This is a genomic window from Virgibacillus sp. NKC19-16 (genome assembly GCF_021560035.1).
GTDB lineage: Bacteria > Bacillota > Bacilli > Bacillales > Amphibacillaceae > Virgibacillus_L > Virgibacillus_L salidurans.
Genome location: NZ_CP074373.1, coordinates 2306116 through 2363786, shown reverse-complemented (window position 1 = coordinate 2363786; position 57671 = coordinate 2306116). Strand labels below are relative to the sequence as shown.

Below are 57671 nucleotides of genomic sequence, written 5' to 3'. Positions count from 1 at the left end.
GTAAACGAGAAGAAAAGGTACATTTCAAGTAGTGATGAAATAGAAGGACCGAAAACACTGGAAGAAGCAGTTGATTTTGAACAGTACCCAACCGCTACCGTATTAGCAACAGGGTATACAGCTGGAGTAGAGTCGACAGGGAAGACTCCGGATCATCCCCAATATGGCACGACTTTTTCTGGTGTACAGGTAAAACGAGACTTGTATTCTACTATTGCAGCTGATTTAAATGTCTACCCGATCGGAACTATCATGTATATTCCGGATTATGGTTATGGCGTTGTAGCTGATAAGGGTAGTGCCATCAATGGAAATGATATTGATCTATACTACCCTACAGTAGAAGATGTTTATGCCCAGTGGGGTAAAAAAGAAGTAGAGGTTTATATTGTTGAGATGGGTGACGGGAATTTAACCGAAGAGGCCCTCATTGAATTGAATGAAAATGAAGCTTTACAAGTATTTAGAGAGCAAATGCCAGAAAGCTAAAAAAAGACAGACTTCTAGTGAGGAAGTCTGTCTTTTTATCATGAAATCGGCTATATCCTTGATTTCTACCAATCCGACTTCTGACCTCTAATAAATGCGGACGCGTTTTTTCTAATATAGAGGAAATAGCAGAAAGGCAATGCCAACACCGGACAGTCCGCCAAAGAATACTTCAATTGGTTGATGTCCCAGTATTTCTTTTAACTCTCGTCTTTTCTCATATTCCGCTTTTTTATTCCAATCCTTTGCTTCATCAATGAAGTTTTGAAAGTCGTTGATTAATTTGTTCAAAGCAACCGCTTGTTCACCTGCATGTCTGCGTACTCCTGTTGCGTCGTACATGGTAATAATACTGAAAACAAAGGCAACGGCGAACATAATGGATGTTACACCTTCAACGATTCCTATACCGGTAGTTAATGCTGTTACTGCTGCAGAGTGACTGCTCGGCATACCACCACTGCTAAATGCTACGCTTGGTTTAAACTCTCTTGACAAGAGGAGTCTAATAGGGACTTTCACAGCCTGTGCAAAAATAATTGCGGTTACCGCGGCCATTAATGGAAAGTTTAAAAACAGATCCATATAGTGTAAAAACATCCTTCCTGCTATGTATCCCGAATGGGGGCGCATTTCTTTTAACAGCTATTTTACCACACAAAATAGATATGCGCATATAATGGTCTATATTTTCGCGCCTAACCAGCGTGCAGGAATACGCTTGGCCAAATTGACCATAAAAGTAGCTGCTAAACAGGCCATTGCGGTGTCTTTTAGTAGAAAAGGTAACATCCCGGCCCAAGCAAGCCCATAGGAGATGTTGAGTTCCAGCCATGTATTCATCGCTATATACATATAAGAAACCCCAATTCCGTAATTAAAGATCAAACCGATCAGAGCAGCAATAATGTAAACAGGTACAGATCGATTTTTACTAAGTTCTGCGACCCCTCCAACAAAGAATGCAACAAAAATAAAAGAAATAATAAATCCGCCTGTGGGGCTGATTAATGCCATAGGTCCCGCTTGAAGTCCTGCAAAAATGGGAACCCCAGCTACGCCAACAAGTATATAGGTGATCATCGTAATGGCTCCAAGCTTTTTCCCAAGCATCAATCCTGCCAAAACAGCAAAGAATGTCTGTAAAGATAAAGGTACAGAAGCTCCGCCTATTGGAACAGCCAGGAATGGAAACCAAACCGTAATATTAGCACCAATTGCCATTAAACAGACAAATACGGCACCAAATGTTAAATCAATTGGACGTAAATCCTTCATAAAAATAACCCCCTCTACGTTGATAGTAAGGTAGAAGGAGAGTATTGTCAACCTGTTTTTTAAAAGGGTGACGATTAGAATTCGTTCGCTTATCGCAATGCTGCGTCCAATGCAACTTCCATCATCTCATTAAAGGTTGTTTGACGCTCCTCAGATGATGTTTCTTCTCCGGTTAAAATATGATCGGAAACGGTTAAGACGGATAATGCCTGACGATCAAATTTAGCTGCTAACGTGTAAAGTGCAGAGGTTTCCATTTCAATGGCAAGCACTTTGTATTTTGCCAGTAATTCATTGAGCTCCTTAGCATTGTCGCGATAAAACGTATCACTTGTAAATACATTGCCTACTTGCAGATTCAATCCTTTTTCGACACCGACATCATACGCGTTTTTCAGTAGATCAAAGTCAGCGATCGGGGCGAAGTCGATACCGCCAAACACCATGCGGTTAAGCTGTGAATCCGTAGTAGATCCTTGTGCCAGGATAACATCACGAACGTTAACGTCTTTTTGAATAGCTCCACATGTTCCGACACGGATTAACTTTTTAACATCATAGCTTTGAATCAATTCATTTACATAGATGGAAATTGATGGAACACCCATCCCGGTTCCTTGTACGGAAACACGCTCACCCTTATATGTTCCGGTAAAACCATACATGCCACGAACCTGATTATACTGTGTTACATCTTCCAAAAATGTTTCCGCAATAAATTTTGCTCTTAGTGGATCTCCAGGTAATAAAATTTTATCAGCAATATCTCCTTGTTTCGCTCCAATATGTACACTCATACTTATTCCTCCCAGTTAAAAGGTAATCTTTCAAAATAACGGTATCATAACGGTTGCGTGAAGACAAATATCTTGGTGGACAAGCTATTCATAGTTTCTTTCAACCGTCGCCCCCCGTATGAAAGAACTGTGGGAAGAATGATGGTATTCCGCTTAAAAGCTTGTACTTGTTCCATGAAGTAAAATATTGTTCAAATTTAAATCAAAGTGGAGAGGGGGATCTCCACTTTGTTGACTAAATAATAACCCCTTGCTATTGTTTATGTGATTAACATTGGCTGTGCATCTATCATCTACCCAGTTCCATGTTGAATATTATAGTTCAGTAAGGATCTACGCCAATTACACTAAAGGTCATACTGTTGACGATTTTTCTCAAAAAACATATTCTACCCCCGAATAATTGAGTTTGACAGCTGACTTAACAATAAATTTCATCAGCTAAATCAAAGGTTATTGATGTAGCATTCATAACGCTTTTCGTTCCCAAATATGGTCTCAGATAAATAACATACACCAGTCTCAGGCAGATACTTGAAGACCAAGGGTAATAGCATAATATCTCAATACATGGATATTCTAATATTGAATAAGACTAAATACGGAGGTATTATTATGCCTGACAAAGGCCATGAAGGTGGACAATTACCGGAATCACCGAAATCTTACTGGAAGGATTCTGTTGATTTACCAGATTTTCCTCAACTGAAGGAGGATTTAGAAGTAGACGTTGTCATTGTAGGTGGTGGTCTTACTGGTATCACTACAGCTTATCTTTTAGCAAATGAGGGTTTTAAAGTTGCATTACTAGAGGCAAATAAATTGTTAAACGGTACCACAGGGCATACGACCGCCAAGATTACGGCCCAGCATGGTTTAATTTATGATGAGTTCATTCAAAATATTGGTGAAAGCAAAGCTAGATTATACTACGAAGCAAGCACCAAGGCGTTGAATTTTATTAAAGAAACAGTGAATGAACAGAATATCGACTGCGATTTTATCGAACAAGACGCATATCTATATGCTACTACTGAAAAATACGCTCGTAAACTTGAAAATGAAGCTAGAGCTTATGAAAAACTCGGTATTGACGGCGAAATGGTGGACAGTATTCCTTTCAATATCGATATAAAAAAAGGCTTGGTTATGAAAAAACAAGCACAATTTAATCCCCTTAAGTATTTAGCTAATCTGGTTCAAGGGATTGTGGATAAAGGTGGGCAAATCTTTGAGAACACGACATGTGTAAATGTAGAAACCGGAAAACACCCAAAAGTCCTTACCCACAATAAAAAAAGTGTAACGGGAAATTATGTCATAGCTTGCTCACATTTCCCTTTTTATGAAGGAATGGGATTATACTCAGCAAGAATGCACGCAGATCGTTCCTATATTCTCGCGGTTAAGACAAAAGAAGATTACCCAGGCGGTATGTATGTTAGTGCAGATGACCCTGTTCGTTCCCTTCGTTCCGTAACTATAAATGGGGAGGAAATGGTCCTAGTTGTTGGGGAAAGCCACCAAACGGGTCAGGGCATGGACACAATGGAACACTACAAGGCTTTGGAAAGTTTTAGCCAAAATGTTTTTGAAGTGGACAAGATACTATATCGCTGGTCTGCACAAGATCTTGTTACACAAGATAAGGTTCCTTTTATTGGAGCAATAACCTCTAATCAGCCGAATATCATGGTTGCGACAGGATTCCGTAAATGGGGGATGACAAATGGAACAGTTGCTGCTTTGCTGTTTCGATCAAGAATTTTAGGCAGATCAAATGATTACGATAAGTTATTTGCACCATCACGATTTTATGTGAATCCAAGTCTGAAAAACTTTTTCGTGGATAACGCGGACGTTGTTAGCCATTTAATTAAAGGAAAACTTGAAGTGCCTAGTAAAACAGTTGAAGATTTATCGAATGACGAGGCTGCTGTTGTTAGTATTAAAGGACATAGGAAGGGTGCGTATAAGGATCAAGAAGGGACTATGCACATTGTAGATACGACATGTACACACGTTGGCTGTGAAGTTGGATGGAACAACGGAGAACGTACTTGGGATTGCCCGTGTCATGGTTCTAGATTTTCATACACTGGGGAAGTGATTGAAGGACCAGCGGAAAAACCATTAAAGAAATATGATTACCACATGATTGAGAATTTGACGTCAGAAGAATCTGGTTATTAAGAAGAAATATGTAAAATTAGTTGGTTCGTTTAACACGGTGCCTATGCAGCAAACCGGGACGATAATTGCATAAAAAGGACAATACATATTTTATATGACTAATATGTATTGTCCTTTTATTTATCTATCTTTGAACAATGCTCAGCACTGTTTACAATGATGTGTTATTGGACCGCAAACTTGACTCCCCCCTTCATCTGCAGGGTTTTGTAGAATAAGGTACAATGGGGGAGAAACTCATATATCAATTTTATTAATAAATACAGATAGATAATAAAAAGTATCTGAGAATAGGAGGAGCAGCATGAAGACATTTTGGATATGGCTCTTATTTAACGTTACTTCCTGGTTATTGGCAATGGTTTATTTCAATCAGAGTATAGAAGATCTGACAGTACGATTGTTTGGAGTTGCATTTTATTTTGTGATTTTCTTTATCATGCCACTTGTTGAAAGAAAGCCCAAAGCTTTAGTGCTACTACTGAGTGTTAATGCTGTTATCGCAAGCTTTTCTTTATTTCCCGAGAAAGATGGGATGTTTAATCCATACCTTATTCTTGTTATATCATTGCTGATGGGGTCAGCGTTTTATCATTTATCATTAAAGCTCGGCACGATTACTGGATTAATCAGTACTGCAGGTTTAATTGCAGCTGTATTGAATTCAAACCTCTCTCCTCTATTACAAATTTTTATTGCCATTTACATATGCTTCCTTTTTGCTGGACTGGTGCTTTACAGAAAAATGAAGAATCGTACGGAAGATCTTGATGCCAGGTATGATGCACTTATCGGTGAATATCGGGCAATAAAAAGACAACTTGTTTCTGAGGAAGAAATAGCGAGACAGGAAGAACGTATACTAATTGGCCATGAAATCCATGATTCTGTGGGACATAAGCTCACCGCACTTCTCATGCAACTGGAGGCATATCGTCTAAAAGTTTCCGAAAAAGACAAGGAAACGGTGCAATCCTTGAAAGAGCTCGCGAATTCAAGTTTAGAAGAAACTAGAAATGCTGTAAAATCGCTGAAGACAACTGAAACTGGTGGACTTCCAGGGGTGTTGCGTTTAATTCGTAAACTGGAAATGGAAAGCTTTATTCGAGTTCATTTTACTGTGAAACATGGAGCGACTACAGTAGCACTTACTGGTGAGCAGTCGTTCGTGATTTACCGTTCTGTACAAGAGGCATTAACAAATATTATGAAGCACAGCAATGCCAGGGAAGCTGAGATTACATTTGAAGCGCCTGGAGGTACTATTTTTCGTTTTGAAATCAGTAATCCAATAGCAGATAATAGAAGGTATCATGAAGGGTTTGGAATCTCTTCCATGAAGGAGAGATTAGAGAAATTTGGAGGTAATCTTGAAGTCTTTAAAACAGAAGAAGAATTTATTGTAAGAGGTTTCTTAAAAATTGCGGATACGGGGGATGAAGATGAATCGGATACTACTGGCTGAAGATCAGGTAATGGTTAGACAAGGGCTAAAATTGATGATCGAGACAGATGAAGAATTGAAGGTGACAGGTGAGGCGAATAATGGCAGGGAAGCCATTATTCTTTGTGAAAAACAGGCGTTTGATATTGTTATCCTAGACATTCGTATGCCTGTAATGGATGGAATAGAAGCAGCCAAAATCATTCAATCCCGCTGGTCAAAAACGAAAATATTGATGTTAACTACGTTTGATGATAATCAATATGTGCTGGAGACGTTAAAAGTTGGAGTCAGCGGATATATCCTGAAAAATGGCGACACCGATTCATTACTTCGCTCCATTCGAAGTGCTTTGACTGGAGGGTTGGCCATTGAAGAACAAGTGGCTGCTAAAGTTATGCCAGTATTATTAAAGCGCGGGGAAAATAAAGAACCTGATCCATCTTTAACCCCACGGGAAAGGGCTATTTTAAAGTGCATTGGAGAAGGACTCAGCAATGACGAAATTGCAGAAAGACTTGCTTTATCCGTAGGTACGGTTAAAAATAATACGAGTCAGATTCTGAATAAATTGGCTTTAAGGGATCGTACGCAGCTCGCGATCTATGCGATTCGCCACAATCTTGTATAAAAGGAAGAAAAATGATTAAAGTAATGGTTATAATAAAACTTCGTGACTGGAGACAGTGGTGACACTGTTTCTTTTTGTGTATTCTAAATGTAACCTCATTTATAAGGAGTGCCGATATAATGCTTGAAACGATAAATCTTAGTAAAAATTTCAAAGAAAAGAAAGCTGTTGATAAAGTTGATATTTATTTAGATGAAGGCGAATCCGTCGGTCTGCTAGGTCCAAATGGAGCTGGCAAGTCAACAGCGATTTCCATCATATCTTCTTTGTTAAAACCTACATCTGGTGATGTGAAGTTAAATGGAAAGAGTATTATAAAGAATCCAGCTAAAATCAGAAAAATACTTGGTGTTGTACCACAGGAAATCGCATTATATGAAGAACTTTCTGCCTATGAAAATCTAAAGTTCTTCGGAGAAATCTACAAAGTTAAAAAGGACATTTTGGAGGGACGCATCCAGAATGTGCTTGACATGGTGGGATTGAAAGAGCGGCAAAAAGATCTTGTTAAAACATTCTCAGGTGGCATGAAAAGAAGAGTTAACATTGCAGTAGCATTATTGCATCAACCGAAAATCCTCATTCTTGATGAACCAACTGTCGGCATTGACCCACAATCGAGAAACCATATTTTGGAGACAGTTCGTAAATTAAATGAAGAACAGGAAACAACCATCCTTTATACGAGCCATTATATGGAAGAAGTTGAGGAATTATGTAACCGCGTCTATATTATGGATCATGGAAAAGTGATCGCTTCAGGAAGTAAATCGGAATTATTAAGTATTTTATCAAGCGAGGATACGATACAGGTACAACTTAGTGAAACAAGTGACAAATTAATAGAGAAGATTAAATCATTTGAAACGGTACGTCAAGTGGATGAAACACAGAAGGGCATTCGCATCATATCAAAAAAGGGCAGTAATATTCTGAGTGCAATAGTGTTTGCTGCAGAAAAAGAAGGTATTCAAGTAACACACTATGAAATGGAAACACCTAGTCTTGAAGATGTTTTCCTGCATTTGACAGGGAAAACATTGAGAGACTAAAGGAGGTAAAAAGATGGGCTCATTTTTAAAAAAGGATCTATTGGTATTTTGGAGGGATCGTAAAGAGATTCTTATGACCTTGTTGCTTCCTATTGTGATTATTCTCGTATTAAACTTTGCGATGTCTGGTTTATTTGATGAAGGTGGAGAATCAATGGATATAGATGTGGCAATTGTACAAGAAGATAATGAATCGGTTGGTTTGGATCAGTTTGAAGAGAAGGTAAATGAAATGGATTTTCCTTTTGCTGAAAAAGAGACCCTGCTTGCACAAGCAGCACAAATATCCCCAGTTGATCTTATAAATGAATACTTTAACGACCCGGAATTGCAGGAATGGGTCAGTACACAGGAATTAAGTAGAGAGGAAGCAACGGGATTAGTGGAAGAAGGGGAGTTAGATGCGTTAATTACTATTCCAGAAGGCTTCACATACAGTGTGCTATCCTCGATGATGCTTGGAGAGGATACAGAAAAAGCACTAACAATAAATGTTGAAGGAGAATCAAGTGAAGTTAATGCACTTCAAGAAATGGTTACAAATTACGTTAATACATTTAATTTCCAGTTCGCACTCGGCAGTTCTAGTGAAGCTGGAATGGCTGAACCGGAATTGCCGGAAGGAGGCAGAGAAGTGGTGGAAGGGATGGAACCCTACACCATGACCCAGTATTTTACGGTGGCGATGGGTGCCCTGTTTTCCTTGTTTGTTGCCTCTACTGTTGCGACGAAAACGATCACGGAAAAAAGAGAACGTGTATTTAACCGAATTATGCTCACTAATAGTAAGCCAATTCATTATTTAATGGGGAAGATATTATCTACTTTCTTAATGGCATGGATACAACTGTTGATCACATTTACGGTTACCACATTACTATTGGATGTTTTTTCAGGGATGTCATTCGAATTTTGGGTTGGGACCATTATCGTAATAACGGCCTTTTCAATCGCTGTTAGTGGATTAAATGCCTTGTTTATACCGATTACATTAAGGGTGGAAGATCCGAATGCAGCGAATGGTATTTTTACAATGATTATTTTGGGATTTGCAATGCTCGGTGGGAGCTTTTTTCCAATTGACTTTCTACCAGAATGGATTCAGCGAATTGGGGAATGGACACCTAATGGATTAATGCAAGGGACACTATTGGAGTGGATACAATATGGCTCTTTTACGGATTTAATAACACCGATCATTTTAATGCTGGGCTTTTTTATCGTATGTCTCCTGGTTGGTATGTTCCTATTTCCTAGAAGGGAGGGAATATAATGTTCCCAGTATTTAAGGCGCAATTGAAAAAAGATAAACGTAAACCATTAATTATTATTTTATTTATTGCTGCCAGCATCGCTGCATCGCTTATATTTGGAGGGAGCACGCAGCAAAGTGAAACGACCGTAGCCATTTTTAGCAGTGGACCTAACGCTCAGGAAGTAGAAGAGAAATGGGAAGGTTTACTGAATGGTAATGAATCTGTAACCTTTGTTATAACAGATGAAGAAAAGGCACGTGAAGATGTGATTGAAGGAAGACGTGATGTCGCCATTCACGTGATGGAAAATGATTATCGTCTGGTTACCTCATCCTATATGCCACAGGTAGAAATGATCGAATCACAGGTGCATGAGGTGTTCACAAGAGAGGCACAGCTTACAGCGGCTGCAGGTGACCGAAGTACGGAGAAATTTCGAGATGAAGTGGAGAGTTATATGAAAGATCCGCCATTACAAGTTCAAACACTGTCCCTTCAGAATGAGAATCTTCATGATATGGGCCTTCATATGAGTCTTCAGTTATTGTTTGGATTTACCCTTTTTGCCGCCATGTTCACCATCGGATTTAAAGTAAATGGGATTACGGCAGATAAGGTAAGTGGGGTATGGGATCGCATGATTCTATCCACTGTCAGTAAAACAAGTCTGTACTCGGGACATCTTATTTATAGTTTTTGTATTGGTTTTTTTCAAATGTTCATTGTTTTACTCGTATTTCAATATATAATCGGATATGATTTAGGGGATTTTGGTATGATACTTGCCATTGCAGCAGTTTACACGCTAAGCATGGTTAGTCTGGCTATGTTACTTACCGGAATACTTCGGACACCAGAACAATTTAATGCGGTTTTCTCTTCCATTATTCCAATGATTCCAATCATTAGCGGGGTATACATGCCACCAGGAACCATAAGTAATTCCATTCTATTATTTATTGCAGATTTGTTCCCGCTGGCGCATGGTGTGGAAGCAATGATAGATGTTGCTCTTTATGATGCAAACTGGAATGACATTGCTTTACCAATCGCCTTAATGCTTTTAATTGCTGTTGTATGTATGGGAGTAGGGGTTAACATGGTTGAGCGGAGAAAGGAATAAAATTAAATTATCTACTTTTCTGAGACGGTGTATCATCGTCTCAGAAAAATAGAAGCATTATACGGATGGAGCGGAGCAATTTGCCCTATCAACCTTTCTAATAGAATCAGAATTGACGAGTTTTTCATTAAACCATACTGTCTTGTGATCCCATTGTTTGGTTATTTTTACTTCACATTGTTCTTTACCAGAGGATTTCGAAGGTCCCTGAGTAATTTTCTCCACTTGGCTAATCGTTTTGGCATCCTTGTACCTTGCTTCGAAACTAAACACAACTTTATTGGGCATGATGCTATAAATGTTTGGGCTCACATTCATACTTACCATCGTGTAAACTAATTCATCATCCAAATTATTCATTTTATCACGTATTTCTGCAATTAAATGTAGCAAATAATGCTGGTTCTCTGTCTGTAAACGACCCTACTGCTATAACAAAGAGCGTAGCAAATCAAAGGCATGTAGCCCTTATCAGTTTATATTGCTATCTTGTGTATACTAGAGGTAAAAAGTTACATACTAAACACACATTGTCTGTTTTATCACGTATGAACGGCTATAATACCCTCACCTCTATACATAGATCTACCAAGAAATGATTAGAAAGGTGAAGTCTCCCCAAATAAAGGTACACCTGCTGGGATGTATCAAATTATCTCCATATTGAAATGTCAGAAGGGGATTCACTGCTTATTGCTATTCCTGCGGGTGAATTCACGTTTGCTACTAAAAACGACCAATCGTTCTGATAAGTAGGAGGAATTGGTATTACTCCGTTAATGAGCATGATCAATACATTGGTTGAAAACAGAAGATCGTCGGTATTTTGAACGTTTTAGCCCCATTAGCACGATTGAATAAGCTAGAATTAAAAACAATAATAAAGGATGAACCAGGTTTATGGAAGGGGAAGGAATTGAAAAATCACTACGTTGCGAGAAATTGAGTCAATGCGAAAAGAACAAAAGAACTAAAAAAAGATGATAGAAGACAAGTAGAAGGGTAATTAACTTCCATAAGTATAAGAACCTCTATACAAAAGCGATTTCACAGGAATCCTTTTAACAAATTATATGTTTTTAATAGGTTTTTGTTTCAAAACCGTGTATTTTTGTATATAATGAAGAAGGTTCAATATTTCACTTATATAGTGGATAGTACTTATAATAAGAAAATTGATTTGAAAGGATGTAAGAACATGCAGGAAAAAACATTTACAATTACAGCTGAAACTGGGGTACATGCACGCCCAGCTACTTTGCTGGTAAATAAAGCAGGACAATTTCAGTCAGATGTTGAGGTTTCCTATAATGATAAAAAGGTCAACCTTAAATCAATCATGGGTGTTATGTCACTGGGAATCCCTAAAGGGGCAGAAATCACAATTACGACAAACGGCAGTGACGAAGAAGAAGCTATCCAAGGTGTAGAAGAAGTTTTAAAAGAACATTTAGGTGAATAAACGAATTAAAAAAACGCTCAGAAAAAATCTGAGCGTTTTTAACAGCTCTCCGAAAGAAGTCTCCCACCTCCAGGAACGTGAAGGGCGATAGCCTAGTGAGTAGGTGGGAGATGAATTTCGGTTGGCGTTAGCCAAATGCTTTGTACTCCAATTGCCAATTGTTGCGATGACCGATTCGTGTTAGCTTTTTGAGACTTACCTGTTTATAGGATTTGTTTGGTATGGTAATATAATCGCCGTCAATTGTTTTGACATAAGCACCACTTGCTCCTGTAAACCCCGTTATGTAGCCTGTTTTCCCATATAATATCACTCTATCATTCAGATAAAATCCACCCGAGGACTTCTTATTCTTCTCATTTCTTTTGCTGGTGACATTTTTCGTTTTCCGCCCTTTTCTTGCGGTTGCCTCTTGTAACGATCGTTTCTTTTTTCGGAACTGCTTGATTTGGAAAACAATTTGCGTGTCATTTTTGATGGCGGAAATTCCACTGATAGCTACCGCATCATTGGCATGTGTCTTTTCTAAACCCAAAACTTTTCGTTTCGGTGTGGTTATAGACCCATACGTTATTTTTGCATCAGTGTATCGAGCATTCACTCGCCTGCGGAATGTATTCATAAACGGGCCTTCTTTGTACTGGGGCAGTTTCTTTCCTTCTACCATCCATTTCCAAAAAATATTACCCTTTTGATGATTTTCATGGGTATGGCAGTCTGTGCAAACGGAAATTAAATTATCCGCTCGGTTGGAACCGCCATGAGAACGGTATATCATGTGATGCGTGTTCAAAATCTTGTATTTCTTTTTGCATACCTGGCATGTATACTGATCTCTTGCGAATACAAAGTAGCGAACATCGTGATAGCCATATAGTTGACCTTGCTGGTAAGCAACACCTTGTATTTCCGGATCGATCATTTTTTGCACGTCAAATTTACCAACTTCTATCGTTAACTTAGAGTCTGGTACAAGTGCGCAATATTTCTCAATCCAAAAGAAGGTATTTTCTATACGGCTCTGAATGCTAGGCGGCAACCATCCTTCTGGTCGTCTGCGATTTTGAAATTTGGGCTTGCGGTAACGTGTTTTTCGGTTTCTTCTGGAACGCCTGTAGGTTCTCCTGGTGTCAAGATTGGTCTTGACATCCTGTCGAAGTTCTACTTCCCCTTTGGCAAGTACCTTATCTTCACTAGTAATGGCAATGCCGGCATGTTTTGCGCCCAGGTCTACCCCGATATTTACATCTTGTTTGTATCCACTACTTCCATACAATAATTGAATCGTAAATGGATTGTAAGATTTGATAAGAGCTTTCTTTTCTTTCAGCAGTATTCTTGCTTTTCTGGGTTTACATGGCATCAATGGTTGTCCATGCTTATTGATTACGAACACGAGCACAACGTGTTCCTCCTCTCAGAGTGGTTACCCTTCGCCAATGTTGGTAAGGCTTTGCTAAAGTTAGCCAAATTCAGGTTGACCGTTCCTACCCATCAGAACTATTACAGTGCCTGCACAGGGCAACGGACTAGGGTATCATCCAAGGGTGTGATAACCAAACCAACGTAGTCAGTAAATACTTAGGCTAGACAACAAGGGCTCTTTTAAGCCCCCACTTCAATCAGATCGAAAGGTTGATAAGTGGTGGGTTGTTGACGTCAATTCGCTAGTAATAACTTTTCTCATAATATTTCTCTTCCAGTCCTTCTAATGTACGCAATGCTTTTTCATTGAATGCTGTATCTTCTGCTTTAAGCTTTTCTTTATAGTTATCTACAGCTTGCTTAAGAGATTCATTGTACGGGGGAATTGTTTCATCAAATGGACGTACTGCTGGTTTCTTTACGTTCATTTTTTCATGGTGTGCTAATGCTTTTCGTTCATGGAAAAATACGCCTTCCACCTCGCCGGGGTTATGCAGATCTCCTTGTATAGGGTGTTTATCAACTGCAAGTACTTCGATTAAATAGCGCTCCCCGCGATCTTCTTTCACTTCCCCTATGTAAGTGCCTGAATTGTAATGTGCGCGTACAGTGGTACCAATAGCTACATCTGCCATAATTTCATCCTCCTCCTTCTTTTCATTGTCCCAAAAGTGTAACGAATTAGCGAACATTTTACATTACTGGTTTTGTAAAAATAGAAACTTTGCTATAATTGATGGTAGAAGGAAGTGAGCGCTTATGATGGAATTCTTGTATTTCCCAGAAGACAAAACGGAATACATTCCAGCGATTATAGTGCTGGTTATTTTTATGTTATTAGCTTTAGGAACAATGTATCTAATATATAAAAAATCCAAAAAAGAAGAACGATTATTTAATGAGAAATATGGGCAAAATAAGTCTGATAAAAATGATGATAACGCCTCGAACGATTAAATTATCTAAAAAATGCAGGAGGGCCCCTCGTTGATGAGTGGGTCCTTTCATGATTTTATATAGGATGAGAAGTGCTAGTTTTTCTAATGTTTATCCAGCAGCATATTTGTGGATACTTATTAGAAAAGCATTCAAAAGGAGAAAGTACATGCATTTATTTTTTCGCAGTAAAAACATATTTTCTTTCTGCAAAGGTACGGGCTTTGGAAATTGCTTAAAGTCCTTGCGATTGCCAAGTCTTCTAATTATCATGATTCTTTTCCTGGCTTCATGTCAAAGTGATGATCGATCGTCAAGAACGGTGGAAATGCACAATGCTTCGGGTGATATGATTGGTACTGCTACATTATCCGAACAGTCGGATGGTGTACAGGTGGAATTGAGTTTAGAAGGACTGGAACCAGGATTTCACGGGATCCATGTCCATGAAAATCCAACCTGTGAAGCTCCCGATTTCGAAAGTGCTGGAAATCATTTTAATCCAGAGGGCAACGAGCATGGACTTATGCATCCGGAAGGCTCCCACTTAGGGGATTTACCCAATATTGAAGCAGATGGAGGCGGTCTTGTCGAAGTAGAATTAATGCTGGCCAGTGCAACGCTTGTAGATGGACAGATGTCCATATTAAGAGGAGAAGGGACCTCATTGGTTATTCATCAAGGGCAAGATGACGGCGTGAGTCAACCGGGAGGGAATGCAGGGGCCCGGATTGCTTGTGGTGAAATAAAAACAGAAGAGGAAGCAGATTCAGGAGAACAACCGACAGACCCTACCCAATTTAATGAAGACCAAGAGGGGTAATAAATTGATAAAAGCCATGCGCTTAAAAAACGTATGGCTATTATTATCAACATAAGAATCTCTATTTGTTATTCACCGCATCTATGATTCGCTTCACGCCTTCTTCCACAGTAGCTTTCGGACAGGCAATATTCATTCGCATAAAGTTTCCGCCATCTTCGCCATAAGAGGCCCCTGTGTTAAGACCCACTTTGGCTTTTTCGATCATAAATTTATTAAGGTCGTTTTTGTCCAAATTCAATGTACTGCAATCAATCCATAATAGATAAGTGCCCTCAGACCGGATAACTTTCAGGTCTGTATATTCCTCCAGCATTTCTGTAACATATTCCTGGTTGGCTTTTATAACGGTCATTAATTCCTCAAGCCATGCTTCTCCATGTACATATGCTGCTTCAAGGGCTGTATTCCCCATTGTATTTAACATACCGTGACCCTGCTTACTTAGAAGTTCATTAAAGGTAACTCTTTTATCTTTACTCGTAGTAATAACGTATGAAGCCTGTAAGCCGGCTAAATTAAATGTCTTGGATGGTGCCATGCAGGTAATTGTTTGATCCGCGATTTCCTCAGAAAGGGAAGCTATTGGAATATGACGCTCACCTGGGTAAATGAGATCTGCGTGGATTTCATCAGATAAAATCAGTACGTCATATTTGAGGCATAACCTAGCCATTTCTTTCAGCTCTTCCCGCTTCCATACACGTCCAATCGGATTATGTGGTGAACATAAAATAAATGCTTTTACACCTTGTTTTAATTTCTCCTCAAAATCAGTAAAGTCAATGGTATAATAGTCATTTTCCAGTACAAGTGGATTTTTAACAACTTCTCTATTATGTTGCTCAATCACACTGTAAAACGGCGTATATACAGGTGTTTGAATGATTATTTTATCATTTGGCTCTGTAAAAGCTTGAATAGCCAAATGGAGGCTTGTGACGACACCTGGACTAAAGGATAGCCATTCTTTATCAATTGTCCAGTTATGACGTTTTTTAACCCAGTTAATAATAGAATCTGTTACATCATCATCAATAACGGTATAGCCATAAATCCCGTGCTTAGCGCGTTTCACTAATGCATCATTTACTGCTTCAGGTGCCCTGAAGTCCATATCGGCTACCCACATTGGTAAAACATCATCTGTTTGAAAAACGGGCTTTAACATATCCCATTTAACGGAACGTGTATTTTTTCGATCATGTAATTCATCAAATATACTCATAAAAAAACCTCCTACGATTTCATAACCCCTATTATAACAAACAAACGAAAAAGATATATAGGAAGCGTTTTGGACAAAAAAAAAGCAAAGCGTAAAAACGCCTTGCCTACAGGGGGAATACGAGAAAGTCTTACATTCATTATTATACCCCACAGATAAATTTATAAACACATTTTGGAAATTTTTTTTCAAACTTTTACAGTCGTTTCTCGAGTGTCTCTTTCTCTTCCTCAAATCCAGGTTTGCCAAGTAATGCAAACATATTCTTCTTATATGCTTCGACACCAGGTTGATCAAATGGATTTACACCAAGCAGATAACCACTGATCGCACAGGCTTTTTCAAAGAAATAAACCATATAGCCGAATGTATAAGCATCAATTTCTGGTACTTCAACAACTAAGTTAGGAACATCGCCGTCCGTATGTGCGAGTAGCGTACCCTGGAATGCTTTATCATTAATTTCATGTATCGTTTTTCCTGCTAAATAATTAAGCCCGTCCGAATTATTTTCTTCTGCCTTGAGTGTCATTTCTTTGTTGGCTTTTCCAACATGAAGAACGGTCTCAAAAATATTTCGACGGCCTTCTTGTACATATTGACCCAGTGAATGGAGATCGGTTGTGAAATTGGCAGAAGACGGATAAATTCCTTTTTGATCTTTACCTTCACTTTCACCAAATAATTGTTTCCACCACTCAGCAAAATAACTCAAGCTAGGCTCGTAATTAATGAGCATTTCTGTTACTTTCCCTTTATTGTATAAAATATTTCTTACGGCTGCGTATTGGTAAGCAGGATTTTTTGCAAGTTCCGGTTCAGCGAAGTCATTCATGGCTGCCTTTGCTCCTTGCATCATATCATCAATGGAAATACCATTTACTGCTATAGGTAATAGACCTACTGCTGTTAATACAGAATAACGTCCACCGACATCATCAGGGATGACAAACGTTTCATAGCCTGCTTGATCTGCACTTGTTTTTAGCGCACCTTTTTCCTTATCTGTTGTTGCGTAAATACGATTTTTTGCTTCTTCGGTTCCGTATTTTTCTTCCAGGTACTTTTTGAAAATACGAAAAGCTACTGCGGGCTCTGTGGTTGTCCCGCTTTTTGAAATAACGTTGATCGAAACATCTTTATCTTTTAATACATCAAATAAGTCATACATGTAGGTGGAACTTAAATGATGGCCAACAAAAATAATTTGTGGCGCTTTTCGTTCTTCTTTGGCTAATAGATCTTGAAACGAATGGCTTAGCATATCAAGTGCAGCTCGGGCACCTAAATAGGATCCGCCAATACCGATAACGAGCAGAACATCCGAATCTTGTCTGATTTTCTCAGCGCTTGCTTTAATCCGAGCGTATTCTTCTTTATCATAGTTCTCAGGTAAATCCATCCATCCTAAAAAGTCATTACCTGCTCCTGTTTGATTATGTAACGCATTATGGGCAGTTTGTACAAAACTATCCAAGCTATTTAATTCTTCCTTATTAAAAAAACCTAATGCTTTGTCATAGTTAAATGAAACATGTGTCACCTTAGTTACCTCCTTGAAGTTTTTTACAATTTAACTTTACCCAAGTGACTACTTAAAATCAAGAAAAAGAGGTACACGCAAGTAGCACCCTGCATATACCTCATGTATTATTTCTTGGACTGTTTAATCCATTCCTCGAGTTTATCTTTTAATGTGTTGAAGCCAGCTTCTTCACTATCTTGTTGTTTATCGGTGCTGCTTTTTGGGGGTTTTGCCGGTTTTGCTGGTGCTTCTTCTGTAGCCCGAATAGATAATGAAAATTTATTATTTTCTTCATCTACGTTTAAGACCTTAACTTTCACTTCATCTCCAACTGTTAGATAATCATTAATATCTTTAACAAATCCATGTGTTACCTCGGAAATATGAACTAAACCTTGAACTTCCTCATCTAAAGCAACAAACGCACCATATGGTTGTATGCCTGTAACTTTTCCTTCAACGATTTGGCCTGTCTCAAATTTGTTCGTCATGCGGAACAACTCCTATATCTATATTCATTTCTTTTTACACAATAAAATATTTTATCACAAACCTTTTGTTGAAGCAAAAATTATTAGTTGTTACCAGGCAGTAATAGTTATTAGAATATCACCCTCCTCAAGAATGAAATCTGCTTTTGGATTTATATGCCATTCTTCATCTCGTATCAGTCCAAGCAAGAGTTGATTTTCTTGCAATAAAAAGGTTGAAGATTGCAGGAATGATTTGTCCATGAGCGATTCAGGAAGTTTTATATGACTGAATTGCTGGTTTTTTAATACCTGTAGAACAGTATCAAACGGCATCGCATCTTCTGCACTTGAAAGCTCATGATAAAGTAATGCACTCATAAAGTCATTTGATTTAATAATTGTCGATGCCCCCGCACGCAGAGCATTTTCAATCTGTATTTTTGATAATATTTCGGCAATGATCGGAATTTCTTTGTTATTCCCCCGAACGGCTACAGTGGTTAATATTGTATTGTTATCTGATTGGCGTTCGTTTTGATTGATATCAGCTGTTATTACCACGCGTTTTGCTTGTTCAATGTTCGCTTGCTTTAACGTCTGGTCCTCTGTCGGGTCCCCATGAATGAAATGGACGGGATAATGTTGGAATGCCAGATGGTTCAATGAACGGTCAATGAGAACGATACGAACATCTGGATCATTATCTATCGTGATATCAAGCAATTGTCTCGTTCGTTCATTCCATCCGATAAAAATAAGGTGGCCGCTACTTTTAAAAATAACTTTACCGCTTTCCAAATCCTGTTCATGTTTAATCGAAACGGAAGCAAAAGAAGTAATGTAGAAGGCGATTAATCCGCCGCCTGTGAGGATTAATAGGATAGCGACAATTTTACCGGGAATCGTGAGGGGAACAAAATCCCCGTAACCTACTGTAGCTGCTGTAACAAAGGCCCACCATATTCCATCAAAGATAGTAGGGAACTGTTCTGGCTCTACAAGGTAGATGATAAAACCAAAGATAATCATCAATAGGAGAATCGTTATTAATAGCCTGATGGTAATAGGAAGCCGGTAATAGACATTTTTAAATAGTTTTATACTCATCCTGCTCACCCCCTCATGTCTCATTAGTATGGACAAAGGGTTTAGCAGACTATACAAAAAGGCTGACGCAAAATGCGTCAACCCCCGCGTTAGTTAGCTATTTTGTAAAGTTTGTTTGATACTAGCATATACATCATCCCAGAAATCAGTATTGTCCCGGAATGATTTTGTCATAAATACAAGCATTTCTTTCAATTTTTCCTTGTAATCTTCGGCATCTTTGGCGGGCAGTGATTGGCGTGCGTCGTCACTAAATTGCTGGACCTTATCAGCGCGAGGGCCCCATTTTGCCACTTCATTTCCGTGTTCATCAATAAATATGAAAATAGGAATCGAACGTGATTTGCCATTTGTTAGGTATTGATCCATTAATTCCAGATTTTGATCACGAAGCAGCATCCGCACATCTATATCGGATTTTTCCGCAAGTCGAAGTAAGACCGGGGTATTCATCATCGCATCACCACACCAATCCTCTGTTAAAACGATAGCACGGAGATTTTTAGCTTTTATTTCCTTAAAAAATGCCTCATCATTTGGTAAGGTGAAATTATCGTAAACATGCAGGAGGTTTTCCTTATGCTCTTTCATGGATTCAATATATGTATCAGGTGACATTGCTTTTTCATACCATTGATTTAAGTCCATTATTAACCGCTCCTTTTTTCACTTGTTAAATTTAATTCTACCCATTTGCATACGCATCGTAAACAAATGTGCTCTTAACATAAAAATTTGCTATGATGGTACTAACGTTTTACGCGAAGGAGGAATAACATGAAAAGATCAGAACAGGATTTCTTAGTAGAGCTCCTGCAAACGCCATCACCGTCGAGTAATGAAATGGCGATACAAAAGAAATGGATGAATAATGTAAAAAGTTTTGCTGATGAGATAAGAACCGATAATGCCGGTAATGTCATTGGTGTGCTAAACCCGGAGGCCCCTTTTAAAGTATTACTAGCAGGACATAGTGATGAAATCGGACTTGTGATTAACCGTATTGATGAAAATGGGTTTCTGCATTTTGATAAGATGGGCGGAATCAATCCAAAGGCTGCGGTCGGTATGAAAGTAACCGTGCTCGGATACAACAAGACTGTTATAGGTGTTATTGGTGTGAATGCACAGCATCATGGCGGCTTGAAAGATGATTTTAATCTGGAAGATTTATTTATTGATTGTGGGTATAAAACAAAAGATGAAGCAGCGGAACATGTCCAAATTGGCGATCTTGGTGTATATAAAACAGAACCGGAAATCTTGATGGATCGCTACGTGGCAGGGCGTGGTTTAGATAATCGCACAGGTGCGTTTATCGTAGCAGAAGTGTTCAAGCGCTTAGCAGACAAAGGCTGCCAAGTTGGTGTCTATGCTGCAAGCACGGTGAATGAAGAAACAAATATGGGTGGTGCCTATTTTGCCGCTGCAGGTGTTAAACCTACAATGGCTATTGCTGTTGATGTTACATTCGCAACAGATTACCCTGGTGTAAATAAGAACAAACATGGTGATATCCGCCTTGAAGGTGGGCCGGTCTTAGCAAAAGGAGCACCGATCAATAGGAAGATCAATAAACTGCTGGAGAATGCGGCACAAAAATTAAACATGAATGTGCAGTATGAATTAACGCCAAGAATGACAGGGACAGATGCAGATCGCATGCGTTTGACCGGTCAGGGGGTTCCAATATCTCTTGTATCCTTACCATTGCGTTATATGCATTCACCTGTTGAGACAGCAAGCCTGATGGATATTGATGAGGAAATAGAATTGATGGTAACGATGATTTCTGAACTAACAGGAGAAGAAAGTCTGAACCCATTGGAAGATTAATTTGTTACTGAAAGTGAGCCTTATGCCTGGATTCTTTAACCAGGCATGGGGCTTTTTTCTATTTTACGGAGAAATGTCAATATTACAGGAAGTAGGACTTAATAATGGTTATAATATTAAAATATTTCGAAATACATGACAAATGAACCTTAAATTGTAATTTTACATAGATCATACGCACCTATATTTCCATTTCTATGAAAAATTGTTTGTAATAGTTGTGATGTAGCAGGTCTATTTATCCATCTTTTTGTAAAGCAGAAAACCCGTGTTAATAGATTACCTCTCTAAAATGCTTTTGTATCAATCGTTGGCGCTGTATTGAAAAAGTAAATGCTATGAACCTGAGTCAATAACCTATGAAGTAAATCCAGAAATAATAATACTAATCTATCAATTTTGAAAGTTCTATTTTGGATCGACATATTTCGACACCGTTTAACCTTGAAATCTATTATACTTACACCAACAACTCAGATTCTACAAACATCACCACAAACAGCTGTCAAGCAACACTATATTTTTTTACAAAGGGGGCGGGGAGTTTTATATAGTGTAGTTATTTTCAGCGTGTTTAGGAGACTGTTTTTAAATTGAGGGGAGGAATAGATTTTGAAACATAAGAAAAAACGTCAGGTTAGAGCATTTAGTATTGCTGCATCGTTTCTAATGACTTTTTCTTTAATTGCACCAGGAATTTCGCATGCAGAAGCAAATAGTAAATTACACCAATCTGCAGTCGACTCCCAGAAGGTAACGCAAGCAAAAGTGACTGATCGCCTACAAGAGGAGTTTAGCGAGAACGACAAAACAACATTTTTAATTAAATTTAACGAAAAAACGGATACAGCACAAATAGCTGAAGATGCGAGAGCTAATGCCGATCAAGCGAATCTATCAGCGCAAAACCAAGAGCATATACAGCGATCAGCTGTTGTGTCTGCATTAAAATCAACTTCTCTGACTTCACAGGAAAATGTAAAACAGTATCTGGAACAAGAGGTTGAGAATGGGAATGCTGAAAATATTAATTCTTATTATATTGTAAATGGTATGGCGGTAACTGCTACAAAAGAAGTGGCAGAAAAAGTTGCCGCATTTGCAGAAGTTGAAAAGATTTTACCTAACGAAACACGTGAATTGTTCACAACAGTTACAGAGGATGCGGAAACACCTGAATCTTCCATCGAAAATGTGGAGTGGAATGTAGAACGTGTAGGCGCACCACAAGCTTGGGATATGGGCGCTGATGGTTCAGGTACGGTTGTAGCAAGTATCGATACAGGTGCCCAGTGGGATCATCCAGCTTTGAAAGAAAAATATCGTGGCTATGACGCGCAGACGGATGAAGTCGATCATGATTTCAACTGGTATGATCCTGCTGACGGTGAGACTGAGCCTTATGATCAAAATGGACATGGTACGCACGTAACAGGAACGATGGTAGGAAGTGAACCAGACGGATCCAATCAAGTCGGTGTAGCTCCCGGTGCTCAGTGGATTGCTGTTAAAGCATTTGGAGTGGATGGAACGGCAACTGATGCAGATTTATTAGCAGCAGCAGAATGGATTTTAGCACCAACGGATTCTGAAGGAAATACGAATGTGGATATGGCGCCAGATGTTGTTAACAACTCATGGGGCGGTGGACCTGGTCTTGATGAATGGTATCGTGACGTTGTCCAGAACTGGAGAGCAGCGGATATTTTCCCGGAATTTTCAGCTGGAAATACAACACTTACCAACCCAGGCGGTCCGGAGTCCGTAGCTGTTCCGGCAAATTACCCTGAATCATTTGCTACTGGAGCAACTGACATTGAAGATGCGCTTGCAGATTTTTCCCTGCGCGGACCTTCCCCGTATGATGAGGTGAAACCTGATATTTCTGCTCCCGGCGTAAATATTCGTTCCACTGTACCCGGAGGCGGGTATGAAGGCGGCTGGAATGGAACGTCAATGGCTGGTCCTGCTGTTGCGGGGGTAGCAGCACTGTTAAAAGATGTGGATGCGAGTTTAACCATTGATGAAATGGAAGAAATTTTAACATCCACTGCTACGACGTTAACGGATGAAGAATATCCGGAGTCTCCAAATAATGGATACGGATATGGATTAGTTAATGCACATGATGCAGTAGCATCTCTAGTAGATGGTCTTGGAACATTGGAAGGACAAGTTACAAAAGAAGGTGACGATACAGAAGCACCTGCTTTTGAACACGAAGCCCCTGCAGAAACATATGCTGGCATGGATTTAGATTTAACCATTCAGGCTAGTGATAACATTAGTGTCGCTTCCGTTGAATTAAACTATCAGGACAATAGTGGGGACTGGCAAACTGTAGAAGCATCCCGAACTTCTGGTGATTTTACAGATGGAGAATATGCTGCAACCATTCCTGGCGAGGGTATCGATGGGGATTCTCTGACCTATTACTGGAAAGTGAATGACTTCGGAAATAATGAAGTAACCAGTGATGAGTACGTTGTAACAGTAGAGCAAGGTATTACAACAGGATATTTCGAGGACTTTGAATCTAGCCCGGCCGGTTGGACTTCATTCGGCGAAAACAATAGTTGGGAATGGGGCGCGCCAACATCCGGACCTGAGGAAGCTGCATCCGGCGAAAATCTGTATGCAACCAATCTGGATGGTCAATATGATAGTAACGCAAATGCAACACTTGTGATGCCGCCAATTGATCTGCCGGAAGGGGATTCATACTTGCAGTTTGAACAATGGCATGATTTAGAAGCCTATGAATCAGGCAATGCGTATGATTTTGGCCATGTTTTTATATCAACGGATCAAGAGGAATGGACACAGCTTACTAGAATGCAAGGTTTAACAGATGGTTGGGAAAGTGCAGAAGTAGACTTATCCGATTATAGTGGCGAGCGAATTTATATTGGTTTCAATTTCACCTCTGACCTTAGTGTCACTAGAGATGGTTGGTATATTGATGATGTAGCGCTATCTGAGGAGCCAGAAAGTGATACTGTATCATTAGGGGTCGCTCCTGGTAACGGCAATTCCATCGGATTACTGAACGGTCATCCGGCCATGAATGCGCTAAAAATGACGAATAATGAACTTGGGGTAGAAAAAGAAAATGATGGTAAAGCGGCCTTGAAAGAGAACGTGAATCCGGCGAGTATTGCACCAGTATTGCCTAAGGAAAATCCACCGGCTGAGGAAGAAGCAGTTAATCCGGCTGTTTTACCTATAGGCGCTCAAGTGAGTGTGCTTGAAACCGGTCGATCCGTAAATACAGATCCAGCAGATGGAACCTATTCCTTACTTCATGCTGCAGGGGAATTCACAGTAAAAGCTGAATCTTATGGATTCCATTCGGATGAACAAGCCGTAACAATTGAGGATGAGGAAACGACTGAGGCGAATTTCACATTAGAAGAAATCGATCAGTATTCCGTAAGTGGAACAGTTACGGATGTGGCAACAGGTGAACCGATAGAAGGTGCTACGGTTCTTGTTGTAGAAGATGCAAACATTGAACCTGTAGAAACGGATGCAGACGGGAATTACGTTCTATCTGCATATGAAGGTACGTACACATTACGTGTTTTAGCAGGCGGTTATCATGCAACAGAGGTTGAAGTTAACCTGGAAGAGGACGCAGAAGCAGATGTTGCACTTGAGCCATTCTACACTGTACCTGGTGGAGAAATAGGATATGATGACGGAACCGCTGAAAATGCACGTGCTTTCTATGATACAGGTAATGGCTGGGCAGTGAAAATGTCCCTGCCGGAGGGTGAAGAATCCGCTGTCGTAACAGATGGTGTATTTAAGTTCTGGGACGCGGAATTCCCTGTCCCTGGTGGCACCGAATTTGCAGTAGAAGTATGGGATGCATCAGGTGCAAATGGACAACCCGGTGAGAAAATTGCCGGTCCAATAGAAGCTGAAGCTATACGTGATGTGAATGAATGGACAGTCGTTGACTTGTCCGAGCACAGCATTACGGTGGATGGAGATTTCTATATGGTGTATATCCAAACACAGCCTAATACAGGAGCTCCTGGGCTAGCAACTGATGAAAGTAGTCCAAATGCCGAGCGCAGCTATCAATTAGTTGGTGGAGCATGGTCACAGTCTCCTGCTATTGAAGGAAACTATATGATCCGTGCTCGTGTCAGTTATGAGGCGGAGGAACCTGTTATTACTTCACCGGCAGAGGACCTTATCACAAATGAAACAGAGCTAACTGTAGAGGGTACCGCTTCTCCTACAACTACCGTTCAATTGTTAAATAACGGAGAAGAAGCTGGAACAGAGGAAGTTGGAGATAATGGTGAATTTGCAATACCAGCAGACTTAATAGAAGGTGAAAATGAACTTACAGCAGTATCCTTACTTGATGGAGCTTCCGTAGGGGAATCTGATCCTGTTACAGTCATGCTGGATACCGAATCACCTGAATTAACGATTGATAATCCGGAAGACGGGGAAAAATCAAATCGGGAAACAGTGACTGTGGAAGGAACTGTTTCAGATGCCAACCTTGATTATGTGGAAGTGAACGGTCAAGCAGCAGATGTTTCGGATGGAAGCTATTCCAAGCGAATTTTGCTGGACAACGGAGAAAACGAAATCGAAGTTGTTGCAACGGATTTAGCAGGAAATAGTCAAACAGAATCTGTTACCATTGACGTGGACTTCACGGCACCTGAAATCGATAACCTAACACCAACGGAAGATGTATATATCAATGCAGGTGAAAGTGTGAATATCGAATTTGATAGTGAGCCAGGGCAAAGAGCTACATTCTTTATCCATATGCCACTAACAAATGAGCGAAGCAGTGTTGCCAATGCAACAGAGCTTCCGATGATGGAAACGTCAGAAGGCCATTACGAAGGATGGTGGACAGGAACAAATATCGAGGCTGAAGGCGCTGTTATTGAAGTGAAAATCGTGGATGACTTTGGTAACGAAACGCGTCAGCAGGCGGAAGGTAAATTATTTATTAATGCTGAGTGAAGATTAGATTATGCAAAATTGAAGGTGTAGAAGTGATGAGCTTCTGCACCTTTTCTTTTTAACCTGAGATAATTTATTTGCAAATGAGGTGAAATCGTGTATAATACAATTAACAATAAAATAATCGATTCCATATCTTCGGGGCAGGGTGAAATTCCCGACCGACGGTGAGGAGCTTATATGAGCTCTAAGTCCGTGACCCACAACGCATTTTGCGGCGTGGTTGACCTGGTGAAACTCCGGGACCGACAGTACAGTCTGGATGGGAGAAGATGTCGAGCCAAATTATAGTGCATGATGCGCTTTAATTTTTCTATGAATAATCTACCACCCTAAAGCCCCATTAGGCTTTAGGGTTTTTATGTGTATTTTTTTATAGGAGAAAGGCTTATCCTTCATCGAACGAGATAGGAATCGATTTAAGATGAAGGAGGAGAAGATGATGCAAACGAAAGGTGAGCAGTCATCAAAGCTTTTAAAACTTATTATTCTAGCATTACTGGGGACCATTTCACTCGTACTGTTTTTCTTGAATTTCCCTTTACCATTTTTACCTGCTTATTTAAAAATTGATTTTAGTGATGTACCAGCATTAATTGCGGGATTCATATTTTCACCAGTGGCTGGTGTTATTGTCGTAGCTATTAAGAATGTTCTTTACTTACTTGTTTCCGGAGCTGGTGATCCGATAGGGGTTGCTGCAAATTTCTTAGCAGGTCTTATGTTTGTTGTACCTGTCTCCATGCTTTATCACAAATTCAAAGGTGTAAAAAGTGTCGTTTCGGGATTGGTAACCGGGACAATTGTTATGGCTGTTGGGATGAGCGTATTAAATTACTTTTTCGTTTTACCGGCATATGCATGGTTCATGGGCTGGGAGATGACAGAACAGGTAAAATGGATATCCGTCATTGCAGGTGTTCTGCCATTTAATATTATAAAAGGCGTTGTTATAGGGTTGCTTTTTGTTCCCTTATTTGTGAAAATGCGAAGTTGGATAGAACAACAGCAAGCGAAGTTGGTATAGGATAAATAGGGTAAAGCTAATCCGTTGAGGGTTGGCTTTATTTTTTTGTAGTGATTCATCCGTATATATATTTTCGGTCGTCATGGACCGGTCATGAGCCGTTCATGGCTACCGTTAAACCGAATGAAATGCCTTCAACGTCGCCATAAGCCGTTGATGACCCCCGTTAACCCGAATAAAATGTGTTCAACGTCGTCATGAACCCTTATAACGACCGTTTATACTTCTTTCTCAGATTTTGGTTGCCAGGGTTCACTCTAGGTTGACGATCATTCTGGCAGCTTTTCTAGGATTTCGGTAATCAAGATCACGAGTTAGTAATCTCACCATAAACAAAGCCCGCCCCCTTTCAAAAGGGGCGGACTCCACATTATTTTTCTTCCTCGACTAGGTTCCGTGCTTCTGGCTGTGCTTCCAAGCGTTCCAGTGGTATTGGTTTTCCTGATTTTTCACTTAAGCCGTACGTGCCGTTTTCAATGCGTTCCAGTGCATCATTGATGTCCTGCAGGCGATCTTCTCGAACGAGGTTGAGTCCCACGTCACGCTGTTGTTCAAATTGTTCTGTACCTATATCTCCCGGATGATTATCATAGTCTGCCAGCTCTTGTGTCTCATCGTTCGGGTTAGTACCTTTATTTGATTCAAGCTTCTCTTCATTTTCTTCTTTCAGTCCTTGTAGGCGTTTTTTGAAATACTTTATTTTTTCATCTGTCAGTTCCTTGTGTTTGGACATACGAATCACCTTTCTTTATTTCCGTCTTGGAACGACTCCTATCGTACATCTTGATACTGATATAAGATACCCAAGTTCATCTATTATTTTTATATCCCATACCATTGTTGTTTTACCTGTATGAAGCGGGGTAGCCTTCGCTGTTACGACACCGTCCCGTTTGCTTTTTATATGATTTGCGTTAATTTCGATGCCGAATATACTTGATTCTTGCGTGTCGACATGTGCATTTGCACCGATGCTGGCAGCGGTCTCTGCGAGGGCTGCACTTGCACCACCATGCAAAAACCCCGCTGGTTGATGTGTTCGCTTATCAACAGGCATACTCAGGACAACCAAATTTTTATCCAGGGATACTACTTCAATTCCGAGTGCTTCTATTAGCGTGTTTTCTAATGTCATTAAAAATGTCTCCTCTGTTAAATAACCGCACTAATTAATAAGGATAGACCAAGTAAAAATCCATAGAATGTATTTGTTTTTCCTGTGGCGGCCATCGCAGGCATCATTTCGAGTGGCTGTGTTTTGCCGCGGAATTTTTTAATTACGTCTATTGCTTTTATAATACTGATAAATGTGATAAGCGACCATAATGGCAGTATTCCTGTTATAATGTAAATTGCTGTTAGAGCATAAGACGTGATAAATAATGCTGCCAGGAAATTAACCGCATTTTTCCTACCAAGTAAAATGGCGATTGTTTTACGGCCGTTTTCTTTGTCACCATCCAGGTCACGGATGTTATTTGATAACATAATACATCCAATGAAGATAGCTACAGGGATGGATACCCAGATAACATTTGCAGTTACTGATTGTGTTTGGATGAAATAACTAATGCCTATAATGACGGTTCCCATTAGAAATCCGGAAAAAAGTTCACCAAACGGTGTGTATGCGATTGGATAAGGTCCTCCTGTATATAAATAACCGATTATCATACATACTAAACCAATGACTGCTACCCACCAGCTGGATGCGATGCATATATAAATGCCAAGTACACCCGCAATACCAAAGAACACGAATGCTAAATTTAATATCTTTTTCGGTTTGATGCCGTCCCGTACAATTGTCCCCCCGATACCGACAGAGTCTTTCGTATCCAGGCCGCGAACAAAGTCATAATATTCATTAAACATATTTGTGGCGGCTTGGATAAGCATGGATGCCACCAACATCGCAAGAAATACGAATATATTTATAGAACCCTCTGTAAAAGCAAGCATGGAACCGACAAAAACCGGGACAAATGAAGCTGTTAATGTATGTGGCCGCATGAGGCGCCACCAAACTTGAAATCCATCTTTTTCATTCAAAGCTTGCTTTACATTTACTTTATCTGTTGATTGCATTGGATGTTTCCCCCTGAAATATATCAATATCATTAATATAAGGAAATTGTTAAAGCGTGTCAATTGTCGAAATGTAGAAAAATAGTCCCTTTCCTTGAGAAACAGACAAAAAGAGAATAAAATAGAGATAAAGTTCGCCATCGTAAGTTTAACGGAGGTTTATCAGATGATTGAAACAAAGGAACAACCAATAGAAGATTTACTAAATAAAGCAATTGAAGAATTGCAATCAAATGAGGATTTTCAACTCGTCAGTGTGACAAAAAAAATAACAGAAACGAATCCGCTTCGTTTTTTTGAAGAGGCTAAGCAGCTTCATAAAAACCGTATTTTCTGGACAAGTACCGAAGATGATTTTTATGTTGTTGGTATTGGCAATGCACATGAAATTACTACAGGCGCTGACTCTCGCTTTGAAGAAACGGAAGCGTTATGGAATAATATATTAGCTAAAGCAATCATTCATAATCCATATAAGCAAGCAGGTACCGGGATTACGGCACTGGGAGGAATGGCATTTGATCCGCAAAAAGAACAAACCGATCTATGGAAAAAATTCAATCCCAGCCAATTTACCGTGCCGGAATTTATGTTAACGAAACATAATAATGCCTATTATTTTACAATCAATGTGAAAGTAACTAGAGAGGACCATCCAGCTCAGCTTGCAACGCAAGTAAATCAAATGGAGTCTGAACTCTTTAGATATACGGCAAATCCTTCTAACCATTTAAATCTAAAAGAAAAAATAGAGATTGAACCAGACAAATGGAAAGAAACTGTCCGGCAGGCAAGAGAAGAAATTCGAGCAAATAAAGCCGATAAAATCGTCCTTGCAAGGGAGATGCGCTTAAAATTCGAAAAGCAAGCAGATATTGCCACCATTTTAGAAAAATTAATGGATAAACAAGCCAACAGTTATATTTTTGCCTTTGAAAAAGGGGCTGATTGCTTCGTTGGCGCAACCCCAGAGCGATTAGTGAAACTTGAAGGGGATCACCTTTTATCGACATGTCTGGCTGGTACTGCACCAAGAGGGAAAACAAAAGAGGAAGATGTAAAAATAAGCCAGGAATTGCTTCATGATGAAAAAAATCGTCAGGAACATGACTTTGTTGTAAGAATGATTAAACAAGCAATGACTCATTATTGCACGAAAGTTGATATACCGGAAGCGCCGGTTATTTACCCACTAAATAATTTACAACATTTGTATACACCGGTAACAGCTCGTCTGAAAAACGGGTATAGCATTTTTGATATTATTAAACAACTTCATCCTACACCTGCACTTGGGGGTACACCGCGCAAGGAATCATTGGCATTTATCAGAGACCATGAGTTACTGGACCGGGGCTGGTACGGCGCGCCTATTGGCTGGTTGGATAGTAATCAAAACGGTGAATTTGCTGTTGCGATCCGTTCCGGGCTTATACAAGGAGATGAAGCCTCATTATTTGCCGGGGGAGGAATTGTCAAAGATTCCAATCTGGAGGCAGAATATGAAGAAACAATGATTAAATTTAAACCAATGCTTTCTGTTCTAGGAGAATAAAGATGAATCATACAGAAGTTTTAACACGCTATACAGCTAATTTTGTAGATGAACTTACCAAAAACCAAGTTACAGACACGGTTATTTCACCGGGATCCAGATCGACACCACTCGCATTAACGTTTGCGGAACATGAACAAATGAAAGAGTGGATCATCCTTGATGAGCGATCAGCCGCCTTCTTTGCGCTAGGCATTGCCAAAGCAACAAAACGTCCGGTTGCGCTTGTATGTACTTCCGGTACAGCGGCTGCTAATTATTTCCCTGCCATTGTAGAAGCGTACTATAGCAGAGTACCCCTAATCGTTCTCACTGCAGATCGGCCCCATGAATTGCGTGATGTCGGTGCACCACAAGCCATTGAACAGATGAAGTTATACGGGGACTATGTGAAATGGTTTAACGAAATGGCGCTGCCTGAGGCTTCCCCGGCCATGCTTGGGTATGTAAGGAGTAAAGCAGCACGATCTGTTTACAAGGCTAAGGAAGGAAACCCCGGTCCTGTCCATTTGAACTTTCCATTTCGGGAACCACTTAGCCCTGATTTTTCATTGGAAAATATTTGGGGAGATCAGAGAGTTCAATCCTATAATCCAACATTTGCCGGTATGAAACGATTGCTAGAAGATGATGTAAATCAACTGCTGGAAAAATTTCAAAGCAAGGAAAAGGGGCTTATTGTTTGCGGTCCGCAAGTGGATGCGAATCTTGCAGAAGCCATTACGAATCTTGCGGAAGCGTGGGGTTTGCCTATTCTTGCAGACCCTTGTCCCAGCTGAGGGCAGGTGAACATGATAAGACGCATATTATTGAAGGATATGATGCAATCTTAAGAAGCGAAACAATTCGCAAACAGCTGAAGCCAGACTTTATACTTCGCTTTGGCGCAATGCCTGTTTCCAAGCCCTATCTTTTCTACGTGAAACAGCATAAGGACGCGATGCAATTCATTGTGGAAAATGATGCAGGGTACAGGGAACCTACAGGTAATGCAACCGAATTTATTTTCGCAGACCCGAACTCGCTATGCGAGGATCTTATCACGAAATCGCCTGTCAGGCATTTTAATAAAGACTGGCTGAAAACTTGGCAGGAAATGAATCATACGGCGAAGAAACACTTGCTGGATGGAATTGAAACGCAGATTACCGAGGGAGAGGCTGTAAGCGGAATGATAGATACTATTCCTGATAACAGCAGCCTATATGTTGGAAACAGCATGGCAGTTAGAGATGTGGATACCTTTTTCATGACAACGGAAAAGAACATTTCTATACTGGCTAATCGGGGTGCTAACGGAATTGATGGAATGGTATCAAGCGGGCTTGGTGCGGCAGCTACCGGGAAACCAACAACATTACTGCTTGGAGACTTATCATTTTTCCATGATATGAATGGCTTACTTGCGGCAAAACATTACAAGCTTAATCTCACCATCCTATTAATCAATAATAACGGGGGTGGAATCTTTTCCTTCTTAGGCCAAGCCAATGATCAAAAGCATTTTGAAGCATTATTTGGTACTCCTGTTGATATCGATTTAGGACAGGCAGTTGCCATGTATGGCGGCACACACACTGTCGCCCGACATAAATCTGAACTAAAAGATGCACTTACAGCAAGCTACGAAAAACTGGGGTTATCTGTCGTTGAGGTGCAAACAGAAAGAACCACAAATGTGGATTGGCACCGCGAGAAATGGCACGCAATTGAGCAAGAACTCCTCATGAAGGGGGAATGACCGATTGTTTTTTTCAATTAATGATGCTTCCTATTGGTATGAAATCCATGGGGAACCCGGCAATCCACCTGTCGTCATGCTGCACGGGTTTACAGGGAGCATGTCCACTTGGGCTGATTTTATTGCAAACTGGAAAGATGAACTACGAATTATTACCATTGATTTACCTGGTCACGGACAGACAAAAACACCATCGCCCAGAACAATGGAAGCATGTTGCGCTGATTTAAGGGCATTATTTCGGTATTTGCAGCTTGAAAAATTTCATTTGCTTGGTTATTCGATGGGTGGCAGAACAGCTTTATCTTTTGCTATTGCCTACCCGGAACTCGTCCAATCGTTAATTCTAGAAAGTGCATCGCCCGGTTTAGACACAAAGCAAGAACGCGATCAGCGAGTGGAGAAAGACGAACAGCTTGCACAAAAAATAGAAAATGAAGGTGTGGCATCCTTTGTTGATTTCTGGGAAAATATCCAACTGTTTCAAACGCAAAAAGCGTTGCCGAAACACGTGCAAGCGGAAATCCGACAAGAACGATTAGCTCAATCAGCACAAGGGCTCACGCAATCGCTTCGACACATGGGAACAGGGTCTCAAGCCTCCAGGTGGAATGAGATGGAACAATTCAGCAAACCGGTTTTATTAATTGCCGGTACATATGATGAAAAATTTTTTGTGATCAATAAAATGATGGAAAAACGCCTTGGTGCAAGTAATTTGGAGATCATCGAAAATGCGGGACATGCAATTCACGTGGAACAACCTAAAATTTTTGGTAAACTGGTAGGGGAATTTATTTTTCAAAACGAATAATTATTACACAAGGAGGATTTATTCATGGCAGTACAATGGGAGCAAGTAAAAGAGTATGAGGAAATTATTTATGAAAAACAGGACGGAATTGCAAAGGTGACGATGAACCGTCCGGAAAAGCGTAATGCATTTACACCACTGACAGTAAATGAAATGATTGATGCTTTTGCTGACGCACGTGACGATTCATCTATTGGTGTCATTATTTTAGCCGGAGCTGGAGATAAAGCATTTTGTTCTGGTGGTGACCAGTCAGTTCGTGGACATGGTGGCTATGTTGGGGAGGATCAGGTTCCTCGTTTAAATGTGCTTGACTTACAACGCTTAATCCGCACCATACCGAAACCTGTTGTAGCAATGGTTTCCGGTTATGCTATCGGCGGCGGACATGTATTGCATGTTGTTTGTGATTTAACAATCGCAGCAGATAATGCCGTATTTGGTCAAACGGGTCCTAAAGTAGGAAGTTTTGATGCAGGGTATGGTGCTGGATTATTGGCACGCATGGTTGGCCATAAACGTGCTCGTGAAATTTGGTACCTCTGCCGTCAATACAGTGCAGAAGAAGCATATGATATGGGATTGGTAAATACAGTTGTTCCACTGGATAAATTAGAAGAAGAGACCTTGCAATGGTGTGAGGAAATGTTGGAAAAATCACCAACTGCACTACGCTTCCTGAAAGCATCGTTCAATGCAGATACGGATGGACTAGCCGGCCTGCAGCAAATGGGTGGAGATGCAACACTTCTTTATTATACAACTGATGAAGCAAAAGAAGGAAGAGACGCTTTTAAAGAAAAAAGAAAACCGGATTTCAAGCAGTTTCCACGCTTTCCGTGATTGATTTTTAAGAAAAAACCTTTGCTCATCGAAGCAAAGGTTTTTATCTGTAGGAGGAATGACAGATGTCGGAAACGATTCCGCACTGGTTAAACAAACAAGCAAATCTCGCACCGAATCAACTAGCAATTGAGACCGTAGATGGAGATGCCATTACCTTTTTGGAACTAAAGGAAAAAAGCCAGAGCTTCGCGAAGAAATTGGCGGGTATAGGAGTAACGAAGGGCTCGCATGTTGGTATTTTTTCCACGAATAATATATCGATGGTTGTTGCTATTCATGCATTAAGCTATCTTGGTGCTGTTTCTGTGATGTTGAATATAAAATTAACGGAAGAGGAATTAAACTATCAACTTAGTGATGGAGAGGTTTCAAGCCTATTAACTAACGATGGTTCCAAAGCAACTGAAATGGGATTCTCTGTCCCTGTGAAGACATTTTCAGAAATAGACAGACTGCCGGAAAGTGAACTCAATCTGCAAGAGGAAATCTATTTGGATGATCCATTTACCATTATTTATACATCAGGAACAACAGGATTTCCAAAAGGGGTTATCCACACCTATGGGAATCACTGGTGGAGTGCCATAGGCTCTGCCTTGAATCTAGGCATAAATGCTAAAGACAAATGGCTGGCTGCGTTGCCCATTTTTCATGTTAGTGGCCTTTCGATTTTCATACGTAGTGTCATATATGGAATGCCTGTTTATTTACTGGAAAAATTTGATGAAAATAACGTTCATGAAGCAATCACTACAAAGGATGTAACGATTGTTTCCGTTGTTACCGTCATGCTACAACGTCTTGTTACACGACTTGGAGAGGATAGCTATCCGTCCTCATTCCGCTGCATGCTTCTCGGAGGGGCCCAGCACCAAAACCACTGCTGGAAGAAGCAAAAGAACGCAATATCCCTGTTTTTCAGTCCTATGGCATGACAGAAACGGCCTCGCAAATTGTAACATTAAGTCCTGAAGATGCTTTACAAAAATTAGGCTCAGCAGGAAAGCCGTTAGTTCCGGCACAATTAAAGATCGATAATAAGGATGACGATCCAGTCGGAGAAATTTATGTAAAAGGGCCGATGGTGACGAGAGGGTATTTTAATAAACAAGAAGCAACTGAGAAAGCACTGTCAAATGGCTGGCTGGCTACAGGAGATCTAGGTTACCTTGATGTGGATGGTTTTTTATATGTAGCTGACCGAAGAAATGACTTAATAATTTCCGGTGGGGAAAATATTTATCCATCTGAAGTGGAAAGTGTACTATCAGGAATGGGGCAAATCAAAGAAGTTGGTGTCGTTGGAAAAAAAGATGATACATGGGGTCAGACCCCCCTGGCGTTTATCGTGAAAAATAGTGCCGTAACTGAAGAAGAGGTCTTCGATTATGCGGCGAAATATTTGGCTAAATATAAAATTCCGAAGCAAATCTATTTTATCGATCAGCTACCAAGAAACGCTTCCAATAAATTGGTTAGGGAAAGTTTGTTGAAGTTGGAAAAAATGGTAAATAGAAAAGAACGCACCAAGTGATCTTCATAAATTTTTGTAAAAACAAACCTCTACAAATCTTCAAGGGGTTTGTTTTTGATACTGATTACGGTAACAAGTATTATCTTTAAATATGTTATAATTTAATTATTAATAAGAATACTTAATTATGCTGAGAACACGTAAATAAAGAATAGGATCCGTATGTTGGATTTTTCTTTTTGATTCGTTAAAGTAGATAGTATTATTATGTAATAGGCTAAGGGAGAGATAATATGACAACAAATTTTGACACGCGGGCAGTTCATCTATCCAATAAAGAAAAGAAATCATTTACAAGTAAGGTAACTCCAATCTATCAGACCTCTGCCTTCAAGTTTACCGATCTTGATGACATAGAAGATTTTTTTAACGGGAAGAATGATTATTTGTACACCCGGGTTGGTAATCCAAATCCGGATGAATTAGGCGAAGCAATTGCACAGTTGGAAGCCGCCCCGCATGGTGTGGCGACTTCTTCAGGATTGTCGGCGATTTTAGCAGGAATATTGAGTGTCGCGAAACATGGTGACCATATTGTTGCATCTAAGGATATCTATGGAGGTACATATGAATTGTTAGCAAATGAATTGCCGGATTTTGGGGTTGAGGTTACATTTGTTGATTTTACTAGCCAGAAAGCAATTTCTGAAAGTATTAAATCTACCACTACACTGATTTATTCGGAGTCTATAACGAACCCATTACTGCGTGTGGAAGATTTGTCTGCACTAGTTACTATTGCGAAGAACCACAATCTTTACACAATGATTGACAATACATTCGCAACCCCTTATTTCTGTACGCCATTTGAAGAGGGCGCTGATTTGGTTGTGCATAGTGCAACGAAATACATTGGCGGGCATAGTGATGTTACTGCAGGCGTGCTAGTCGGTAGGGGAGACCTGATTGCTAAAGCGAAATCAAAAGTAGTTAATTTAGGCAGTAATTTGAGTCCTTTTGAAGCATGGCTTGCTTGCCGTGGGTTAAAGACTTTAAGCGTAAGAATGGAGCGTCATGCCAAGAACGCTCAGAGCCTAGCCAGTGCATTAAAAGAAAACAAAGCTGTAAAAAAAGTTTATTATCCCGAGAATGTGTCATCGAAAGGAAACGGAGCGATCGTCACAATTGATATCACCGGGAAATGTAATGTAGTTGATTTTTTCAAATCGTTAGACTGGATAAAAATAGTTCCTACGTTGGCAGGTGTGGAGACATCTGTTTCATATCCACTATTCACTTCGCATCGTGCTGTTCCTGAAGCTTCCAGGAAGGAGCTTGGCATCACAGAAGGGCTAGTACGGATTTCGGTAGGAATAGAGGATGTAGCAGATATTATCGCCGCCTTTGAACATGCATTAAAGGAATCTGTTCTGTCATAGCTAATAGTTCTGGAATTAAAGTGGAGGCAAGCGCTTGTAAGAAGTCGTTAAGCTTTTGGCCGAAATAGTAAACCGTAACCATAATGTTTTACTAGGCATGTTTAGTTGAAGTTTGATAGCGGAAAGCAACAGGTAATATAGTGCCATGTTTGCATTTCCTGCGAGTGATTGGGAGTATGCTTCATTAAAACGGAGAAGATAGTGTTTCATAAACAGGCGTGCTTGCTGAATAACAAAGAGCGGTACAGATTAGTCATGTCTGTACCGCTCTTTTAGTCTAATCCTCTTTTATCAATGGTTCATAATTCGTAGAGTATATCGTTTCCAGCTGAGCTTTCGGTGATAGATACAGCTTCGCATTGTTAACAGCAATCGGCCCTTCATTAAAACCGCCGGCTATTAAATTCAATTTACCGGGAAAGCTCGCTATATCACCGACAGCAAATATACCGGGGATGGATGTAGACATCTGCTCATCTACCTGAATAGAACCACTATCCATTTCCATGCTCCACTGTTCGATAGGTCCTAGATCAATATGAAATCCATGATTTACAATGATTGTATCGATTGGAATTTCTTTTTGTTTCTGTGTATCGATATGTTTAATCATAGCACTGGAAACCTGTCCGTTCTCTCCCTTTACTTCAGTTAATCCATATGGCTGAAAAACGTCAACAGAAGAGTTCATCATTTTTGTCACATTGCTTTCTATTCCGGAAAATGTTGGCTTACGGTAGACTAGTGTAACTTTTTCTGCAATGGATTCCAGCTCATTCGCCCAATCAACTGCTGAATTTCCGCCGCCGGAAATAAGCACATGTTCTCCTTTAAAATGATCAAGCTTTCGGATGGTGTAATACAGGCTTTTTTCTTCATATTCTCCTGCCTCTGGGATATCTAATTTGACGGATCTCAATGTGCCAAACCCTGTAGCCAAAATAATTGTCTTTGTATGATGCTTAGCTCCATTACTACTTGCTAACAGAAAGGTTCCATCTTCCAGTTTCTCCATTTCCGTTACCTGTTCTCCTAAAACAATTGTCGGATCAAATGTCTTTGCCTGTTCAATCAGATTTTCGGTTAATTGCTCGCCGGATAGTTGAGGTATTCCACCGATATCTCGAATGACTTTTTCCGGATAGAAATAGGGAACTTTACCGCCCAGGAATGGTAAATATTCAATGATTTTTGTTTTCATCTCCCGCATACCGCTGTAAAAGGCGGTAAACAATCCAACAGGCCCTCCACCTATGATTGTGACATCGTATAATTCGAGTTGGTTTGACATGAGAACGTCCTCCCTGATGTGTGTTACTTTGTTTTCATCAATAAATAGATAAAGTATGGTGCACTTAAGATAGATACAATGATTCCAACAGGGATTTCCGTTGGAGCCAGTATGTTTTTGCCGATTGTATCAGCCACCATTAAGAGTAATGCTCCAATCAGTGTCGAGATTGGGATAATATACTGATGCAGTGGTCCAATTATTTTTCGTGCGATGTGTGGAACTACTAGTCCTAAAAAGGCAATTCCACCGCCAGCTGCTACTGATGCTCCTGCTAGTGCAACTGCAATCAGCAGCAATAAACGTCGTTCTTTTTCTACATTTGATCCTAAGCCTGAGGCTACTTCATCCCCTAAGCTCAATACATTTAACGCGTTTGCCTTATGCAGTGCAATCGGTATAAGTATAAGTATCCAAGGTAATAAGGCTACCACAAAGGTCCAGCTCGCATTCCATATATCCCCGGACAGCCAAACCGTAGCTTGTCTGAAATCCTGTGGATCCATCTGTAATTGGAAAATAACAAGGAAAGCACTAAACCCTGCATTGACACCAATACCTACTAAAATGAGTCGAATTGGATTAACACCTTGTTTCCATGCCAATACATAAATTAACAGCGCCGCACCCATTGCTCCTATTAATGCAAAGATAGGCATCATGAAAATAGAAAGTGACCCTGATGTATCAAGGCTATCCTGGAAAAAGAATAAAAATAACACGACAGCCAGCCCTGCACCTGTATTTATCCCCAAAATTCCCGGATCAGCAAGTTCGTTTTGGGTGACTCCCTGCAAGATAACGCCAGATACAGCAAGCCCTGCACCTATTAATAATGCTAACAGGATGCCTGGTAAGCGAAAATCAAACAGGACAAGTTCCTGTCGATCCGTCCCATTATTCATAAATGTTTGTAAAACTTCACCTGGTGCAATTTGGATGACACCGGTACGTAAACTAATAAAAAACATGATGATCAAAAGCGTGATTAACAATGCAATAATCCATAGAAATTTTTTTCGTTTCGCGTTTTGCGCATTTGTAATCATTATTTTCCACCTCCACTTCCACGGGCTAAGTAAAGGAAGAAAGGAACGCCAATGAGGGAAGTAATGGCCCCTACCGGTGTCTCAAAAGGAGCATTGATTAACCTGGCCACAACATCAGATAGCACAAGTAAAAGCCCTCCGAATATGGCTGCTGATGGTATGATCCAGCGATAATCCGTTCCCATAATAAAGCGTGTAATATGTGGTATGATAAGTCCGACAAAACCAACTGCTCCGGCAATGGAAACAGCTGCACCTGTTAAGACAAGTACGGCGAAGATTCCCAGTATTTTTGTTAGGAGATTATTTTGACCTAACCCGGTGGATATGTCGTCACCTAGACTAAGTACTGTAATCGATTTAGAGATGATTAATGCTAGGACCATACCTACTATTCCTGCAATCAAGAGAATTTGAACAGAGGTCCAACTTGCCCCAGCGAGTCCGCCTGCCAGCCAAAAGCCCATTTCTTTTTCTAATTGAAAATGCAAGGAAATCATGGAAGATACTGAACTTAGCATTGTACCAATTGCAACACCTGCCAGCGCCAATTTAACAGGCGTTAATCCACCTGCAGAAAACGAACCTATCATAAACACAAGCGTTACTGCCAGCCCAGCACCAATAAGGGAAGCGGCAGTTAAGCCTAAGTTTGAGGCCGTTGGGAAAAACGCCAGCATAATCACAAGTGCAAAAGCTGCCCCATCTGTAACACCCATAATGGATGGGGAAGCCAATGGATTTCGAGTCATCCCTTGCATGATCGCACCAGAAACTGCTAGAAACGCACCTACTAATAGTGCGGAAAATGCCCGCGGTAAACGTAATTCCTGTATAACCTGATGTGTTGTTAAATCGGGATTGAAATGGAAGATGGCTTGCCAAACGGTTATGAGCTCAATATCTGTAGCACCGTATGAAACCGATAATCCAATCGAAAGAAGTAATGCAAAGATTGCAGCAATATTTATAATTGTTTTTAATAGGCTTGAATGATTGATCGTTGATAACATCGTTTTCCCCTGAATTGTCATTGACTTTCTAATTGAAAATGAATATCATTACCATTAGATGACAATTATAACATAAAGGGGACATACATATGTATTCAAATTATAAATCCCACTTGATTTTTATCGTGATGGCATTTGGGCTGCTACTGTTTATATCCGCATGTGGAGATGATGATTCCACCTCAGAACCTGATACAGATACGAGCGGGGAAGTGACTGTGGATTCTGAAATGGGAGAGGTGAGTATACCAGAAAGTCCAAGCAGAATCCTAGCACCTTTTCATGAAGATGCAATGCTCGCACTTGGTGTTACACCAGTTGCGAAATGGTCGATAGGGGAGCAGATTCAAAACTATTTGGAGGATGATTTGCAGGATATACCGAGTATTGAATGGAGTCTTCCTTTAGAGCAGGTCCTTAGCCATGAACCTGATCTTATTATTTTGGAAAATAATATGGAAAGCTATGAAGGAACCTATGAAGATTACAACGAAATTGCGCCAACTTACGTCATGACCGAAGAAACAACTAAAGACTGGCGTAATCAGATTGAAACCTTTGGCAAAATGCTAGGAAAAGAAAACGAAGCTGAAACAGTATTAAATGAATATGAGGAAAAGGTAAATGATGCCAGCGAACAATTAGATGAAGCTCTTGGGGATGAAACAATTGCTGCAATTTGGGCCACAGGAGATCAATTCTTTTTATTTGAAGAAGACCGGCACAGTGCAGAAGTACTTTATTCTGAAGTGGGAATAAATGCGCCAGCTCTTGTTGAAGAATTAGGTGCTGCAGAAACACAATGGAACCCGATCTCGCTTGAGGCGCTTTCTGAGCTGGAAGCAGATCATGTATTTTTACTGGCTGAAGAAGGAGAGCAGGGTATAGAAACCTTGGAAAATAGTTCCGTATGGCAAAGTACACCTGCAGCTGAAAACGGAAATATTTACATGATCAACGATCCAAGTAATTGGACAAATACGGGAGTAATTGCTGCTGAGCAAACGATTGACGATGTTTTAAATGCGTTGGGTATTTAAATAAAGTGACTGTCACCTATATGTAGTGACAGTCACTTTATTTAATTTTTCATTCACAAAACTGTTACACTAAATGAAAACGATTATCATTGACTAATCTGCTCACAGCCAATACAATGGAATTAGTCAGAATGGTTATTTTGGAAAAATTCAAACATATACATATGTATGTGTGTGCTTTTATGCATGAATGTAGGGGAGAGATTCCAATGCAAACACTATCGGCAACTGATTTAACCCTTGGTTATGGGGAAAATATCATAATAGATGATTTAAATATAGCAATACCTAAAGGTGAAATTACTGTCTTAATTGGTGCTAATGGAAGTGGGAAATCTACATTATTACGTTCTCTGGCCCGCTTATTAAAGCCAAAAGGCGGCGACATTGTTTTAGATGGTGAAAATATCGCGAAGATGGGTACAAAAGAAGTTGCTAAAAAGCTATCTATCTTACCGCAGGGTCCGGTCACACCTGAAGGCCTGTCCGTCATGGAACTTGTTAAACAGGGGAGACATCCGCATCGCGGGTTCCTGAAACAATGGTCAAAAGACGATGAAGATGCTGTGAACGATGCGCTTGAATCAACAAACATGCTTGATTTAAAAGATCGATCCGTTGATTCATTATCCGGTGGCCAGCGACAGCGCGCATGGATTGCCATGACATTGGCGCAGGAGACGGATGCTATCTTACTTGATGAGCCGACAACCTACTTAGATATGGCGCATCAAATTGATGTTCTTGATTTACTGTTTGATTTGAATGAAAAGGATGGACGTACCATTATAATGGTTTTGCATGATTTAAACCTTGCATGCCGCTACGCACATAATGTTGTTTCCATAAAAGATAAACAAATTTATGCAACAGGAAAACCGGAAGAAATTGTTACATGTAATTTAGTTCATGATGTTTTTCAAATGAAATGTGATGTGACCTATGATCCGAGATTTGGAACACCAATGTGCATCCCTCATGGCAAAGGCCGTTGTGTATTTGCCAATCAAAATCAACAATCAGCAATAACTTCCTAAGAGCGACTACCCATCAGAATGTTCTGGTGGGTTTTTTATATAAAATTTCATGCATGCTTTCTACGCTTTTAAGGCAAATTAAGCCTAGGAGGTGTGCTGTGATGGAAAAGAGAAAGTATTATGTGAATATTGGGTCTGGGGAAATTTCTCAAATCAAATATGATAATAATGAGGAATTTGTCATTCATGCAACAGAGGATGAGGTTAGATTATTACGTTCAAAGCTGGAAAATATGCATGATGCGAGCTTCAATTCGTTCTGGCGGTCTCATGTACCAATTATGCCATACCATAACGATAAACCGAATGATGATTATGACAGTAATATTGCACAAGCTTTTCAGATGCTGTATGACTGGGGCGATGAACGAGCGAAGTCTCATATTACAGAGATGGGAATTTTAAAAGACGATCATATGTGAAAAAGGGTAGGAATAGAATGTAATCATGTTCTATTCCTATTTTTTGGTTTATCTTTCCAGCTTAAGAGGAATAGTGTACATAGAGGGAGGTTATATCAATGGAAAGAAAACATTTTAAGAATAAGTACTGGATTTTAGGAACAGGAATTATATTATTTTTATTTACGTTGGTTAACACAAATGATCTACAAATAGTGGAAGCTGAAGAGGATCAGCAAAAGGAAGAACATATCACACATGAAGAGGTGATTTCTTTAACAGGTGAATTCATGGATATTCTTGTACAGGAAGCAGATGAAAATTACAAGGTTGTAAATTATGATACCAAAGATGAATTGCTAAATGCTTTTGAACAAGTGACAACAAGAGAAACTGCTAAAATCTATGTTGATTATTTCTACAGGGAAGAAGCAGACGGTCTGTATATTCTCCCAACAGAAACACCACCATGGTTCATGGAAGAAAACGAATATGATATGGTACAATTGGATAATAAGCAAGTCAAAGTCGTCCAGGAGAACCAAAGCTTTTTCTATGACGAATATGAGATAGAAATTGAATTTAGTTTTGAAAAGGAATGGAAGATAACAAATATAAGCATTAGATAAGTAAAGGCAGTTGACATCATGTATACATTCAGAGATTACTATAACAACGAAGTGAAACTTTCCTTTGATGATCATCCTTTTTCGACCTCGCCAAAACATGTATGGGTTGTATGCAGGCACAAGGATGATTGGCTTTTAACAAAGCATAAGGGAAGGGGATATGAATTTCCTGGTGGTAATGTAGAGGAAGGTGAAACAGCGAGAGAGGCTGCTATTCGTGAAGTAATGGAAGAAACAGGTGGAAAAGTAGAAGACATAAATTATATTGGCCAATACTATGTTGCCGGAAAAACGGAAACCATTATTAAAAATGTCTATTTCGCTCAAATTGATCAACTCATCCAGCAGGACACCTATTTTGAAACAGACGGACCTTTCCTGTTAAAAACAATCCCGTCCAACGTTAAGGATAATCATTTATATAGTTTCATTATGAAAGATGGCGTGTTGGACTATTGTATGAAACATATTCGAAAGACATGGCTTACCGTCGGATCTGAGTCGCAAAAGCGTTAATTTTATATAGGCTGTTTTTTAAAAGACTGGGACTGCACCAAAGGTTCCCACCGAAGACATTTGTTGTTTTTGACATAAAAGATGAAAACTGCGACATAATTTAAAATTAAGATTGATGCTTTCACCCGCCGCTACGGAAATACATTCCGCTTTCCGCGGGCGGCTGGTGAGCCTCCTTGTGCTGGCGCACTGCGGAGTCTCACCTAGACCTTTGCTCCCGCAGGAGTCTTCATGTATTTCCTTCGCTAGCATTAGTTACTATATATTATTTGTGTAATAAAACGAAACAGTTTCGTTGCTCTCATCACGAGTCCGGGTGAGTGGAGGGCAGTCGACTCCTGCGGGAATAGCACGTGTCCGAAGACCCCGCAGAGTGGTTTTCTCGAGGAGGCTGAGGCCGTGCCCGCGGAAAGCGACTGCCCGGAACGATCCCGGACGGCGGCGAGTATTGCACATAATGTCGCAGTTTATATCAACTAAAAGAGACAATACTTACGAAAAGAGCTTTTATATAAGAAAAAATCGCCTATAATCTGGAATAGGCGATTTTTTCGTGTGATTTTCTTAATTAAGTTGAATGCTTAATCAGCCATTTTTCAATTTTCTCTACGATTTTATACATAATCGCAGCAAATATTGCAATGAGGACTAAGCTTGACATCACAAGTGAAAAATCAAATACTTGGAATCCGTAAATAATTAAATATCCTAAACCTTGCTTTGAAACGAGAAATTCACCAACAATGACACCAACCCATGAAAGGCCTACATTTACTTTTAATGTAGAAATCATTGCCGGAAGTGTTGCCGGAAAAATGGCTTCCTTAAAACGCTGCCACCTCGATGCTCCAAAGCTTATGAGTACTTTTTCATAATTTGGGTCGACTTCATTGAAAGCAGAATACACGACAAGCGTCGTAATAATCACTGAGATGATTGCCCCCATGGTAATTATCGAAAAATAACCAGGACCGAGGGCGACAATAATAATGGGACCAAGCGCTACTTTAGGCATCGCGTTCATAATGACAAGATAAGGATCCATAATTTTGGAAAATCGTGTGGATGACCAAAGTAATGTAGCAATTACTATACCTAGAAGCGTACCAATAATGAAGCCAAGCACCGTTTCAAACAATGTTACCTGGATATGTGTGACCATTGATCCATCCGTAAATCGGTCAACTAGTAAATTGAAAATTTTAGTTGGAGAACTAAATATCAATGGATCAATCCAATATAATCTGCTCGCAAGCTCCCATAGTGCTATAAATGTTATTAAAATAGAGATCTGCCAAGCGAAAACAATCTTCTTTTCACGCTTTAACTGATTTTTATAGGCTTCATAAAGGTGGTAATCGGATTTAGTTTCCATTATTATTTGACACCACCTTTGATTCTGATGAAGCTTTATCTTCATGTTCCAACTCATCCCATATTTTATCGAAGAGGATTTGATATTTTGGATGTCTTCGAACTAAAAAAGGCTTTTCGTCACGTAATTCAATAGGGACTTCGAATACTTTAGCAAGGCTTCCGGGATTGGCATCCATAATACAAATACGGTCACTCATGGCAATTGCTTCACCGATATCATGTGTAACAAGGATGGTCGTTTTGTGATACATTTTTAGTAGATGGGATACTTGATCCTCCAATTTGAGTTTTGTTTGATAATCCAGAGCTGAGAATGGTTCATCTAACAGGAATATTTTCGGATCATTTATTAATGTTCGAACAAGTGCGACCCGTTGACGCATTCCACCGGAAAGGGAGCTTGGATAAGCGCCCGCAACGTCTGCTAAACCAACGTTGTTAAGTAAATCCAATGCTTTTTCTTTGGTTTCCTCTGTGTCATTGTTGTTGATTTTCGGACCTAATAAAACATTGTCAATAATTGTTTTCCATGGAAATAAATAGTCCTGCTGCAGCATGTATCCAATTGCTAATTCGGAGTCACTTATTGGTTTCTGCTGCAGAAGTACATGCCCGGCAGTTTGTTTCATAATCCCCGCAATAATAGAAAGGATTGTTGATTTTCCACAACCGCTTGGGCCGAGCAGGGCTACGAATTCGCCTTCTTTCACAGATAAAGATATATTATCCAATGCTTTTGTGTAGCTGTTTTTAGAAAAGTAATGATGTGTTACTTGATCTAAGGTTAGAAAAGACAAAATGGGGACCCCCCTCCTTAGTTAGTGATAACTTCCTCAGCAATTTCCGTATTTACAAGGTCCTCGTAACCTACATCTGCGGGTAATTCACCTGCTTCTTCCATAATCGCCTTTAGATTTTCCCATTCTTCTTCATCCAAGGTGGGATCTGTTGAAAAGGAGCCCTGGTTTTTATAACGTTCGATCGCTGTAGCTAACATATCCACTTCGGTATCCTCGAAATAAGGTTGGATGGATTCTGCGATGTCTTCGGCACTATTTTCCTGCACCCATTGCTGTGCTTTATAGATTGCGCTTGTAAACTTGCTAAGTGTCTCTTCATTTCCGTCCATATAACTTTCCTTCGCCATATAGGAAGTATAAGGTACTTGACCGGATTCCTCTCCAAAGGAAGCCACAATATGACCGTTTCCTTCTTCTTCAAAAACACTTGCTGTTGGCTCGAATAACTGAACATACTCATAGTCGCCTGATGCAAACGCTCCTGGTATATTGGCAAAATCAATATTTTGACTTAAATTCAAATCGGCATGTGGATCAATGTCATGATTTTTTAATACAAATTCACCAACCATCTGTGGCATCCCACCAGTACGCTGCCCTAGAAATTCACTTCCCCGAAGATCATCCCATGTAAATTCAGGGTCAGGCTCCTTGGCAACCAGAAATGTCCCATCTGTAGCAGTTAATTGTGCGAAATTAACAGCATAGTCTTTTGAGTCCTGTGCGTACACATAAATAGAAGTCTCGGAACCAACAAGTGCAATATCAGAACCGTCTGATAATAGTGATGTCATTGTTGTATCACCGCCCCATGTTGTCTGCAGTTCAACATCCAATCCTTCTTCTTCAAAAAAACCTTCTTCAATCGCAACATATTGCGGTGCATAGAAAACAGAACGTGTCACCTCGGCAAGTTGAATCTGCGTATTTCCATTCGATGAATTACATGCGGAAAGGAAAAGAAGTAGCACAATTGAAATAACAGCGATAAGCTTTGTTTTTTTCATACAGTTCGACCCTTTCAATTTCAGTAATGATATGTCAAAATAGCTTATGCTTTCTGGAAAAAATGTGTGAATGCCTAGTTCCGGTAAAGTGAAATTATTTTCGGAGTTGCCATGACGGGAAGAATCAACCTGAGAGCAGAAATAACTGGAGAGCGGAAAAAACCGATCTCCATCGTAGAGATCGGTTTTCACCAGCGGACTTGCTCGCTCCGCTTTTCCACATATAAATGAAATCCTTTGGGATGAGGAAACAATAATTTTTATGCTTTATACAATGGTCCTGCTTCTTTAATGGAATCAGTTACTTGTGAGAATTTCTCAAAGTTCTCATGAAATTTCATGGCAAGTGATTGAGCGGCAGTCGTATAAGCATCTTTATTTTCCCATGTCTGTTTGGGAACAAGTACTTCGTCAGGTACACCCGGTACGTGTATTGGAATTTCGAGACCGAAAATACTATCTTTCGTTGTTTCAACTGCATTAAGTTCTCCCTCTAAAGCGGAATGAACCATTGCACGGGTGTGCGATAATTTCATTCGCCTGCCCACACCATAGGATCCACCGGTCCAGCCGGTATTTACTAAAAAGACATTGGAATTATGCTGGTCAATTTTTTCTCCTAACATTTCCGCATAAGTTGATGGTACCAGCGGCAGGAATGGTGAACCAAAGCATGCTGAAAATGTAGCCTGTGGCTCTGTTACCCCGCGCTCTGTACCTGCCAATTTACTTGTATATCCGCTTAAAAAGTGATACATGGCTTGCTCTTTCGTTAATTTACTAATCGGCGGCAAAGTTCCGGAAGCGTCAGCTGTTAAGAAAATAATTGTATTCGGATGTCCGGCAACGCTTGGGCTTATAATATTATCAATATTGTCTAATGGATAGGCGGCACGTGTATTTTCTGTTAACGACACATCATCATAATCAGGAAGTCGTGTTTCATCATCGAGAACGACATTTTCCAGCACGGAGCCAAATCGAATCGCATTAAAAATTTGCGGCTCTTTCTTCTCGGACAGGTTGATACACTTTGCATAGCAGCCCCCCTCAATATTAAATACGCCGTTTGGACTCCATCCATGCTCATCATCACCGATTAAGCGACGGTATGGATCAGCGGATAACGTTGTCTTTCCAGTTCCCGATAGACCAAAGAATAATGCAACATCGCCTTCTGGGCCAACATTTGCCGAACAATGCATTGATAAAATATTTCGTCTCGGCAGTAAATAATTCATAACCGAAAAGATAGATTTCTTTATTTCCCCGGCATATTCCGTTCCACCGATCAAAACAACCCGCTTTTTAAACGAAATAATAATAAATGTCTCTGAATTGGTACCATCAATTGCCGGATCTGCCTTGAAATTCGGTGCTGATACTACCGTGAATTCAGGCTGGTGTGAAGCAAGTTCTTCATTTGTCGGGTTAATGAATAATTGGCGAGAAAATAAATTATGCCATGCATACTCATTAATTACTTGAATTGGAAGACGGTAAGCAGAATCCGCTCCAGCAAACCCTTTGAATTGATATAGCTCATCTTTTTCCTCTAAATACGTGAGTACTTTTTCGTAAAGCTTATTAAAGGAGGTTTCATCAATGGCTTGATTAACGGGACCCCAATCAATAAAATCCTCACAAATGTCATCCTTCACAATAAATTTATCTTTTGGTGAACGACCTGTATAGGTTCCTGTCGTTGCCCGAACAGCCCCGGTTGCAGTAAGAACACCTTCATTTTTTGATAATATATTCTCGACCAAACGAGGAACAGGTGCATTTTTAATCAGGTTTTTATGGGAAGATATATTTTTGTCTAATGCATTTTCTACCGTTTTCATATGAAATACCCGCCTTTTGATGATTTTTTAAAATATAAAATTATCATATGCATCAATTTGTAAATAGTATAACACATTATTAACATTAGTCCACACTATTTATTGGATTTTTTTCGGAAATTTTTCTTCAATCTGCTAAGCTATTAAATAGTTGACATAGAAGGCTGCTTTCGTTAAGCTAAATTGCGAACGGATCTCTTATTCAGAGTTGGTGGAGGGACAGCCCCTATGAAACCCAGCAACCATCACTACGGTGAAAAGGTGCTCACCTGATGCAAGGATATTCCTTGAACAATAAGAGCGAAAGGCTTTGGTACCCTTTCCTCAGATTGTAGGAAGGGCTTTTTTAGTTGGTACTTTGAATAATAAAATGCATAGAATAATAAACAGAGTTCCGTAACATCATTAAAGGGAGGATTTAGCCGTATGGCTGCAAATCGTCGTTTATTTACATCTGAATCCGTAACAGAAGGGCATCCGGATAAGATTTCTGATCAAATATCAGATGCTATTCTGGATGAAATATTAAAAAATGATCCGCATGCACGTGTTGCTTGTGAGACAACGGTAACCACAGGGCTTGTATTAGTATCAGGAGAAATTACGACGAGCACGTATGTGGATATTCCTGCAACTGTTCGTCAAACGATTAAAGATATAGGCTATACAAGAGCAAAATATGGATTTGATGCTGAAACATGTGCGGTATTAACCGCAATCGATGAACAATCCGCAGATATTGCAGGTGGCGTTGATCAGGCACTTGAGGCGCGTCAAGGTAAAATGAGTGATGAAGAAATTGCCTCGATTGGCGCAGGAGACCAAGGTCTTATGTTTGGCTATGCATGTGACGAAACCGAGGAACTCATGCCCCTGCCAATCTCTCTAGCCCATAAGTTATCAAAACGATTATCAGATATGAGAAAAGAAAAAGTTCTTTCCTATCTGCGCCCAGACGGGAAAACGCAAGTAACCGTTGAATACGATGAACAAGATAATCCAGTTAAAGTAGATACCATTGTTATTTCCACACAGCATCATCAGGACATTACTGGTGCACAAATTGAAAAAGATATCATTGAACATGTTATCAAACCTGTTGTGCCAGGACATCTACTGGATGAAACAACCAATTATTTTATCAATCCAACAGGGCGATTTGTTATAGGAGGTCCACAAGGAGACGCAGGTTTAACAGGCCGTAAAATTATGGTAGACACATATGGGGGGTATGCCCGTCATGGCGGAGGCGCGTTCAGCGGGAAGGATGCAACGAAAGTAGATCGTTCCGCAGCATATGCAGCTCGCTATGTGGCCAAAAATATCGTTGCAGCCGATTTAGCAAAAACGTGTGAAGTACAGCTCGCTTATGCAATAGGTGTTGCAGAGCCTGTATCCATTGCGGTCAATACATTTGGTACAGGTCACGTCAGTGAAGAAAATTTTGCAAGAGCCATTCGGGAAATATTTGATTTACGGCCTGCTGGCATCATTCGTATGCTTGATTTACAAAAGCCTATTTTCAGAAACACAGCTGCCTATGGCCATTTCGGTAGAACGGATATTAAGTTTCCATGGGAAAAAACGGATAAGGTAGCTGAATTAAAGGCATTGGCGGAAAAATTTGATAAAGTTTAGAGTTATACCATACGGCGGGATCTGCTGTATGGTATAATTTTTATGTAAGGAATTGGAAATTTTAAAAATGTTGAAAGTCACAATATAAACGCTTTTTAATTATCTTACTTTTTGGTATTCACTGATCACTCGTGCAGTACGATAATAGAAAATATACAAGGGAGATAACAAAATAATAACCGGAAGCCCTCCCAGTATAATGAATCTGTTCGTTTAGACCGCTTGGAAAAAGAAATAGAACATATTAAAAGAAATCTAGATAAAATAATGGATACGTTAGCACACAATTCATCTATCTCAAGGTTGATGTTAAGTGAAATGTTTGCACAGGTGCTGAATCCATTGAATCATGGGAAGTCTTAAAAACCGGGAGAGACACACTCCAAATCGGGAGACAGCCACTCCCCTCGGCTATACCCTAAACACACCCCTAAAAATCCGTATGATTTTTATAATATTGTCCTTTTTCCACATATGATTTCCTTACCCGTTCCATTTCCGCATAATCTTCTTCGGTCAGATCACGGACAACTTTTGCAGGTCTGCCCATCGCCAGTGTATGTGCAGGGATCTTTTTCCCGGGCGGAACCAGGCTCCCTGCACCAATAAATGCGCTTTCCTCTACTTCGGCACCATCCAAAATGATTGAACCCATGCCGACTAACGCTTTTTTTCGGATGATTGCGGAATGTAATGTAACCTGATGCCCAATGGTTACATCGTCTTCTATAATTAAGGGATTATTTGGGCTTTGGTGAAGCATGGATAGATCCTGAACACTGACTCTTTTCCCTATTCGAGTTGGCGCAACATCCCCGCGAATAACGGTTTTAAACCATATGCTGGACGCTTCATCAATTGTTACGTCTCCGTTTATCACAGCATCTTTTGCGACAAATGCTGTATCGTGAATGGAAGGGTTAGTATTTTTATAATGACCTATCATTTGAATCCTCCTATGGTTGTATGGTGATATATATAGTATAACAAAAAGTTCCATGAATGGAGGAATTATACTTGGCAAGGCGTGTACCCACAACAGCAATAACGCTAATGAACGCCGTATATAGAAAAATTTTCCCAGCAGTAGATCAGGAATTGTCCCATTGGAAAAACCGCGCAAAGCAGATCCCGAATTCGGAGCTCAGGGCGCAGGCGCTTGCAAGCATTGACTCGAAAAGGTTCCATTGCCAGGGTGGCGGTGTTTATGCATTGCTTGCGGGTTATAAATGGAGAGAGTCCATCCGTTTTATTGTGGCCTATCAAACCATAAGTGATTATCTGGATAACTTATGTGACCGGAGTACATCGATGGATCCGGAAGATTTTCGATTATTACATGAGGCTATGAGTGATGCATTAATACCACAAGCTCCGATTAAAAATTATTATGAACTGCGTGATGAGCAACAAGATGGGGAATACTTGGCTGATCTTGTTCGCACATGCCAAAAAACGATACGAAAGCTTGATAGCTATTCCGTTATACAGGATTATCTGCTGAAGCTTGAGGGGTTGTATGCGGATCTTCAAGTGCACAAACATGTAAAAGTAGAAGAGCGTATTCCACGCCTGACGCGCTGGTATGACAGGTATAAAGAAAAGGTTCCCAGTTTAAGTTGGTATGAGTTCTCCGCTACTGCTGGGTCAACGCTCGGAATTTTTTGCCTTGTTTCCTATACACTTGGAGATAAAATGAATGATGATCTGGCTCAGAAAATTTATACCGGTTATTTCCCGTATATACAGGGCTTACATATTTTATTGGATTATTATATTGATCAGCAAGAAGATATAGAGGAAGCGGATTTAAATTTCTGCAGCTATTATCCGGATCAGGAAGAGATGAAAAAACGTTTGATTTATTTTATCGAACAGTCGGATGAACATGTTGACGGCTTACCGAATCGTTCATTTCATCAGATGGTTTATCAAGGTTTGGTAGGGTTATATTTAGGTGATCCAAAGGTGGAAAAATTAGATGGTGGTCTCGAAATGACAAAGGACTTATTGAAAATAAGCGGCCATCAAGCTCGATTTTTTCATTGGAACACGAAGATGTACTATAGATTGAAAAGATAACCCTGAGGAAACGACAGGAATCCTAGGGTTTATCTTCTTTTCTGGATGGCCAGAATAAAAGGAGGATCGTTTTGTTGGTTAACGAATCCATGTCGTAAAACAGTAAACGCTTTTTGCTCGAGGCTACTTACATATTTTAAAAGAGCTTCTTTTTCTTCTTTGCCCCCATCATGACCATGGTATACGACAACCACGATCAGACCACCTTTTTTAAGATGGTGTAAAATTGTGTTGATAGCAGTTTTTGTGGATTTGCCTTTCGTGATAATTGATTTATCACTTCTGGGTAAATAGCCAAGATTAAAAATGGCGCCACCAATTTGTTGTTCTGTAGCTACATAATCCGAAATATTGGCATGGCTGTCTTGAATGAATGTTACATTGTTCTGGCTATTTTCCTTTAGTAACTGCTTTGTATTTTTAATTGCCTGATCTTGAATATCAAAAGCGAGCACATGACCATCATCACCTGTGACTTTACTTAAAAACAAGGTGTCATTGCCATTTCCGCATGTGGCATCAATAACGAATTCTCCATTTTCGATAGAATCTTCTAATAGATCGTGTGCAACGTTTAGTATTCCTTTTAACATGTGTCAGATCTGCTCCTTACGTATGAGAATATGTCTATCTTAGCAGATTCGTAAAGGAATTACCTTGACAAAGCGCGCGTGATTCATTACTATTCTATATAAATAATGTAACGACTTTGCAGAGGATTAGTAATAGATTTCCTCAGGTATAGAGAGGCAGTGGTTGGTGGAAACTGCTCCTGAGAAATGTATGAACTCACCTTTAATGTTACAGGGGCGAAAAAAAGTAGTTCCTGTCGTAAATCCGCGTTAAGGAAACAAGTGATCGCAGCGTATGCGATAATTTGGGTGGTACCGCGGGAGATACAAGCTTCTCGTCCCTTTCTGGGGGTGAGTGGCTTTTTTTATTGATAAAAGGAGGACGCTGAAATGAGTTTTAATCATCAGGAAATAGAAAATAAATGGCAAGCATATTGGGCAGCAAACAAAACGTTTAAAACAGATACGTATTCCAAAAAAGAGAAGGTCTATGCGCTGGATATGTTTCCATATCCATCCGGAGCCGGTCTGCATGTAGGGCATCCGGAAGGGTATACGGCAACAGACATTTTTTCCCGTATGAAGCGTATGCAAGGATATGAGGTCTTGCACCCCATGGGCTGGGATGCTTTTGGTCTGCCTGCTGAGCAATATGCGATTGATACAGGGAACAGCCCGGCAGCATTTACGGAGCACAATATTGCAACATTTAAAAGGCAAATTCAGGAACTTGGTTTTTCCTATGACTGGGGTCGCGAAATAAGTACAACAGATCCAAATTACTACAAATGGACACAATGGATTTTTACCAAGCTATATGAAAAAGGGCTAGCCTATATGGATGAAGTGGCGGTTAATTGGTGCCCTGCGCTCGGAACCGTGCTTGCTAATGAAGAAGTGATCGATGGGAAAAGTGAACGTGGCGGGCATCCGGTTGTTCGAAAACCGATGAAACAGTGGATGCTGAAAATCACCGCATACGCTGATCGTCTGCTTGAGGATTTGGAAGAGGTCGATTGGCCGGAAAGTATTAAGGATATGCAGCGAAACTGGATTGGCCGATCAGAAGGTGCCGAAGTAATGTTTACAATTGACGGGCATGACAAGGATTTCACGGTATTTACAACAAGGCCTGATACATTATTTGGTGCAACCTATGCTGTACTGGCCCCAGAGCATCCGTTTGTAGAAAAAATAGTGACTCCGGAACAAAAGAAAGCGGTTGAGGCCTATTTGGATAAAGTTCAAACGAAATCTGATCTGGAACGTACGGATCTGGCAAAAAATAAAACAGGTGTATTTACAGGGACGTATGCCATTAACCCGGTCAATAACGCAAAAATGCCGATTTGGGTTGCCGATTATGTATTGATGAGTTATGGCAGTGGCGCAATTATGGCTGTCCCGGGCCATGACGGGCGAGATTATGAATTTGCCACGAAATTTGAGCTTCCTATAAAAGAAGTTGTTGCAGGTGGAGATATTTCCAAAGAAGCCTATGTTGGTGAAGGAGAGCATGTTAATTCCGATTTTCTCGATGGTTTGGGTACAGATGATGCCATTACAAAAATGATTGAATGGCTTGAAGTAAATGGACATGGTGAGAGGAAAGTTACCTATCGCCTGCGTGACTGGTTATTTGCAAGGCAGCGTTATTGGGGTGAACCAATTCCTATTATTCATTGGGAGGATGGAACAACTACAGCTGTTCCGGAAGAAGAACTTCCATTAGAGTTGCCTGTTATGACAGAAATAAAGCCATCTGGGACTGGTGAATCCCCGCTTGCGAATAATAGTGACTGGGTCAATGTGACAGATCCAAACACTGGGATGAAAGGTCGCCGGGAAACGAGCACAATGCCACAATGGGCAGGGAGCTGCTGGTATTTTCTAAGGTTTATCGATCCACATAATACAGAGCAACTGGCAGATCCGAAAGCACTTGAAGAATGGCTGCCGGTTGATATTTATATTGGCGGTGCGGAACATGCCGTGCTTCATCTACTGTATGCACGTTTCTGGCATAAATTTTTGTATGATATTGGTGTTGTTCCAACGAAAGAGCCGTTTATGAAATTGTATAATCAAGGCATGATCCTTGGTGAAGGCAATGAGAAGATGAGTAAATCCAAGGGGAATGTTGTGAATCCTGATGACATCATTGCTTCTCATGGTGCAGATACATTACGCCTATATGAAATGTTCATGGGGCCACTCGATGCTGCGGTTGCCTGGTCAACAAATGGACTTGATGGTGCAAGACGTTTTCTTGATCGAGTATGGCGCCTGATTATAAATGATGATGGTACACTGTCTGATAAAGTAGTGGATAAAGGTAATAATTCCTTAGATAAAGTGTACAATGAAACGGTGAAAAAGGTGACAGAGGACTTTGAGAATCTGCATTTCAATACAGGTATTTCACAAATGATGGTGTTTGTAAATGAAGGAAATAAAGCAGAGATACTTCCAAAGGATTATCTCGAAGGTTTTGTTAAGATGCTTTCACCAGTTGCGCCGCATCTTTCAGAAGAACTGTGGGCTCATCTCGGTCATCCGGAAACGATTAGCTATGAGCCATGGCCAATCTTCGATGAATCTAAACTGGTGGAAGATGAAGTAGAAATCGCAGTACAAATTATGGGCAAAGTTCGATCCAAAATAAATGTAGCCAAAGATATTAGCAAAGACGAACTTGAAAAACAAGCACTTGCAGACGAAAAAATTCAGGAATTAACTGATGGAAAGACAATCCGAAAAGTAATTGTTGTTCCTGGAAAGCTGGTAAATATCGTGGCGAATTAAATAGAAAAAGGATCCCTTCTTAACCAATATGAAGGGATCCTTTCCTATTTTAGTTAGATGGCACCCATTCTGTCTGTAAAATAATCCAGTCACCATTCTCATAATACCAAAGTGTTTCTACTGTTCCCAGTTGATCTGCATGGTAAGCACCACTGATTTGCTGATAGCTTTTTAAGCCGTATCCGTTACTTTTGCTGAGTAAAACAGGCTCGAAAAAGGCAATCGGGTCTATCATGACTGAAGTTGGTTCCAGTAATTTTCCCTCGTCATTATAAATGTCAAGTTGTATATACTCTTCTGACCGACTGCTAACATCCACAATGTTTGGTTCACTATCAGGGGAGAGTTGGATCTCAACGTTAAAGTCATCCATGAATTTCCCTCTAACATGGAGCTGTTCAGGTAATGGGATCTCTTCTACTTTTTCATTTTTTAATGTATGAAGGTGATAATTATACAGACCACCACTTCCTCCTGTAGCACTCTGGTAAAAAATATCTTGTACTTCATCGTGATCTAAATCAATAAATTGAATGGTCGGATCGTACCCGCCTTCATAAGTGATTGTCCACTGTTCGTCATGTACACTTGTAATATCAATCCATACTTCACGATAATAATTCGTGTCATTTGAAAATAAAATCCCTCTTAATTCGATAACCTCGCTTTGTCCATCACCTGTAACATCTGCTTCATAGGTTTCGATGAGGACAGGTTCTGTATTACTTTGAGCTGATGTTGTATTGGTGCAGAAAGGCTGTGCTATTAATAACAGCAATACAATAGAGTAGATAATATATTTCATGATAAAACGCTCCTCTTGTTTAATACTTGTTATTTTGTGTTAGATGTTTGCATGCTATTCTTTAAAAACGTATTATTGATGTAAATAGACAAAAAGGATGGTTTATATATGGGGCATATAAATGAAATGGAACCAAATGAATTGGAAAACCGTATGAAAAAGGATAATGATTTAGTTGTAATCGATGTGCGAGAAGATGAAGAAGTTGCCCAGGGAATGATCGAGGACGCAAAACATATTCCATTAGCTCAGATACCCGAGTCAAAGGATGCTTTAGACAAAAGTAAACATTATGTTTTTGTATGCAGATCAGGAAAAAGAAGTATGAAAGCTGCGTCCTTTATGGATGAACAAGGCTACCAAGTTTCAAATATGGTTGGCGGCATGCTCAAATGGGAAGGCGAAGTTGATTAATCGTAATTATGAAGGATGTTTCTGTGGTGCATAAAACCTATGGGGATCGCAGCGTAAAAAAATGAAAGAAGGTGTTGACATTTTGATGCTGCGATTGTATCATGGTCTCTGCTGTTTTAAAAATATGCTTTATTTCGTGCATATAGATTAGAACAGTAAAGTACTTATCGCAAAAAAAGATGCTTTTGTGCTATTGACAAGCATTTATTCAAATGCTATAATAAGTTTCCATTAGTTAGGGTGTTGTCGAAATTAAATGATTTAATTCAAATTATTTATTGA

The 57671-nt window shown here is 40.0% G+C and carries 51 protein-coding genes, 2 pseudogenes, 2 riboswitches and 1 other annotated feature (1 of these 56 running past the window's edge); of the genes and pseudogenes, 29 read left to right on the top strand and 24 right to left on the bottom strand.

The window, feature by feature from the left end:
• Positions 1-489 carry the 3' portion of a stationary phase survival protein SpsC gene (gene spsC / locus KFZ58_RS12155; RefSeq protein ID WP_235791567.1) on the top strand. 195 nt of this gene lie to the left of the window's left edge, so only the last 489 of its 684 coding nucleotides appear in the window; the start codon falls outside the window, past its left edge; its stop codon occupies positions 487-489.
• A 111-nt stretch (positions 490-600) separates the two neighbouring features.
• On the opposite strand, the gene KFZ58_RS12150 is transcribed toward spsC, so the two are convergent.
• From KFZ58_RS12150 to deoD, 3 genes are all read right to left on the bottom strand, one after another.
• Complete coding sequence (locus KFZ58_RS12150; RefSeq protein ID WP_235791566.1) at positions 601-1074, bottom strand: divergent PAP2 family protein; 474 nt, start codon at positions 1072-1074, stop codon at positions 601-603.
• Positions 1075-1173: 99 nt separating this feature from the next.
• Positions 1174-1767, bottom strand: coding sequence for a biotin transporter BioY (locus tag KFZ58_RS12145; RefSeq protein WP_235791565.1), 594 nt, complete (start codon positions 1765-1767; stop codon positions 1174-1176).
• Between the two features lie 89 nt (positions 1768-1856).
• Positions 1857-2564, bottom strand: a complete 708-nt coding sequence (gene deoD, locus KFZ58_RS12140; RefSeq protein ID WP_235791564.1) for a purine-nucleoside phosphorylase — start codon at positions 2562-2564, stop codon at positions 1857-1859.
• 615 nt (positions 2565-3179) lie between these two features.
• Here deoD and KFZ58_RS12135 point away from each other — a divergent pair.
• The 6 genes from KFZ58_RS12135 (at position 3180) to KFZ58_RS12110 (ending at position 10263) form a co-directional block, all read left to right on the top strand.
• Positions 3180-4757, top strand: coding sequence for an FAD-dependent oxidoreductase (locus KFZ58_RS12135; RefSeq protein WP_235794739.1), 1578 nt, complete (start codon positions 3180-3182; stop codon positions 4755-4757).
• Between the two features lie 304 nt (positions 4758-5061).
• Complete coding sequence (locus tag KFZ58_RS12130; RefSeq protein WP_235791563.1) at positions 5062-6222, top strand: sensor histidine kinase; 1161 nt, start codon at positions 5062-5064, stop codon at positions 6220-6222.
• Positions 6200-6832, top strand: coding sequence for a response regulator (locus KFZ58_RS12125; RefSeq protein ID WP_235791562.1), 633 nt, complete (start codon positions 6200-6202; stop codon positions 6830-6832). Before KFZ58_RS12130 ends, KFZ58_RS12125 begins: the two co-directional genes overlap by 23 nt.
• 119 nt (positions 6833-6951) lie before the next feature.
• Positions 6952-7884, top strand: coding sequence for an ABC transporter ATP-binding protein (locus KFZ58_RS12120; RefSeq protein ID WP_235791561.1), 933 nt, complete (start codon positions 6952-6954; stop codon positions 7882-7884).
• Between the two features lie 13 nt (positions 7885-7897).
• Entirely contained in the window at positions 7898-9157 is a 1260-nt protein-coding gene (locus KFZ58_RS12115; protein WP_235791560.1) for an ABC transporter permease, read from the top strand.
• Positions 9157-10263, top strand: a complete 1107-nt coding sequence (locus KFZ58_RS12110) for an ABC transporter permease (RefSeq protein WP_235791559.1) — start codon at positions 9157-9159, stop codon at positions 10261-10263. Before KFZ58_RS12115 ends, KFZ58_RS12110 begins: the two co-directional genes overlap by 1 nt.
• Positions 10264-10320: 57 nt before the next feature.
• Here KFZ58_RS12110 and KFZ58_RS12105 read toward each other — a convergent pair whose 3' ends face one another.
• The gene (locus KFZ58_RS12105; RefSeq protein WP_235791558.1) at positions 10321-10656 is read right to left on the bottom strand and encodes a hypothetical protein; all 336 of its coding nucleotides are present in this window, start codon (positions 10654-10656) and stop codon (positions 10321-10323) included.
• An 805-nt stretch (positions 10657-11461) separates the two neighbouring features.
• Here KFZ58_RS12105 and KFZ58_RS12100 point away from each other — a divergent pair.
• Complete coding sequence (locus KFZ58_RS12100) at positions 11462-11725, top strand: phosphocarrier protein HPr (RefSeq protein WP_235791557.1); 264 nt, start codon at positions 11462-11464, stop codon at positions 11723-11725.
• A gap of 127 nt (positions 11726-11852) precedes the next feature.
• Here KFZ58_RS12100 and iscB read toward each other — a convergent pair whose 3' ends face one another.
• Entirely contained in the window at positions 11853-13127 is a 1275-nt protein-coding gene (iscB, locus tag KFZ58_RS12095; protein ID WP_235791556.1) for an RNA-guided endonuclease IscB, read from the bottom strand.
• 265 nt (positions 13128-13392) lie between these two features.
• Positions 13393-13785, bottom strand: a complete 393-nt coding sequence (gene kapB, locus KFZ58_RS12090) for a kinase-associated lipoprotein KapB (RefSeq protein WP_235791555.1) — start codon at positions 13783-13785, stop codon at positions 13393-13395.
• Between the two features lie 124 nt (positions 13786-13909).
• Between kapB and KFZ58_RS12085 the strand changes: the two genes are divergently transcribed.
• Together KFZ58_RS12085 and KFZ58_RS12080 are read left to right on the top strand one after the other, a co-directional pair.
• On the top strand, positions 13910-14107 hold the full coding sequence (locus KFZ58_RS12085; protein ID WP_235791554.1) for a hypothetical protein: 198 nt from the start codon (positions 13910-13912) through the stop codon (positions 14105-14107).
• A gap of 250 nt (positions 14108-14357) precedes the next feature.
• Positions 14358-14909, top strand: coding sequence for a superoxide dismutase family protein (locus KFZ58_RS12080; protein WP_370642504.1), 552 nt, complete (start codon positions 14358-14360; stop codon positions 14907-14909).
• A gap of 61 nt (positions 14910-14970) precedes the next feature.
• Here the strand turns inward: KFZ58_RS12080 and KFZ58_RS12075 are convergent, their stop codons facing one another.
• From KFZ58_RS12075 to KFZ58_RS12055, 5 genes are all read right to left on the bottom strand, one after another.
• Positions 14971-16137, bottom strand: coding sequence for a MalY/PatB family protein (locus KFZ58_RS12075; RefSeq protein ID WP_235791553.1), 1167 nt, complete (start codon positions 16135-16137; stop codon positions 14971-14973).
• 196 nt (positions 16138-16333) lie between these two features.
• Positions 16334-17680 (bottom strand): glucose-6-phosphate isomerase, encoded by a 1347-nt coding sequence (locus tag KFZ58_RS12070; protein WP_235791552.1) that lies wholly within the window; start codon positions 17678-17680, stop codon positions 16334-16336.
• Between the two features lie 107 nt (positions 17681-17787).
• Positions 17788-18153: a S1 domain-containing post-transcriptional regulator GSP13 gene (gene yugI, locus KFZ58_RS12065; protein WP_235791551.1), complete on the bottom strand. Its 366-nt coding sequence runs from the start codon at positions 18151-18153 to the stop codon at positions 17788-17790.
• 90 nt (positions 18154-18243) lie between these two features.
• Entirely contained in the window at positions 18244-19299 is a 1056-nt protein-coding gene (locus KFZ58_RS12060; protein WP_370642271.1) for a potassium channel family protein, read from the bottom strand.
• Between the two features lie 36 nt (positions 19300-19335).
• A complete protein-coding gene (locus KFZ58_RS12055) occupies positions 19336-19890 on the bottom strand; it encodes a thioredoxin family protein (protein WP_235791549.1) in 555 nt (184 codons plus the stop codon).
• Positions 19891-20019: 129 nt separating this feature from the next.
• Here KFZ58_RS12055 and KFZ58_RS12050 point away from each other — a divergent pair, with 129 nt between their 5' ends.
• The 3 genes from KFZ58_RS12050 to KFZ58_RS12040 all read left to right on the top strand — a co-directional run bounded on the left by KFZ58_RS12050 (position 20020) and on the right by KFZ58_RS12040 (position 27109).
• Complete coding sequence (locus KFZ58_RS12050) at positions 20020-21078, top strand: M20/M25/M40 family metallo-hydrolase (RefSeq protein ID WP_235791548.1); 1059 nt, start codon at positions 20020-20022, stop codon at positions 21076-21078.
• A 669-nt stretch (positions 21079-21747) separates the two neighbouring features.
• Positions 21748-26082, top strand: a complete 4335-nt coding sequence (locus KFZ58_RS12045; protein ID WP_235794737.1) for a S8 family serine peptidase — start codon at positions 21748-21750, stop codon at positions 26080-26082.
• 130 nt (positions 26083-26212) lie between these two features.
• Positions 26213-26360: riboswitch (FMN riboswitch) on the top strand.
• Between the two features lie 164 nt (positions 26361-26524).
• Positions 26525-27109, top strand: a complete 585-nt coding sequence (locus KFZ58_RS12040) for an ECF transporter S component (protein ID WP_235791547.1) — start codon at positions 26525-26527, stop codon at positions 27107-27109.
• A gap of 370 nt (positions 27110-27479) precedes the next feature.
• Here the strand turns inward: KFZ58_RS12040 and KFZ58_RS12035 are convergent, their stop codons facing one another.
• The 3 genes from KFZ58_RS12035 to KFZ58_RS12025 are packed head-to-tail and all read right to left on the bottom strand — an operon-like array spanning position 27480 to position 29197.
• The gene (locus KFZ58_RS12035) at positions 27480-27842 is read right to left on the bottom strand and encodes a TraR/DksA C4-type zinc finger protein (RefSeq protein WP_235791546.1); all 363 of its coding nucleotides are present in this window, start codon (positions 27840-27842) and stop codon (positions 27480-27482) included.
• A 15-nt stretch (positions 27843-27857) separates the two neighbouring features.
• Positions 27858-28244, bottom strand: a complete 387-nt coding sequence (locus KFZ58_RS12030; protein ID WP_235791545.1) for a hotdog fold thioesterase — start codon at positions 28242-28244, stop codon at positions 27858-27860.
• Between the two features lie 17 nt (positions 28245-28261).
• A complete protein-coding gene (locus KFZ58_RS12025) occupies positions 28262-29197 on the bottom strand; it encodes a 1,4-dihydroxy-2-naphthoate polyprenyltransferase (protein WP_235791544.1) in 936 nt (311 codons plus the stop codon).
• A gap of 166 nt (positions 29198-29363) precedes the next feature.
• On the opposite strand from KFZ58_RS12025, the gene KFZ58_RS12020 reads away from it, so the two are divergent.
• The 7 genes and pseudogenes from KFZ58_RS12020 (at position 29364) to KFZ58_RS11995 (ending at position 37066) form a co-directional block, all read left to right on the top strand.
• On the top strand, positions 29364-30752 hold the full coding sequence (locus KFZ58_RS12020) for an isochorismate synthase (RefSeq protein ID WP_235791543.1): 1389 nt from the start codon (positions 29364-29366) through the stop codon (positions 30750-30752).
• A gap of 2 nt (positions 30753-30754) precedes the next feature.
• Positions 30755-32493 (top strand): annotated as a pseudogene (menD, locus tag KFZ58_RS12015) (2-succinyl-5-enolpyruvyl-6-hydroxy-3-cyclohexene-1-carboxylic-acid synthase).
• Positions 32494-32497: 4 nt separating this feature from the next.
• A complete protein-coding gene (gene menH / locus KFZ58_RS12010; protein ID WP_235791542.1) occupies positions 32498-33307 on the top strand; it encodes a 2-succinyl-6-hydroxy-2,4-cyclohexadiene-1-carboxylate synthase in 810 nt (269 codons plus the stop codon).
• Positions 33308-33331: 24 nt separating this feature from the next.
• The gene (gene menB / locus KFZ58_RS12005; RefSeq protein ID WP_235791541.1) at positions 33332-34150 is read left to right on the top strand and encodes a 1,4-dihydroxy-2-naphthoyl-CoA synthase; all 819 of its coding nucleotides are present in this window, start codon (positions 33332-33334) and stop codon (positions 34148-34150) included.
• Between the two features lie 65 nt (positions 34151-34215).
• Positions 34216-35195, top strand: a pseudogene (locus KFZ58_RS12000) (AMP-binding protein); the annotation flags it as partial.
• Positions 35196-35234: 39 nt separating this feature from the next.
• Positions 35235-35687 (top strand): AMP-binding enzyme, encoded by a 453-nt coding sequence (locus tag KFZ58_RS19370; RefSeq protein ID WP_370642503.1) that lies wholly within the window; start codon positions 35235-35237, stop codon positions 35685-35687.
• A gap of 233 nt (positions 35688-35920) precedes the next feature.
• Complete coding sequence (locus KFZ58_RS11995) at positions 35921-37066, top strand: trans-sulfuration enzyme family protein (RefSeq protein ID WP_235791540.1); 1146 nt, start codon at positions 35921-35923, stop codon at positions 37064-37066.
• 277 nt (positions 37067-37343) lie between these two features.
• Here KFZ58_RS11995 and KFZ58_RS11990 read toward each other — a convergent pair whose 3' ends face one another.
• Genes KFZ58_RS11990 through KFZ58_RS11980 form a run of 3 tightly spaced genes read right to left on the bottom strand, consistent with a single transcriptional unit; the run spans position 37344 to position 40419 of the window.
• Entirely contained in the window at positions 37344-38357 is a 1014-nt protein-coding gene (locus KFZ58_RS11990) for an NAD(P)/FAD-dependent oxidoreductase (RefSeq protein WP_235791539.1), read from the bottom strand.
• Between the two features lie 23 nt (positions 38358-38380).
• Positions 38381-39406 (bottom strand): FecCD family ABC transporter permease, encoded by a 1026-nt coding sequence (locus tag KFZ58_RS11985; RefSeq protein WP_235791538.1) that lies wholly within the window; start codon positions 39404-39406, stop codon positions 38381-38383.
• A complete protein-coding gene (locus tag KFZ58_RS11980) occupies positions 39406-40419 on the bottom strand; it encodes a FecCD family ABC transporter permease (protein ID WP_235791537.1) in 1014 nt (337 codons plus the stop codon). Before KFZ58_RS11980 ends, KFZ58_RS11985 begins: the two co-directional genes overlap by 1 nt.
• Positions 40420-40508: 89 nt before the next feature.
• Between KFZ58_RS11980 and KFZ58_RS11975 the strand changes: the two genes are divergently transcribed.
• The 5 genes from KFZ58_RS11975 (at position 40509) to ytkD (ending at position 44042) form a co-directional block, all read left to right on the top strand.
• Positions 40509-41459 (top strand): iron-hydroxamate ABC transporter substrate-binding protein, encoded by a 951-nt coding sequence (locus KFZ58_RS11975; protein ID WP_235791536.1) that lies wholly within the window; start codon positions 40509-40511, stop codon positions 41457-41459.
• 209 nt (positions 41460-41668) lie between these two features.
• Positions 41669-42496 carry an ABC transporter ATP-binding protein gene (locus KFZ58_RS11970; protein WP_235791535.1) on the top strand — a complete coding sequence of 276 codons (828 nt, stop codon included), beginning with the start codon at positions 41669-41671 and terminating at the stop codon, positions 42494-42496.
• 101 nt (positions 42497-42597) lie between these two features.
• Complete coding sequence (locus tag KFZ58_RS11965) at positions 42598-42918, top strand: hydrolase (protein WP_235791534.1); 321 nt, start codon at positions 42598-42600, stop codon at positions 42916-42918.
• Positions 42919-43016: 98 nt separating this feature from the next.
• Complete coding sequence (locus KFZ58_RS11960) at positions 43017-43526, top strand: hypothetical protein (RefSeq protein ID WP_235791533.1); 510 nt, start codon at positions 43017-43019, stop codon at positions 43524-43526.
• Between the two features lie 18 nt (positions 43527-43544).
• Entirely contained in the window at positions 43545-44042 is a 498-nt protein-coding gene (gene ytkD, locus KFZ58_RS11955) for an RNA deprotection pyrophosphohydrolase (RefSeq protein ID WP_235791532.1), read from the top strand.
• 568 nt (positions 44043-44610) lie between these two features.
• Here ytkD and KFZ58_RS11950 read toward each other — a convergent pair.
• From KFZ58_RS11950 to pckA, 4 genes are all read right to left on the bottom strand, one after another.
• Positions 44611-45417: an ABC transporter permease gene (locus tag KFZ58_RS11950; protein WP_235791531.1), complete on the bottom strand. Its 807-nt coding sequence runs from the start codon at positions 45415-45417 to the stop codon at positions 44611-44613.
• A complete protein-coding gene (locus tag KFZ58_RS11945; protein WP_235791530.1) occupies positions 45407-46216 on the bottom strand; it encodes an ABC transporter ATP-binding protein in 810 nt (269 codons plus the stop codon). Before KFZ58_RS11945 ends, KFZ58_RS11950 begins: the two co-directional genes overlap by 11 nt.
• Positions 46217-46233: 17 nt before the next feature.
• Entirely contained in the window at positions 46234-47226 is a 993-nt protein-coding gene (locus tag KFZ58_RS11940; RefSeq protein ID WP_235791529.1) for an ABC transporter substrate-binding protein, read from the bottom strand.
• Between the two features lie 260 nt (positions 47227-47486).
• Entirely contained in the window at positions 47487-49073 is a 1587-nt protein-coding gene (pckA, locus tag KFZ58_RS11935; protein WP_235791528.1) for a phosphoenolpyruvate carboxykinase (ATP), read from the bottom strand.
• A 195-nt stretch (positions 49074-49268) separates the two neighbouring features.
• Positions 49269-49374: riboswitch (SAM riboswitch) on the top strand.
• Positions 49375-49499: 125 nt separating this feature from the next.
• Here pckA and metK point away from each other — a divergent pair.
• On the top strand, positions 49500-50711 hold the full coding sequence (metK, locus tag KFZ58_RS11930) for a methionine adenosyltransferase (protein WP_235791527.1): 1212 nt from the start codon (positions 49500-49502) through the stop codon (positions 50709-50711).
• Positions 50712-51141: 430 nt separating this feature from the next.
• On the opposite strand, the gene KFZ58_RS11925 is transcribed toward metK, so the two are convergent.
• Positions 51142-51657, bottom strand: coding sequence for a gamma carbonic anhydrase (locus tag KFZ58_RS11925; protein ID WP_235791526.1), 516 nt, complete (start codon positions 51655-51657; stop codon positions 51142-51144).
• Positions 51658-51728: 71 nt separating this feature from the next.
• Here KFZ58_RS11925 and KFZ58_RS11920 point away from each other — a divergent pair, with 71 nt between their 5' ends.
• Positions 51729-52793: a tetraprenyl-beta-curcumene synthase family protein gene (locus tag KFZ58_RS11920; protein ID WP_304956798.1), complete on the top strand. Its 1065-nt coding sequence runs from the start codon at positions 51729-51731 to the stop codon at positions 52791-52793.
• A 29-nt stretch (positions 52794-52822) separates the two neighbouring features.
• Here the strand turns inward: KFZ58_RS11920 and mnmM are convergent, their stop codons facing one another.
• Entirely contained in the window at positions 52823-53386 is a 564-nt protein-coding gene (gene mnmM / locus KFZ58_RS11915) for a tRNA 5-(aminomethyl)-2-thiouridylate-methyltransferase MnmM (RefSeq protein ID WP_235791525.1), read from the bottom strand.
• Between the two features lie 107 nt (positions 53387-53493).
• Positions 53494-53711, top strand: a binding site (T-box leader).
• Positions 53712-53755: 44 nt separating this feature from the next.
• On the opposite strand from mnmM, the gene leuS reads away from it, so the two are divergent.
• A complete protein-coding gene (leuS, locus tag KFZ58_RS11910) occupies positions 53756-56170 on the top strand; it encodes a leucine--tRNA ligase (protein ID WP_235791524.1) in 2415 nt (804 codons plus the stop codon).
• Between the two features lie 49 nt (positions 56171-56219).
• Here leuS and KFZ58_RS11905 read toward each other — a convergent pair whose 3' ends face one another.
• Entirely contained in the window at positions 56220-56975 is a 756-nt protein-coding gene (locus KFZ58_RS11905; RefSeq protein WP_235791523.1) for a YybI family spore inner coat protein, read from the bottom strand.
• A 108-nt stretch (positions 56976-57083) separates the two neighbouring features.
• Between KFZ58_RS11905 and KFZ58_RS11900 the strand changes: the two genes are divergently transcribed.
• The gene (locus tag KFZ58_RS11900) at positions 57084-57389 is read left to right on the top strand and encodes a rhodanese-like domain-containing protein (RefSeq protein WP_235791522.1); all 306 of its coding nucleotides are present in this window, start codon (positions 57084-57086) and stop codon (positions 57387-57389) included.
• The last annotated feature ends 282 nt before the right edge of the window (positions 57390-57671 follow it).

Coding starts and splice junctions, on each gene's coding strand:
- metK (WP_235791527.1), top strand. CDS start 49,500: ATGGCTGCAAATCGTCGTTTATTTACATCTGAATCCGTAACAGAAGGG.
- leuS (WP_235791524.1), top strand. CDS start 53,756: ATGAGTTTTAATCATCAGGAAATAGAAAATAAATGGCAAGCATATTGG.
- KFZ58_RS11900 (WP_235791522.1), top strand. CDS start 57,084: ATGGGGCATATAAATGAAATGGAACCAAATGAATTGGAAAACCGTATG.
- KFZ58_RS12100 (WP_235791557.1), top strand. CDS start 11,462: ATGCAGGAAAAAACATTTACAATTACAGCTGAAACTGGGGTACATGCA.
- KFZ58_RS12080 (WP_370642504.1), top strand. CDS start 14,358: ATGATTCTTTTCCTGGCTTCATGTCAAAGTGATGATCGATCGTCAAGA.
- KFZ58_RS12110 (WP_235791559.1), top strand. CDS start 9,157: ATGTTCCCAGTATTTAAGGCGCAATTGAAAAAAGATAAACGTAAACCA.
- kapB (WP_235791555.1), bottom strand. CDS start 13,785: ATGGCAGATGTAGCTATTGGTACCACTGTACGCGCACATTACAATTCA.
- pckA (WP_235791528.1), bottom strand. CDS start 49,073: ATGAAAACGGTAGAAAATGCATTAGACAAAAATATATCTTCCCATAAA.
- KFZ58_RS12130 (WP_235791563.1), top strand. CDS start 5,062: ATGAAGACATTTTGGATATGGCTCTTATTTAACGTTACTTCCTGGTTA.
- KFZ58_RS12115 (WP_235791560.1), top strand. CDS start 7,898: ATGGGCTCATTTTTAAAAAAGGATCTATTGGTATTTTGGAGGGATCGT.
- KFZ58_RS11990 (WP_235791539.1), bottom strand. CDS start 38,357: ATGTCAAACCAACTCGAATTATACGATGTCACAATCATAGGTGGAGGG.
- deoD (WP_235791564.1), bottom strand. CDS start 2,564: ATGAGTGTACATATTGGAGCGAAACAAGGAGATATTGCTGATAAAATT.
- KFZ58_RS12020 (WP_235791543.1), top strand. CDS start 29,364: ATGATTGAAACAAAGGAACAACCAATAGAAGATTTACTAAATAAAGCA.
- KFZ58_RS12040 (WP_235791547.1), top strand. CDS start 26,525: ATGCAAACGAAAGGTGAGCAGTCATCAAAGCTTTTAAAACTTATTATT.
- KFZ58_RS11965 (WP_235791534.1), top strand. CDS start 42,598: ATGGAAAAGAGAAAGTATTATGTGAATATTGGGTCTGGGGAAATTTCT.
- KFZ58_RS12075 (WP_235791553.1), bottom strand. CDS start 16,137: ATGAGTATATTTGATGAATTACATGATCGAAAAAATACACGTTCCGTT.
- KFZ58_RS11950 (WP_235791531.1), bottom strand. CDS start 45,417: ATGGAAACTAAATCCGATTACCACCTTTATGAAGCCTATAAAAATCAG.
- KFZ58_RS11995 (WP_235791540.1), top strand. CDS start 35,921: ATGACAACAAATTTTGACACGCGGGCAGTTCATCTATCCAATAAAGAA.
- mnmM (WP_235791525.1), bottom strand. CDS start 53,386: ATGTTAAAAGGAATACTAAACGTTGCACACGATCTATTAGAAGATTCT.
- KFZ58_RS19370 (WP_370642503.1), top strand. CDS start 35,235: ATGGTGACGAGAGGGTATTTTAATAAACAAGAAGCAACTGAGAAAGCA.
- KFZ58_RS11980 (WP_235791537.1), bottom strand. CDS start 40,419: ATGTTATCAACGATCAATCATTCAAGCCTATTAAAAACAATTATAAAT.
- KFZ58_RS11905 (WP_235791523.1), bottom strand. CDS start 56,975: ATGAAATATATTATCTACTCTATTGTATTGCTGTTATTAATAGCACAG.
- KFZ58_RS12030 (WP_235791545.1), bottom strand. CDS start 28,244: ATGACATTAGAAAACACGCTAATAGAAGCACTCGGAATTGAAGTAGTA.
- KFZ58_RS11985 (WP_235791538.1), bottom strand. CDS start 39,406: ATGATTACAAATGCGCAAAACGCGAAACGAAAAAAATTTCTATGGATT.
- KFZ58_RS12145 (WP_235791565.1), bottom strand. CDS start 1,767: ATGAAGGATTTACGTCCAATTGATTTAACATTTGGTGCCGTATTTGTC.
- KFZ58_RS12035 (WP_235791546.1), bottom strand. CDS start 27,842: ATGTCCAAACACAAGGAACTGACAGATGAAAAAATAAAGTATTTCAAA.
- KFZ58_RS12045 (WP_235794737.1), top strand. CDS start 21,748: ATGACTTTTTCTTTAATTGCACCAGGAATTTCGCATGCAGAAGCAAAT.
- KFZ58_RS11940 (WP_235791529.1), bottom strand. CDS start 47,226: ATGAAAAAAACAAAGCTTATCGCTGTTATTTCAATTGTGCTACTTCTT.
- KFZ58_RS11960 (WP_235791533.1), top strand. CDS start 43,017: ATGGAAAGAAAACATTTTAAGAATAAGTACTGGATTTTAGGAACAGGA.
- KFZ58_RS12120 (WP_235791561.1), top strand. CDS start 6,952: ATGCTTGAAACGATAAATCTTAGTAAAAATTTCAAAGAAAAGAAAGCT.
- KFZ58_RS12055 (WP_235791549.1), bottom strand. CDS start 19,890: ATGGACTTAAATCAATGGTATGAAAAAGCAATGTCACCTGATACATAT.
- menB (WP_235791541.1), top strand. CDS start 33,332: ATGGCAGTACAATGGGAGCAAGTAAAAGAGTATGAGGAAATTATTTAT.
- KFZ58_RS12025 (WP_235791544.1), bottom strand. CDS start 29,197: ATGCAATCAACAGATAAAGTAAATGTAAAGCAAGCTTTGAATGAAAAA.
- yugI (WP_235791551.1), bottom strand. CDS start 18,153: ATGACGAACAAATTTGAGACAGGCCAAATCGTTGAAGGAAAAGTTACA.
- ytkD (WP_235791532.1), top strand. CDS start 43,545: ATGTATACATTCAGAGATTACTATAACAACGAAGTGAAACTTTCCTTT.
- KFZ58_RS12150 (WP_235791566.1), bottom strand. CDS start 1,074: ATGGATCTGTTTTTAAACTTTCCATTAATGGCCGCGGTAACCGCAATT.
- KFZ58_RS12085 (WP_235791554.1), top strand. CDS start 13,910: ATGATGGAATTCTTGTATTTCCCAGAAGACAAAACGGAATACATTCCA.
- KFZ58_RS12135 (WP_235794739.1), top strand. CDS start 3,180: ATGCCTGACAAAGGCCATGAAGGTGGACAATTACCGGAATCACCGAAA.
- KFZ58_RS11970 (WP_235791535.1), top strand. CDS start 41,669: ATGCAAACACTATCGGCAACTGATTTAACCCTTGGTTATGGGGAAAAT.
- KFZ58_RS12125 (WP_235791562.1), top strand. CDS start 6,200: ATGAATCGGATACTACTGGCTGAAGATCAGGTAATGGTTAGACAAGGG.
- KFZ58_RS11925 (WP_235791526.1), bottom strand. CDS start 51,657: ATGATAGGTCATTATAAAAATACTAACCCTTCCATTCACGATACAGCA.
- KFZ58_RS12050 (WP_235791548.1), top strand. CDS start 20,020: ATGAAAAGATCAGAACAGGATTTCTTAGTAGAGCTCCTGCAAACGCCA.
- KFZ58_RS11975 (WP_235791536.1), top strand. CDS start 40,509: ATGTATTCAAATTATAAATCCCACTTGATTTTTATCGTGATGGCATTT.